The following is a 57,477-nucleotide window of genomic DNA, read 5'->3' as shown; positions in this document are numbered from 1 at the left end:
CCAAGGTGCTCGACGGCCATTACCTGGTGGAAAACCGCTTCCTGCTGCAAGCCGAAGTACGCCGCCACGGCGAGGCCATCGGCCAGGGCGATGCGCTCAACGATGTGGTGCTGCACCCTGGCAAATCCACGCGCATGATCGAGTTCGAGCTGTATATCGACGGCCAGTTCGTGTGCAGCCAAAAGGCTGACGGCCTGATCGTCGCCACGCCGACCGGTTCTACCGCGTACGCACTGTCGGCTGGCGGTCCGATCATGCACCCCAAACTCGATGCCATTGTGATCGTGCCGATGTACCCCCATATGTTGTCCAGTCGGCCAATTGTGGTTGATGGCAACAGTGAGCTGAAAATCGTGGTGTCCAAAGACATGCAGATCTACCCGCAAGTCTCCTGCGACGGGCAGAACCATTTCACCTGCGCCCCCGGTGACACCATCACCGTGAGCAAAAAGGCACAGAAGTTGCGGTTGATCCACCCGCTGGACCACAACTACTACGAAGTGTGCCGCACCAAGCTGGGCTGGGGCAGCCGCTTGGGGGGTGGAGGCGACTGATGCTCGATCCCGCGCGTAGCTACGACCTGATTGGTGACGTGCACGGTTGCGCTCATACCCTTGAGCACTTGCTCGACCGGCTGGGCTACCATAAACAGGCTGGAACCTGGCGCCATCCGACGCGTATGGCGGTGTTCCTCGGCGATATCATCGACCGTGGGCCACGCATCCGCGAGGCGCTGCATATCGTCCACGATATGACCGAGGCCGGCCAGGCGCTGTGCATCATGGGCAACCACGAGTTCAACGCGCTGGGCTGGAGCACGCCGGCGCCGCCGGGCAGTGGCAAGCAGTTCGTGCGCGAGCACAACCCACGCCATGCGCGGTTGATCCACGAAACTCTGACCCAGTTCGAGCACCACCCGGCCGACTGGCACGACTTCCTCGGCTGGTTCTACGACATGCCGCTGTTTGTCGACGCCGGGCGGTTTCGCGTGGTGCATGCGTGTTGGGACGAAGGCTTTATCCAGCCGCTGCGCGCCACCTTCCCGGATGGCTGCATCGACCAGCACTTTTTGCAGGCCGCCGCCGTGCCGGGCAGCTTTGCCTGCAACGCCTTCGACCGCCTGCTGCGCGGCACCGACATGCGCCTGCCGGACGGCCTGACGCTGACCGGTGGCGATGGCCTGACGCGCTCATTTTTCCGCACCAAATTCTGGGAAGACGACCCCAAAACCTACGGCGACATCGTGTTCCAGCCCGATGCACTTCCGGAACCGGTGGCGCGAACGCCGCTTTCGTCTACGGAAAAAAATTCCCTGCTGCGTTATGGCGTCGACGAACCGTTGTTGTTCGTCGGCCATTACTGGCGCAGCGGCAAGCCGGCGCCGATCCGCGACAACCTGGCCTGCCTGGACTACAGCGCGGTGCTTTACGGCAAGCTGGTGGCGTACCGACTGGACCAGGAAACCCGCCTGGATCCGCGTAAATTTGTATGGGTCGACGTTGAGCGGCCTGAGGTCATTGTATGAGTACGGTAGCTGTATTGCGCTTGCCGCTGAGTGTCGACTTGAGTGGTTTCGTCAAACTGCTGCAACGCATGCAAGTGCCCCATCGCGTCAGTGAAGAAGCAGGCGAGCAAGTGTTGTGGGTGCCCGAGAACATCAGCGCCGACGTGCAAGTGTTGTATCAACGCTTTCCCGCCGGTGACCCGGATCAGCAACTGGATATTCCCCAGCAGGCGCCCGTCACGCGGCCAAGCTTTGTTCAGCAAGTGCGTTTCAGTCCGGTGACGGCGCTGGTGCTGCTGGCGAGCATGATCGTTGGCGCGGTGACCTTGTTGGGTGAAAACCTGCAGACCATGAGCTGGCTGACCTTCCTGCCGTTTCACGTGATGGGCGACTACATCCAGTTCACCCCGTTTGCCGAGACCATGGCCTCGGGGCAGTGGTGGCGGCTGGTCACGCCGATGCTGATCCACTTCGGCATCCTGCACCTGGCCATGAATGGCATGTGGTACTGGGAGCTGGGCCGTCGTATCGAGTTGCGCCAGGGCAGTATCAACCTGCTGGGCCTGACCGTGTTGTTCAGCCTGGTGTCCAATTACGCGCAATACGCCTATGGCGGCCCGAGCCTGTTTGGCGGTTTGTCTGGCGTGTTGTATGGCCTGCTCGGGCATTGCTGGATCTTCCAATTGTTGTCGCCTAACCCGGCTTATCGTCTGCCGCGTGGCGTGCTGGCGATGATGCTGATTTGGCTGGTGCTCTGCATGTCGGGGCTGATCTCGATGATCGGTTTCGGCGAAATCGCCAACGCGGCTCACCTGAGCGGCTTGGTCATCGGTTGCCTGACGGGTTTGCTGGGCGGGTTGTACAACCGCCGCAAAGCCTCTATTTGATAAGGAAGAGCCTTATGTCCTCTTTTGCTGAAATGATCGAAAACATCACCCCGGACATCTACGAGAGCCTCAAGCTGGCCGTGGAAATCGGCAAGTGGTCCGATGGCCGCAAGCTCACTGCGGAGCAGCGCGAGCTGTCGCTGCAAGCGGTGATCGCCTGGGAAATCCAGAACCTGCCCGAAGAGCAGCGTACCGGCTACATGGGCCCGCAGGAATGCGCGTCCAAGTCGGCGCCGGTGCCGAACATTCTGTTCAAGTCGGATGCGATCCATTGATTGAAATTGGTCGCGGTGCAGTCAGCAAAATGTCGGCGCAACTCGGTGAGCCGACCGTTCAATACGCGTTTCGCCTGGGCGACACCGAGGTGCCGGTCAACCCGTTGATCGGTACCCACGTGCGCCTGGAATACCTCGGTGCCATTCATTGCAGCCATTGCGGCCGCAAGACCAAGACCAGTTTCAGCCAGGGTTATTGCTACCCATGTATGACCAAACTGGCCCAGTGTGACCTGTGCATCATGAGTCCCGAGCGTTGCCATTACGACGCCGGCACCTGCCGTGATCCGGGCTGGGGCGAACAATTCTGCATGACCGACCATGTGGTGTACCTGGCCAACTCGTCGGGCATCAAGGTCGGCATCACCCGTGCCACCCAGTTGCCCACCCGCTGGCTCGACCAGGGCGCCAGCCAGGCGCTGCCGATCATGCGCGTGGCGACCCGTCAGCAATCCGGTTTCGTTGAAGACCTGTTTCGCAGCCAAGTGGCCGATAAAACCAACTGGCGTGCTTTACTCAAGGGCGATGCGCAATCGGTGGATCTCAAGCAGGTACGCGATGAGCTGTTCGCCACCTGCGCCGACGGCCTGCTGGGGTTGCAGGAACGCTTTGGCTTGCAGGCCATCCAACCGGTAACCGACATCGAGCCGATCGAAATTCGTTACCCGGTCGAGCAATACCCGGCCAAGATCGTCAGCTTTAACCTGGACAAGAACCCGATTGCCGAAGGCACGTTGCTGGGGATCAAGGGCCAATACCTGATCTTCGACACCGGCGTTATCAACATTCGTAAGTACACGGCCTACCAGCTCGCCGTGCATCAGTAAAAAGGATGCTATCCATGCGCACCGAACAACCGAAGATGATTTACCTGAAGGACTATCAGGCGCCGGATTACCTGATCGAAGAAACGCACCTGACCTTCGAGTTGTTCGAGGACCATAGCCTGGTCCATGCGCAGCTGGTGATGCGCCGCAACCCCGAGCGCGGCACCGGCTTGCCGCCGCTGGTGCTCGATGGCCAGCAGTTGGAGCTGTTGACCGTCAACCTGGGTGACAAGGAACTGACCGAGGCCGACTACCAGTTGACCGACAGCCACCTGACCCTGCACCCGACCTGCGAAACCTTCACGGTCGACACCAGTGTGCGTATCCACCCGGAAACCAACACTGCCCTGGAAGGCCTGTACAAATCCAGCGGCATGTTCTGCACCCAGTGCGAGGCTGAAGGTTTCCGCAAGATCACTTACTACCTCGACCGCCCGGACGTGATGAGCACCTTCACCACCACGGTGATCGCCGAACAACACAGCTATCCGGTGCTGCTCTCCAACGGCAATCCGATTGCCAGTGGCCCCGGCGAAGACGGCCGTCATTGGGCGACCTGGGAAGACCCGTTCAAGAAACCTGCCTACCTGTTTGCATTGGTGGCCGGTGACTTGTGGTGCGTTGAAGACACTTTCACCACCATGACCAATCGTGAAGTGGCGCTGCGCATCTATGTCGAGCCGGAAAACATCGACAAGTGCCAGCACGCCATGACCAGCCTGAAAAAATCCATGCGCTGGGACGAAGAAACCTACGGTCGCGAGTACGACCTCGACATCTTCATGATCGTGGCCGTGAATGACTTCAACATGGGCGCCATGGAGAACAAGGGCCTCAATATTTTCAACTCCAGCGCCGTGCTGGCCCGCGCCGAAACCGCCACCGACGCCGCTCACCAGCGCGTCGAAGCGATTGTTGCCCACGAATACTTTCACAACTGGTCCGGCAACCGTGTGACCTGCCGTGACTGGTTCCAGCTGTCGCTCAAGGAAGGCTTCACCGTGTTCCGTGACTCGGGCTTCTCCGCCGACATGAACTCGGCCACGGTCATGCGCATCCAGGATGTGGCGTACCTGCGCACCCATCAGTTCGCTGAAGACGCCGGCCCGATGGCCCACGCGGTACGCCCGGACAGCTTTATCGAGATCTCCAACTTCTACACCCTGACCGTGTACGAAAAGGGCTCGGAAGTGGTCGGCATGATCCACACCTTGCTCGGCGCTGAAGGCTTCCGTAAAGGCAGCGACCTGTACTTCGAACGCCATGACGGCCAGGCCGTGACCTGTGATGACTTTATCAAGGCCATGGAAGACGCCAACGGCGCCGACCTCAGCCAGTTCAAGCGCTGGTACAGCCAGGCCGGTACGCCGCGTCTGGCGGTAAGCGAGTGGTTTGATGCCGCAGCCAAAACCTACAGCCTGACGTTCCGTCAAAGCTGCCCGCAAACGCCGGACAAGGTTGAGAAACTGCCGTTCGTGATTCCGGTGGAATTGGGCCTGCTGGACGGGCAGGGCGCCGCTATCGCCTTGCGCCTGGCGGGTGAAGCGGCGGCTGGCGGCACGTCGCGGGTGATTTCGGTGACGCAAGCGGAGCAGACCTTCACCTTCGTCGACATCGCAGAAAAGCCGTTGCCTTCGCTGCTGCGCGGCTTCTCGGCGCCGGTGAAACTGAGCTTCCCGTACAACCGCGACCAACTGATGTTCCTGATGCAGCACGACAGCGATGGCTTCAACCGCTGGGATGCCGGCCAGCAATTGTCGGTGCAGGTGTTGCAGGAGCTGATTGCTCAGCACCAGGCGGGGCAGGCGTTGAAGCTCGATCAGCGCCTGATCGACGCACTGCGCACGGTGCTCAGCGATGAAAGCCTGGACCAGGCCATGGTCGCCGAAATGCTCTCGCTGCCAAGCGAGGCCTACCTCACGGAAATCAGCGAAGTGGCGGATGTGGAGGCCATCCACGCCGCCCGTGAGTACGCCCGCAAGCAACTGGCTGACAACCTGTTCGAAGCGCTGTGGCTGCGTTACCAGGCCAATCGCGAGCTGTCCAAGCAGACGCCTTATGTGGCGGCGGCCGAGCACTTCGCGCGGCGCGCCTTGCAGAACATCGCGCTGTCGTACCTGATGCTCAGCGGCAAGCCTGAAGTGTTGGCCGCAACGCTGGACCAGTTCGACACCAGCGATAACATGACCGAGCGTCTCACGGCATTGGCGGTGCTGGTGAACTCGCCGTTCGAAGCGGAAAAAGCCCAGGCGTTGGCGGTGTTTGCCGAGAACTTCAAGGACAACCCGTTGGTGATGGACCAGTGGTTCAGCGTGCAGGCGGGCAGCACGTTGCCGGGTGGTTTGGCGCGGGTCAAGGCGTTGATGGAGCACTCGGCGTTCAACATCAAGAACCCGAACAAGGTGCGCGCACTGGTGGGTGCATTTGCCGGGCAGAACCTGATCAACTTCCATGCTGCAGACGGCTCGGGTTATCGCTTCCTGGCGGACCTGGTGATCCAGCTCAATGGCTTCAACCCACAGATTGCTTCGCGCCAGTTGGCGCCGTTGACCCGCTGGCGTAAATACGACAGCGCCCGTCAAGCGCTGATGAAGGCGGAACTTGAGCGCATTCGTGCCTCCGGCGAGCTGTCGAGCGATGTATTCGAGGTGGTCAGCAAGAGCCTTGCGTAAACCGCGCGCATAAAAAAAACGGCCTGAACAGGCTAATGCCAGTCAATTAAGACATAGCCGGTAATTGTGGCGAGGGAGCTTGCTCCCGTTGGACGGCGTAGCAGTCCCATGCTTTTAAAGCAAAGAGCAGGGGCCGCTTCGCGCTGGAGCGCCAGCCCGGCCCAGCGGGAGCAAGCTCCCTCGCCACAGGTTACTGGTTGTCAGTTCTAGCGCTTAACTGGCTGGCATTAGCCTGAACAGGCCGTTTTTTTTCGTCTCAAATAACCGGTGGGCGCGGTGTGTCTGCGCCGTGGTCGAGCGCGAAGCGCTCCGAGATAATCCCGTGGGGAACGCCCAATGGAATTGCGCCGGCAGTGTCCAGGCGGGCCACTTGCTCGTTCGACAGGCCGGCATAGTGGATCTTGCCGGCGCGCACCAAGTCATCGAAGCTGCGCAGTATCTCTTCCATCGGCGTGACGTTGTCGCTCATGTGCGCCCAGAGCAGGTCGATGTGATCGGTGTTCAAGCGTTTGAGGCTTTCTTCGACCGCCCGCACCATGTTCTTGCGGTTGTTGCCGAGTTTTGTAATTTATTCGGTCAAGGGTCTTTTTTGCTGCTGACATTTTCTGACAGGACGCTCTGCTAAGCTGCGGCACTTTTTCCTTTTTCGGCGGGGTCCAAGTGTCGCGTACCACTCGTTTACTCACCTTGTTGCAGGCCCTGCGGGGCAAGAAGCGCCCGGTGACCGCGGCCGTACTGGCTGCGCAGTTGGAAGTCTCCGAGCGCACGCTGTACCGCGATATCGCTGAGCTGACGGCACTCGGCGCGCCGATTTTTGGTGAGGCGGGGGTGGGTTATGTGTTGCGCAGCGGGCTGTTTTTGCCGCCATTGATGCTCAACGCCGAGGAAACTGAAGCCATCGTGCTGGGGTTACGCTATGTGGACCAGCGCGGCGACGACGTGCTCAGTCGTGCGGCGGCTAATGCCTTGGCAAAAATTGCCGATGTGCTCGACCCGGTTGCGCAGGAAGCCTTGCGTAACCCCACGCTGCTGCCGGGGCCGCCGGGGTTTGGCTACCCGGAAAATCGCGTACCGCTGAATGTGTTTCGTGAGGCGATTCGCAACCAGGCCAAGCTGCATATCGATTACGCAGACGCCAGCCAAACCCAGAGCCAGCGGTTGATCTGGCCGTTGGCATTGGGGTTTCTCAATGAGGTCCGTGTGATCGTGGCCTGGTGCGAGTTGCGTGGCGCTTACCGTACGTTTCGCACCGACCGGGTGGCCGCAGCTGACGCCCGAGGTGAGCGTTACCCTGGCCGGCGCAGCGACCTGCTGCGCGGCTGGCGCAAGTTGATGGAACACAATGATTCAGGATCGTTCACTCCTGACAAAAACTGACACAGGGCTGGCTTAGCATGGCGCCATAAATCACTAAAAAGGAGCTGTGCCATGTCTTTTCCAGCGTTAGCCCCCGCCATTGCAGCCTACATAACCGCGACCAATACCGGCGACACCTCAGCCATTGCCCAGTGCTTTGCCGATGATGCCAACGTATTCGATGAAGGCGATCATCAAGTTGGTCCGACAGCCATTGCCCGCTGGGTTGAAGACACCGGGCGTCGCTATCAGCCTCGTGTTGAAGTGATCAACGTGCAGCATCGCACCGGCAAGGTATTGGTCAGCAACAGGGTCTCCGGCAATTTCCCCGGTAGCCCTTTGGAGCTGCGGTATACCTTCCGCCTGAACGAACAGGGCAAGATTTCACGGCTGGATATCTCGCTGTAAGTCATACTGGCACGCATGACTTTCGACTCGCCGCTTGCCGCCTACCAATACGCCATCGCCCAGCAAGGCTTCGTGCCCGACGACGCCCAGTGCCGGGCGGTGCAAGCCCTGCAAACCTGCTTTGAGGCCTTGCACCACGGCCGCTTGCCGATTCCCGGGGTTTACCTGTGGGGGCCAGTGGGCCGGGGCAAGACCTGGCTGATGGATCAGTTCTATCACAGCTTGCGTGTACCTGCGCGGCGCCAGCATTTTCATCACTTCATGGGCTGGGTGCATAAGCGATCTTTCCAGCTCAGTGGCATCCATGACCCCTTGCAGGCTTTGGCGCGCGAACTCAGCCAGGACGTGCGCGTGTTGTGTTTCGACGAACTGTTCGTCAGCGACATCGGTGATGCGATCATTCTCGGCCGGCTGTTCCAGGTGATGTTCGAGGAGGGCGTGGTCATGGTCTGCACCTCCAACCAACCACCGGACGAGCTGTACGCAGGCGGCTTCAACCGCGAGCGATTCTTGCCGGGTATTGAGGCGCTCAAGCAACATATGCACGTGGTGGCAGTGGACGGTGGTGAAGATCACCGTTTGCATCCAGGTGTGGGGCTGCAGCGCTATTGGGTCAATCAGCCACAAGCGCTCGCCACACTGTTCAAACAGTTAAGCGAAGGCCGGGTGACCGGCAGCGGCGTGGTCAGCGTCGGGTACCGTTCGATAGTGGCGGTGCAGTCCAGCGACACGGTGCTCTGGTGCCGGTACGCCGATTTGTGCGAGCAACCCTTGGCAGCGATGGACTTTATGCTGCTGTGCGATCGCTACAAGGCGATCCTGCTGGGTGAAGTGCCCAACCTGAGCGCACAAAAACGTCCGGGACGGATTGCCCGTGGCACCGAAGATGGTGTTCAGCGAGTAATGGCCGGTGACCGTGAGTTGCCTGAATTGTCGGTACACGATGACAGTGTGCGGCGCTTCATCGCGCTGGTGGATGAGTGCTACGACCGCAAGGTGCCACTGTTTATCGAGGCCCAGGTGCCGTTGGCAAGTCTTTACACCGAGGGTTATCTGGAGTTTGCGTTCCGGCGCACCTTGAGTCGTTTGCAAGAGATGCAACTGCAGCGGTTCGGCGCCTAGGACAAATCCCAGGCCAGTGGTGCTTGTTGGTGGGCGCAACCTTCGTCATTTCCGTCAGGTATTTGTAGCTAATCTCCTTCATCTGCGACGGGCTCCCCGCTTACAATTGTCTCCTCAAAGGGAACCGATTCCCTTGTTGTCGTGATTGAGGAAGGAAATGGACACCCCAGACATCCTGGTGCTGCAAGCCAGCTACACCAACCCCGTGCATGCCGAAGCCATTGGCCTGGTGCTTAACCATTACGCTGAAGACCCGATGGGTGGCGGTCACACCTTGCCGGCCGATCTGTTGCAGCAACTGCCAGCCGAACTGGCCAAGCGCCCCCACGCGTTCAGCGTACTGGCGTTTGTCGGCGGGGAGCCGGCGGGTCTGATCAATTGCTTTGAAGGTTTTTCGACGTTTGCCTGCCGCCCGCTGATCAACGTGCACGATGTGGTGGTGATGAATCAGTTTCGTGGCCTGGGGCTTAGCCAGAAAATGCTGCTCAAGGTCGAGGAAATTGCCCGCCAGCGCGGTTGCTGCAAGATCACCCTGGAAGTGCTCGAAGGCAATGACGTGGCGCAAGCGGCCTATCGCAAGTTTGGTTTTGATGATTCGATATTTGACCCCGCCCACGGCCGTATGCTTTTCTGGAGCAAACCGCTTTAATCACTGCGCTTAATATAGGCAACATAAAAAAGGCGCCATTAAATGGCGCCAAATTAACCTTTGCCAAAGGAGCGGATTGGCATAGGGGCATGCAGATTAACTAAAGATTAAATCAGCTGTTAGGCTGTTGTTCAGCGCTGTTTTGTTCGGGCTTTACAGACTTGCCGTCGGCCAGTGCTGTTTTGTCCGTGGTGCCGTGAATTTGCTGCTGGGTGAAGGCGAAGTTGTTGTAAAACTCCTTCGAGCGCTCTGAACCGCCCTCTGCGAAGGCGGCTACGGAGGTCAGGCTCATCAGGCCGGCAAGCATTAAGGTCGAAAGTTTCATGGCAGTATTCCCATTAAGAGTGAGTGGTGTTCGATCGCTCCGTGATCCGATTCATGGAGCGACTATGGGGCTGTCTTATTAAGTGGGAATTAACATGGAACGGCCCCGAAGTTAACGTTTTTGTTAACTTCGGGGATGCAGTTTATAGCCGCCAATCCAGTGCCAGTGTGATGGAGCGTGGGTCTCCCCAATACACGCCATTATAAAAACCGACGCGTTCGTAATATTTTTTATCAAATAGATTGTTGACGTTAACTGACGCCGAAACGTGTTCGTCGAATTGATAGCGCGACATCAGGTTGACCACGGTGTAGGCCTGCTGGGTGATCTTGGTGCTTTCGGTGATCAGCCGGCCGTCACTGTCCCGGCCACCGGTAGGGCGTGGGGCAAATTTGTAGAAATCGCTCTGCCAGTTAACCGCGCCACCTACGGTCAACCCGCGCCATTGGCCCGGCAGGCGATAGGCCGTCGATAGTTTCAACAGGTTGAGTGGCTGGTCGGTGTTGTTGCGCTGTTTATCACCATTGACCGAGTGGGTGTAGGTGTAGCCTGCTGTCAGGTTCCAGTCTGGCAGGACCTCGCCCGATGCTTCCACCTCAAAGCCCTGGACCTTGTTGCCTTTGCCGCCCGACTTGTAGAACTGCTCGCGCGTGACCGGATCCGGCGGTGCGCTGTTATCGAGTTCGGCGACGTTATCCTGGGTGCTCCAAAAGTACGCGGTGGCCAGGTTCAGGCGCTCATTGAGCAGGCTGCCCTTGAGCCCGACTTCGTAGTTGCTGCCCACCACCGGCTCCAGGTACTTCTTGCTGGAATCGCGCTCATCCTGAGGGTTGAAGATATCGGTGTAGCTGGCATACACGGTGTACTCGGGGGTGATGTCGTAGAGCAGCCCCGCATACGGCGTCCACATATCGTTGTGGGTCTGGCGAGTTTTGCTCGATTGAGTCAGTTGGTTATTGTCGTTGTACTGCGGCGAGACGCTTTCGATTTCCCAACTGCCATAGCGGCCGCCGAGTACAGCGTGCAGTTGGTCGGTGAGGCTCAGGCGCGTTGCCAGGTAACCGGCTTTCTGTTTTTTGCTGCTGTGTTCGCCTTTGAGGCCGGTGGTGCGGTCGGGGAACTTGGGGATACCGCCCATGTGCCGCCAGTCCTGAATGTCTTCATAACCTTCGGGTGTGCTGTAGCGCTGAAACGGCGATGAGTCTCGCTGCTCGGATTCGCCATACCCTGCCATCAGCTCATGTTCACGGCCGAACAATGAATAGGTCCCGGCAAGGTTGAAGTCCACCACGTCCATTTTCGATGTACCGACCATCTGGTTGGTCCAGGCGTTCATGCCGCTGCCATCCGGGTTGGGGTAGCCGGCGCCGCCGTAGTACACCTTGCCATCAGTATCACTCTGGCGATGGGTGTAGGCCGCCTTGAGGCGCCAGTCAGCGGACAGTTTATGGTCGATAGAGGCGAAGGTGGTCTTGTCTTTGAGTGGCCAGGAACTCCAGTCGGCAGCCATGTTGGCGGAGCGTGACAGTCGCGCCTTGCTGCCATCGCTGTTCCAGTAGGGCAGGGTGCCCCAAGAGGTGCCTTGCACATGTTTGTTCTGATAGTCCAAGCCTACGGCGACCACCGTGTCGTCGGTCAGGTCGCCTTCGAGGATGCCGTAGCCGACTTCCCGTTGCATGGCGTAATTGTCGCGATAGGACTGGCTGTCGCGATAGGCCAGTACCGTGCGTCCACGCAGTCGCCCATCAAACGCCAGGGGGCCGCCCACATCAACGTAGCTGTAGTAGTTGTCATGGCTGGCGCCGCTGACGCCGGCCTTGGCTTGCCAGTCTGCGGTCGGGCGCTTGCGGATCATGTTGACCGTGGCCGACGGGTCACCCGCGCCGGTGGTCAGTCCGGTGGCACCGCGCACCACCTCGATGCGGTCGTAGATGATGGTGTCGGCATCCGGCTTCATGCGCCCGTAGGTGCTGAGCATGCCGTCGACCTGGTAGTTGCTGATCGAGTATCCGCGAGAAGAGTAGCCGACCCGATCCGAGTCCAGGTGTTGCACCGTTATGCCTGTGGTCTGGCGCAGCACGTCAGTCAGGGTATTGAGGTTGAAGTCATCCATCTGCTGACGGGTGATCACCGAAACCGATTGCGGGGTTTCCTTGATCGACAGGTTCAGCTTGGTGGCGGTGTTCATCGAGCCGGTGGTGTAGGCCCCGGTGTGTTCGGTGGTCGCGCCCAGGCCTTCGGCGGTGATGCTGGTGGCACCCAGCTCAAAGGGGCGTGGCGGGGCAGGCTCGGGGTCGGTTTCAGCCAGCAGGTCCGGGCTCAGCGCGACGCTGAACAGGCCAAGGGTGAGGGTCATGGAACGGGTAAAGGGCGCGAACATCGCGGCAGACTCCTTGTCGTCTTTGCGGCCTTCTCAGTAAGAGAAGGCCTTGGCTCAAAGACGAAAGGGCGCGCGGAACTTTAGGCTTTAACGAGAATGATTGTTATCTTTCTGTTACAAAGCTCACACTATTTAGCAACCACTTCAGAGGCGTCCGACTTCTTCGGTTTGATCAGGCTGAAATCAATCAAACCCTTTTTCTGGCCGATGTAAGGGTCACCAATCAGCAACGGGCGTGGCTTGAAGCTGTCGTTCACCAGGCTCTTGCTGCGGTCCCATTCATCGAAGCTCAGCCCGGCCAGGTCGGCCCAGGTGTGGATCAACTGCGAGCTGCTGTAAGGCCGCTGCAAATCGCTGGCAAAGCTCCAGTCATGGGTTTCGCGCCATTTCGGCGAGGCGTAGGCCATGAACGGGATGGTGTACATCGGCGCCGTCGGTTTGCCTTCGTTACGGCCCAGGGTACTGTGGCCGGCCGAGTCGAACACATCTTCGCCGTGGTCCGAGAGGTACAGCAGAAAGCCGTTCGGGTCGGTCTTGGCGTAATCCTTGATCAGGCTCGACACCACGAAATCGTTGTACAGCACCGCATTGTCGTAGCTGTTGTAGGTCGGCAACTGATCATCGCTGATGCCGGCCGGTACGCCCTGGCGATCGGTGAACTTGTCGAAGGTTGGCGGGTAGCGGTACTGGTAGCTCATGTGAGTGCCCAGCAGGTGCACCACGATGAACTTGCGCTCGGCGGGGTCGGCCAGGGCCTTGGCGAACGGTGCCAGCACGTCGCCGTCGTATTGGCGGGCGTTCTGGTTGCGGTTGTTGTTGAGGTACACCTGCTCGTCAGCCTGCTCGGAAAAGGTGGTGAGCATGGTGTTGCGCTTGGTCATGGTCTGCTGGTTGGTGATCCAGTAGGTCTTGTAGCCGGCCTGTTTCATCACGCTGACGATCGAGGGCGTCTTCAGGTACAGGTCCGGGTTCTCTTCGTCGGCAAACGTCAGCACCTGCTGCAGTGCTTCGATGGTGTAGGGCCGCGGAGTAATGACGTTGTCGAACACCGCCAATTGGTCGCGCAGCTTGTCCAGTTCCGGCGTGGTGTTGCGCGGGTAGCCATAGAGGCTCATGCGCTGACGGTTGGTGGATTCGCCGATTACCAGCACCAGGGTCGACGGCTGGTCGGCCATGGTGTCCTTGAGGTTCTTCAAGGGCGGGATCTTGCTGGCGCTGGTGAGCATGCCCTGCATGCTGTTGAGCTGTTCGGTGTAGCGGCGGTAGGCAACGATCATCTGCCATGGCACGGCCGGTTCGACACGGCTTTCGAAACCGTCGATGGCCAGTTCCATGGTCGGGTTGGTTGCAATCTGCTTGACCAGCGGGTAACCGATCACGGCCAGCACAATGGCGGTGGCTGCCAGCAGCGCCTGGCCACGCGGCAGGTAAGCCGGGCGCAGGCGGGTCCACAGGAATACGGCTACTGCGGTATGGGCGATGAATGCCAGCACGATCCACCAGGCGAAGTACTGGGTCGCGTATTCGCCGGCTTCAGAGATGTTCGACTCGAACATGATGAAGATGACGCTTTGCGAGAATTCCTGCTGGTAAATGAAGAAATAACCCAGGCTGGCCATCGAGCACGCCCACAGCACCACGCCGATCAAGCCCGCGAGCAAGCGCGTGCGCTTTGGGAACAGCAGCATCGGCGCGAGCCAGAACGCGCTCAGGAAGAAGGCTTGGCGAAAACCACTGAAACCGGAGGTGCCGGTCAGCTGGATCAGGAGTTGGGTAATACCCGAGAAATACCAGAAAAACAGGAACAACCAGCCAAGACCGGCCCAATCAAAGCCTTTCGCAGACTTGGTGCTGCGTTTGAACATCGCCATCCAGTACTCCAACCCGATAATTGCTCAGTCGCTGCGCAGGAATGCGCGCGACAGTGGGCCGCCGCGTGTGCGTGGCCCTATTCGGCGGGAGTATCGGGAGGAGGATGTGAAAACTTCGTGAGTTATTTCTGAAGGCTTTGTTCAGCTCAGGTTCAGCAAAGCGCAGGCTGGGTGCCGGATGCCTGATTGACCTGTGCTTGAAGGTGTGCGCGCAGACGCAGAACCTCCTGCTGCAGTTGATCGCGTTCTTCTTTTAATTGGCGCAATTCATCGCGACGCACGCTCACGTAGAGGGTCTGTGGCGGTCGGGTCATCTGTGCTGTGCTCATTGCTTACCTCGCAAATAGCCGGTAGATCGCGGTGCCGGAACGCGTCAATCGAGGTTCTGGCAACAGTCGGAAGCAATTCTGAATTCTTTTTCGGGGCAATGGAACTTTTTTATTTTTGGTGGTCGCTGTGACTTTTTCAGCGGTGATGCTGAAACGATGGCGTTTTTTTGTCATGAAACTACACCGATCCGCTCTGGACTAACCCTCATTAGCCTCATTGCGCTATAAACTATGTCACACATTTATTTAGTAGTTAGGAGCATCAGCACATGCAACTGGGGATTATCGGACTAGGCCGCATGGGCGGTAACATTGCGCGGCGCCTGATGCTCAATGGGCATACCACCGTTGTATACGACCGTAACGAAGCATTCGTCAAAGGCCTGAGCGAGGAGGGCGCCACCGGCGTCGCCGACCTGAAGGCCCTGGTAGCCGGGCTGCAAAAGCCGCGCGCTGTGTGGGTGATGTTGCCGGCAGGCGCGCCCACCGAAGACACCATTAATACGCTCAGTGAGTTGCTCGAAGACGGTGACGTGATCATCGATGGCGGCAACACCATGTACAAAGATGACATTCGCCGAGCCAAGGCCTTGTCGGAAAAAGGCCTGCATTACGTTGACGTCGGCACCTCCGGCGGCGTCTGGGGCCTGGAGCGCGGTTACTGCATGATGATCGGCGGCGACGTCGAGACCGTGCAGCGCCTCGACCCGATTTTCGCCAGCCTGGCACCGGGCCTGGGCAGCATCCCGCGCACCAAGGACCGTTCGGCCTCTGCCGACAGCCGCGCCGAACACGGTTACATCCACGCAGGCCCAGCCGGTTCAGGGCACTTCGTGAAGATGATCCACAACGGCATCGAATACGGGATGATGCAGGCCTTTGCTGAAGGCTTCGATATCCTCAAGACGAAAAACTCGGAGAGCCTGCCGGAGCAGGAGCGCTTCGACCTCAATGTTGCCGATATCGCCGAAGTCTGGCGCCGTGGCAGCGTGGTCTCGTCCTGGTTGCTGGACCTGACCGCCGACGCATTGGCCACCGACCCGAAACTCGATGGCTACTCCGGTTCCGTGGCCGACAGTGGCGAAGGCCGCTGGACCATCGAAGCCGCCATGGAGCAAGCCGTGCCGGTACCGGTGCTGTCCACCTCGTTGTTCGCCCGTTTCCGTTCCCGTCAGCAGAGCACCTACGGTGACAAAATGCTGTCTGCCATGCGCTTCGGCTTTGGTGGCCATGTGGAGACTTCCAAAAAATGACCGCTAACGGCAAGAAACCCAAGGCCGAACCCGCTCCACCCACTACCTTGTTTCTGTTTGGCGCCCATGGCGACCTGGTCAAGCGCCTGCTCATGCCGGCGCTGTACAACCTGAGTCGCGACGGGTTGCTGGGCGACGGCCTGCGCATTGTCGGCGTTGATCACAACGCCATCAGTGACGCCGACTTCGCCAAGAAACTCGAGGACTTCATTCGCACCGAGGCCGCGAGCAAAGTCCGGGGCAATGCCGAAAACGCCCTGGACCCCGCGTTGTGGGCGCAGTTGGCCAAAGGCATCAGCTACGTCGAGGGCGATTTCCTCGACGACAGCACCTACGCCGACATCGGCAAGAAGATCGCCGACAGCGGCACCGGTAACGCGGTGTTCTACCTGGCGACTGCACCGCGCTTCTTCGGTGAAGTGGCGCAGCGCCTGGGCAGTGCCGGCTTGCTCAACGAAACCGATGATGGTTTCCGTCGTGTGGTGATCGAGAAACCCTTCGGGTCGGACCTTGCCACCGCCGAAGCGCTGAACGCGTGCCTGCTCAAGGTGATGAGCGAGAAGCAGATCTATCGCATCGACCATTACCTGGGCAAGGAGACGGTGCAGAACATCCTGATCAGCCGTTTCTCCAACGTGCTGTTCGAAGCGTTCTGGAACAACCATTACATCGACCACGTGCAAATCACTGCGGCGGAAACCGTGGGCGTCGAAACGCGGGGTAACTTCTTCGAGAAAACCGGCACCCTGCGCGACATGGTCCCCAACCACCTGTTCCAGCTCCTGGCGATGGTCGCCATGGAGCCGCCGGCGGCGTTTGGCGCTGATGCGGTGCGCGGTGAAAAGGCCAAGGTAGTGGGTGCGATCCGCCCGTGGTCGTTGGAAGATGCGCGCGCCAACTCGGTACGCGGCCAATACAGCGCTGGCGAAATCGGCGGCAAGTCGTTGCCCGGTTATCGTGAAGAAGCCAACGTTGCGCCTGATAGCAGCACTGAGACGTTTGTCGCCCTCAAGGTGATGATCGACAACTGGCGTTGGGTCGGCGTGCCGTTCTACCTGCGTACTGGCAAGCGCATGAGCATCCGTGACACCGAAATCGTGATCTGCTTCAAGCACGCGCCGTATGCGCAGTTCCGCGACACGGATGTGGATGAGCTTAAGCCCACCTACCTTAAAATCCAGATCCAGCCAAACGAAGGCATGTGGTTCGACCTGTTGGCCAAAAAACCCGGGCCGGCCCTGGAAATGGCCAATATCGAGTTGGGTTTCGACTACAAGGACTTCTTCGAAATGCAGCCGTCGACCGGCTATGAAACCCTGATCTACGACTGCATGACCGGCGACCAGACCTTGTTCCAGCGCGCCGACAACATCGAAAATGGCTGGCGTGCGGTGCAGCCGTTCCTGGATGCCTGGAAGCAGGATGACGCGATTCAGGCTTACAAGGCCGGAGAAGACGGCCCCGCGGCCGCCGACGAGTTGCTGGCCCGCGATGGTCGCACCTGGCATAGCCTGGGATGAGTGATGCAGCGATTCATCCCATCCAGTTGGTGCTCAGTGATGTAGACGGGACCTTGTTGCATCCTGACCATAGCCTTAGCCAGCGCACTGCCGATACTGTCCGCGCGTTGCGTGACGCCGGGGTATTTTTCAGCCTGGCCAGCGGGCGGCCGCCCAAGGCCATGCTGCACCTTATCGAAACGTTTGGTATTGATGTGCCGGTCGCGGGTTTTAATGGCGGCACGTTGATCAACCCGGATGGCAGCATCCTGGTTGCCCATCATCTGCCGGCAGAGGCGGCGTTGGTGACACTGGCGCTGTTTTCGGCCGAACCGGATGTGGAAGTCTGGGTGTTCGCTGACGGCGATTGGCTGCGCCGTGATCCGCCTGGGCCGATGATGCAGCGTGAAGCCGATGGCTTGGGCTACGGGCCGGTGGTGGTGGAGAGTTTTGAGCCGTACCTGGACCGGGTCGACAAGATCGTTGCTGCCAGCAACAACACGCAGTTATTGGTGGAGCTGGAAGCGCAGTTGCAGCCCAAGGTGCAGGGCCTGGCGCAGGTATCACGCTCGCAGCCGGTGTACCTGGATGTCACGGCCATGCTCGCCAACAAGGGCGAGGCCTTGAAAACCTTGGCCGTGCACCTTGGTGTGCGCATGGAGCAAACGGCAGCTATCGGCGACGGCGGCAATGACCCGGCGATGTTTGCAGTGGCGGGTTTGTCGATTGCGATGGGGCAGGCGGAAGAGACCGTCAAGCGCCAAGCCAGTGTTGTTACCGGCAGCAATGTCGAGGACGGCGCAGCTGAAGCGATCGAGCGCTTTATTCTCGTACCGCGATAAGCCGCTTACGTTGTGATGCTCAACTTCCGATCATTGTTATGCAATGATCGGAAGTTACTGCCGCGTCTTACTTCTGCATAACCCATGACTGTAACTGGTAGCCGTTTTTGTCGAGCTCGGCACGTGCCTGCAACAACAATTCTTCCAACTGAGCCGGGTCGGTATAAGTACTCGAAGACAGCTGTTTGCTGCCGATGCGGGTATTGGTACGGTCGATGACGCTCAGGCTGAGGGCGCCGTTGCCATCGTGCCAGGCCACGCACTGAAAGGGCTGGAAGGCACGGTCTGCGATCAAAAGAGCTTCGTTGATGCGGAGCGGGGCGTTCATGTGGGTCTTCTCTCTAAATGCCCAGTCATTTAAGTACCGTCGGTTGGGCGAGCCAGACGGTGAGTTACTTGTACTGATGCACGATGGCAGGGTACGGGTCACATCTTAGATCAAGAAATTTCAACTTTTCGTGATTGGCGTCATGTAAGCGGCTGTTTTGAAAGCGCATTGAGTGTGGCGGTCGCGCCTGATTTTTTGGCCCCAGCGACGCCGAGATGGCTTTGTGCCCAGACTTATAGCGAAATAATACAAAGGCTGTGTCAATAACTTGCTAGTGTTAGCGCCAGGCCGCACAAACCGTTGTTTATAAATAACTTTAACAATTTTGGCGCCAAGGAATAGTCATGGTTGTTACACCTGTCCAACGACGCTTGCTTGTAGTCGACCCGTGCGACGACTGCCACCAGCTATTGCCTGGTTTGCACAGTGCGGGGTGGGAAGTGGACAGCTGCACGCTCGGCGCCGTAGGCGACAGGTCGTGCGATGTGGGGCTGTTGCGCCTGCAGCCCTATCACCTGGAGCGCCCGGAGGCCGTCAAGGAATTGATCAGCCGCAGCGGCACCGAATGGATCGCGGTGCTCAGCCAGGATGTACTACGCCTGCAAAATGTCGGTGATTTTGTCTGTGAATGGTTTTTTGACTTCCACACTTTGCCGTTTGATGTGGCACGCGTGCAGGTCACGCTAGGGCGTGCATTCGGCATGGCCCGCTTGCGCGGCAAGGGCCACACACTGATCGACGCGCAGGAACACGAGCTGCTGGGCGACAGCCGGCCCATTCGTGAGCTGCGCAAATTACTCGCCAAGCTGGCACCTACAGAGTCGCCGGTGCTGATTCGCGGCGACAGCGGCACCGGCAAAGAGCTGGTGGCCAAGACCCTGCATCGCCAATCCCAGCGTCATGCCAAGCCCTTTGTCGCGATCAACTGCGGTGCCATTCCCGAGCACCTGATCCAGTCCGAACTGTTCGGCCATGAAAAAGGTGCGTTCACCGGCGCGCATCAGCGCAAGGTCGGGCGTATCGAAGCGGCCCACGGTGGCACGTTGTTTCTCGATGAGATCGGCGACTTGCCAATGGAACTGCAAGCCAACTTGCTGCGTTTCCTGCAGGAAAAGCAGATCGAGCGCGTCGGTGGCAGCCAGCCCATCCCGGTGGATGTGCGGGTGCTGGCGGCGACACACGTGGACCTGGAAGCGGCGGTTGAGAAGGGCACCTTTCGCGAAGACTTGTATTACCGGCTTAATGTCTTGCAGGTGGTAACCGCGCCGCTGCGCGAGCGGCACGGCGATGTGGCCATGCTGGCCAACCATTTCTCACGTTTCTACAGCCAGGAAACCGGGCGCAGGCCGCGCAGTTTCAGCGAGGATGCTCTGGTTGCTCTGGGCCAACACCCGTGGCCGGGCAACGTGCGCGAATTGGCGAACCGCGTGCGCCGTGGCCTGGTATTGGCAGAAGGGCGTCAGATCGAAGCCGGTGACCTGGGGTTGCAGTGCGAGCAGGCAATTGCGCCACCGATGGCTACACTGGAAGATTACAAGCACCGCGCTGAACGCCAGGCGTTGTGCGATGTGCTCAACCGGCACAGCGATAACATGAGTATCGCGGCCCGCGTGCTGGGCGTGTCCCGGCCGACGTTCTACCGGTTGCTGCACAAACACCAGATCCGCTAGGGCGGGTAAACCGAAAAGCCTCGCAACGACCCTTATCGTTGCGGGGCTTTTCCTTGCTGCCTGGGACGCTCCGCGTCCCACTACTGCTAAAAGTAATACGGGAATTTCAGGCTGAACGTAAAGTCCGGCGCATCATCGGTCATCCCAATCGACAGGTTCGGTACGATCGTCAGGTTATCCGACGCCGCAATCGTCATGCCCACGTTGAAATACCCGGCGTTGGCATCGCTGGACACCACCGATTGCCAGTCCTGGCCGCTCTGCTTGACCTTGCTTTTACGTTGCACCAGGTCAGACACCGAGAACGACATGCTCATCTTCTCATTGAGCGCGAAGGCCACCCCGACACCGAGTTGGAAGCTGTCACCCAGGCTGACTTTGCCAGGGATCTTCTGATTGAGATTGGGGCTGATATCGCTGAACGAGTCTTCGAAGTTATGGGTGTAGGAAAGCGAGCCGAACAGCACGGCGGGGTCGAACGTCTTGACCAGCGAAATACCTGGCGTGACCGACCACACCCCGTTGCCGGTCGGCAGGCTTTCCGGCACGGCGAGGTTGTTATTGCTGGCTTGCTCGATCAGCTTGATGCCATAGGGTTCCTTGCCGGTCGGTGCCTTGACCCGCAGCGACACCACCGCATCCGGCAGGCTGGCGCTCTCATCGAGGAATTTATAGGCGATGCCGAAGTTGACATCACCAATGGTTGGGTCGCGGCTGACTGAGGCTTCCGACGTATTCTTGGCATCGCCGCCGGCGCCACCGGACTGGTAGGTCGCTTCGCGATACACCACCGGCACGTTCAGGTCGAACTGCCAACGGTTGTCCAGGTTGTAGCGGCCGGTGAGGTCCAGGGTCCAGCTGTCCGACTTGATCCGGTCCAGGTTGATATTGCCCAGGAAGATCGAGTCCAACGCCAGAAAGCCGTTGAGTGACAATTGGCGCGCGTCGTAGCGGGCATAGGTGAGTCCGGTTTCAAAGCTGAACTTGCCATTGCCGAAAAAGCCGCTGGCCTCGTTGTACAAGTTGCTCACACTTTGTGCCGGGGCGGAATCGTCCTTCAGGCTTTGCCCGTACGAGCTGTTACCGGCTGCACCGCCGGACGCTGCGCCCGCGCCGACGCCGGCCACTGTCGTACCGCCTTTCTGGAAGTCGGCAGGCGACTTGGCCAGGCGTTTGGGCGTAGGTGTTGCGGGCTGATCTTCCACTTGCCTTACGCGTTGCTCCAATACGGCCAGTGCTTTTTGCTGCACTTCATAACGTTGCTTGAGCTCCAGCAGTTCCTGCTTCAGTGTTTCGATATCGGTATCCGGCGCGGCGTACAGCACCGAAGCGGGTAGGAGCGTACTCAAACAAATCACGGCACGTAACGATAAAGATCGATGCATGAAATAAGCCGTCCCTTTCTAATGCGTAAGTGTCGAGGCTCAGCGTAGTTCAATAACCGGAGGGGCGTAGGCCTTTGAGTTGATCCAGGTTCAGGTTCTGCGTGATGTTGTTCAAACCGTTGTTGCCCATGACCACATTAAGTTGGGTCATATTGTTCACGAAGTTGCTGTTGCCCTGAATAACCGTGCCTTGCAGCACATTACCGGCACCGATTTGCTGCACCACATTGCCCTGATTGTTATTGGCCTGGAGCGCCATTTGCAGGCCACCGTTTTTAGCCGTGACCGTCACTTGGCCGGCGGCTGTGCCTCCGGTGATCGGCTGGCCGGCAATCAATGCCTGACCCGACTGCACGTAGTTGGCGGGCGCCAGGCCGTTTTTCGTCACGTTGATATCCACGCCGTTGTTGGCCGTGTTGCCATCGCCCGCTGCGCGCACGCTTTGCGTGACACCCTGGCCGGTGCCGAGGCCGGCACCGCCGACGACGGTGCCCTTGCCGTCAGGCTGTTTGATCACGCCGGTGCCGTCGTTACCGGTGATTTGCACGTAGAATTGCGGGGTGACGGTGGAAGCGTTGACTTGCATGTCGGCGGTGCCGGTCACGGTCGCGCCGGCGGCATTGGTCCAGGTGCTGCTCATCACAATGCCAAAGCTGATAATCCGCCCGGGCATCACATAGCGCCCGCGCAACTCGGCCATTTCCGCGTCCTTGAGCTCGATCGGCTTAAATGCCGAAGAAGCATAGGCAGGTGCTGCGGCTGCCAGGCACATGACCGTCAGCCAGCGTCGAGTGTTCATCGTTTGCTCCTGGAGCGTCCTGCTCCTTATTGCGCTTCTAGAAGAAGTCGCTCTGGATAAAACCGAAGTCCATCAATTCACTGTCGCGTACCGGGCTGAACTCGTTGAACTGGTTCTTGGCCGTCAGCGGCGCACGGGGTGTGAGCAAGGCGTTGGCCTTGTCGTAACCCTCACCGATCACCGCGAACACGATGCCGTTCCAGCCCTTGACGAAATCGTTCTTGGCATAGCGCTTGTTGCCCAGCACGGGGTCGCCGATATACACCCAGTCTTTGTCGGCCCGTTGCAGCACGACAAAGTGCTTGTAGCCACGAATGTCCAGCAACACCACCACCGGCACTTTCACGGTGACGAGTACCTCAGGCGTAATCCGGTAGCCCTTGGCGCGCATGTGGATGCTTTCCAGGTAGCGCTTCATGTCGAGCATCGAGAAGCCTTGGGTGCGCACCAGGTTCTGGTCGGCATTGACCAGCATGCCCTTGATCACGTGGTCTTCATCCACGTCCATCCAATAGGCTTGGCGCAGGATGGTTGCCAGCGCGGCGGCGCCGCAGCTGAAATCGGTTTTTTGTTCCACCAGGTTGGCGAATTTGCGCTCGCGGATGCTTTCGACCTTCTTGTACACCACCGCGCCGTTTGGCATGACAACGGCCATTTGCGCCGCCCAGGTCGGGCCGGTGAGTGCGAACAAGAGGAGGGCAGCTGTGAGGCGCATGATCGTATGACCTGCTGGACACTGGAAATAAAAAGGGCCTTGTTGCCAAGGCCCGATCTGGATCAGAAGCGAGTGATTGCTACGTTGTTCTGACCTTGGTTGTTGCTGCCCGACAGAACGTTGGAGTTCGATACCCCAGAGCTGTAGTTCATCGAGTTGTTCACGCTGGCGTTGTTGACCACCGGTTTGGTGCTGCCCCAGCCGTGGCCGCTGGCCAGGTTGAGGGTCAGGTTGCCCGACACATCCTGCACGCCAGTGACGGCTGCAGCACCGCTGTCGCCATTACCCGAGGCAATTGCAACGCTGTTGCTGCCTTGGTTGGAGGTGCCCGATGCGGCGTTCAGCTGAATCACGCCTGAAGCGTGGTTGCCACTGTCGTTAAGGGAAGCGTTGTTTCTAGTGCCGCTGTTGGCCACAAAGTTACCGGTGTTCGATTGAGCGGTACCGGTGGCGGCGAATACGAAATCCGCATCCCCGGAAACGATGGCAACGTCGTTTTTGCCTTGGTTGTTGTCGCCGCTCAGCACGTTGCCGTTGGCCACGCCACTGATGTTGTTGTAGGAATCATTGGCCGAGGCGTTGTTTTTGGTTTTGTCATTAAGTACCACGTTGCCATGGTTGCTCTGACCGTCCTGTGTGGTCGCAGCAGCCGTGGTAGGCGCGTGATAACCGCCCGCTTGAGCAGCAACAGCCATGAGCGCAGCGAGAGCAAAAGCCAGTGGTTTAAGAGCCATTGAAGTTTTCATGGTGTATCTCCTTGCTTCTAATTAGTTGGTTAAGTGTTGGTACGGTCTAGCTATGGACTCAGCTCCATCAGTTGAGTCGTAAGTTCAGGGTGTTAGCCACTCGGTTCCCCACCCCGGCGCTCTGGTTGACCTGAACCACTCCACGGCTGCCGGTGAAGGCCTGGTCGTTGGTAACGACCTGGCGGCTGCCAGTGGTAGGGGTCAACCCTGAGTCGGTTGCAAGCGCAACGTTTTGTTGCGACATGACGCTGTCGTCGATGCTTTGCGGGCCAGCACTCACGCTGATGCGCACGGCATTGATCATCTGGTTCTGGGCCCCGGCGGACTGGTTGACACTCAGTGCACCGTTGCCATTACTGAAGGAGTTGCCCTGGATCGCAGCATTGGCGTTCAGGGAGCGGTCGGTGGGCGCGCCGCTGATTTTTTGCGTGACGGCGATGTTCGCCCGGGCATTGTGGCCCACCGCAATAGCGACGTTGTTGCTCAGTTGTTGCTGGTCACCCGCGGCCTGGTTGATCGTCACCACACCGTTGTACTGCTGGCCCGAGTTATCAATGGTTGCGTTGTTATTGCTGTCGGCCATCGCCGCTGTGCAACCGAGCGCTGCTAGAAGCATCCAGGAGTGGTTCATTTCATTGCTCCTCCCACCATGCCGCTGATGTTGTTCAGAGGGGCGAGCCCACTGGATATCGCACCGTTGACCGTGCCTGCAATACCGCTGCCGCTACTGCCGTGGCCGGCTGCTCCCGCTGCGCCGAGGTTGTTGGCGCCACCGAGAGAGTTCAAACCGGTAATGTCACCGTTTGGCATGATGCTGCGCGTAATGCTGGAACCGCTGCTGATACCGGCAATGTCGTTATCGCTGAGCTCATGGTTCATGGCGCGATTGACTTGGGCCGAGGGGTTGGCATTCACGGTATTGGGGTAGGGGTCTTGGCCGCGTGAGCGACCGATTGCATAAGGTTGAACCTGGCGTTCAACCACGATCACACCATCACCGGCCGCGAGCACTGGAACGCTCACGCTGGCACTCAGTGCACAGCTGATCAGCAGGAGGCTCAGTGAGCCCTTATTGTGTGTGTCCATGGCAGTGTTCCTTGTTCTTCACGCTGACCCTAAACAGCGTTATCAGGAACAGAGCAGAACGCGTGCCGCTTTTTATTTATTGTTTATATTCAGAGGGTTGGAGATAAAACGAGGCAAAGTGATGGCGGTGCTGTTTCAGGGTTGAAACAGTGTCGCCGTCAAGGGGCATGCCCGGCCCCGCCTCAAGGGTGTCTCAGCGATGTAACACTGCACGTGACAAAGCCATGAATGCGCACCGGGCGGGCGATTCAAGCGAGGGAGGTGTTTCAAAAATGGACACTTGGGCGCGAGCAAACTCGCCGTTGCCGGCTGGCAGACTCAGCCCTTGGGGGCTTTACGCGGTATGGAATTGAGGACCGTGTTGCCGTCCTGGTTCTGGGTCAGGTAGACCGGCAGTACCTTGGGCAGGGAAGGCACGAGGTTGTTGACCTCGTTGATGTTGTAGATGCCGCCGATGCGAATCGCCCCGGTACTGGCATCTGCCAGCATCACCGGTTTGTTCAGGTAGCGGTTGATCAGCGGCAACGCGTCCGTCAGGGCCAGGTTGTCGAGTACCAGTTTGCCCTGGCGCCAGGCCAGGGTTGAATCATTGGGGTTAATCGCAGCGATTTGCGGGGTGGCATCGCCCAGGTTGTAAGTGGCCTGCATGCCTGGGGTAAGGGGCACGCTGGCGTGCTGCTTGTCACTGGAAATCTGCACCGAGCCTTCAAGCAACATCACCCGCACCTGGTCTTCATATTTCCAGACGTTGAACTGAGTGCCGGTCACCCGAACCTGGCCTTCGCCCGCCTTGACGATAAACGGGTGAAGGCGGTCATGGGTGACTTTGAAAAACGCTTCGCCCTTGTTCAAGGTTACGCGGCGTTCATCCTTGTAATGGCTGTAGACCAGTTCGGTGCCCAGGTTCAATTCAACCAGGCTGCCGTCGCCGAGGGTGACTTTGCGCAAGCCCGTGTCGGCTTCGAAATGCTCATAGGAACTGGGCAACCAGCCCGCTTCCCAGCCGGTAAAGGCGGCCAGCGGCAGGGCGGCGAGGCATATCGCGGCGGCCACCGCGTAAGTGCGCAAGCGGCTGCGCGGTTTTAACGGCAGCACAACCGCAGCAGGTTCGCTGCGTGGCAGGTGGTCAGCCACGTCCCAGATTTCCAGCATGGCCGCATACTCAAAGGCATGCAGCGGATGGGCGTCGTGCCATTGTTCAAAAGCCCGACGCTCGCCCGCCGAGCAATCACTGGCATGCAGGCGCATGCACCAATGCGCGGCGACATCGGTGATCGCGTCATAGTCGTCTTCTGAAAGGGGCTGTTGAGTCATTAAACCGTCCTGATTTCCCACATTCTAACCTCCCAAGGCGGATGGCGAGAACAGCCGTCATGGCGATTGCACATCAATTGGAACTTATTCTCGTTTGGGAACATCAGAAAACACAGGACACGAGTCCGTCATTCCCACAATGGAGAACGAATATGCTGAAGAAAACCTTAGTCGCCCTGTGTGCAACCACCGCACTGCTCAGCGCCGGCGCCGCCCTGGCCGATAAGCCGGGCGCGGGCTGGATCACCATCGAAAAAGCCATTGAAACCGCCAAGACCAAGGCCGGCTATGTCGAGGTCTACAAAGCCGAAGCCGATGACAACGGTTACTGGGAAGTCAAAGGGCGCAAGTCCGATGGCATCGTGTATGAAGCGCGTATCGATGGCGCCTCCGGCAACGTTCTGCGCGATCAGAAAGACTGACGCGACTGGCGGGGGCTGCTCAAGCCCCCGGATCCAAAACACGACCCAAGTGCGTAATCAAGTAAGTCACTGAGTCGGCATTGGCCAAAATCGTGTCAATGCGTTTGTCGGCGTTACTCATGAAGACGTCGCGGGCATCCTTGAGGTCCTTGGTGCCGGTGGTGTTCAGGACTTTTTGTCTAACGTGAGCCGTTGCAGTGTCAGGCCCATAGTCTTCCCATTGCGCCGAGTAATCATCCCAGGTCTTGAACAGCATCGTCGCGGGCGTCATGGTGGAGAGCGCGGTTCTTTGCAGGTCCTCCAGGGTTGTTTTGAGTATCTGGGCGCCCGGTTTGGCCGCGTTGATCAAGTCGGTGAACGGCCGCATCGAGTCAAGATAGGCGATGTCTTCAGTCTCGAGCTTCAAGTGCGTCAGTTCGTGAATCAGGGTACTCGCCCTGGCGTGGGCGCAGAGGTCAAAAGGTGAATTCAAACGGTTCTGGTAACTGTCCATACCTGGATCAAAGAACCGATTGAGCAGGTACAGCTTGCGCTCCCTGTCTTCAGGAATGACAAACGCGTATTGGTGCGCTGCACTGACACGGCTGGTCCCACTGACAAAACGCTTGGAGTCGGCGCTGGTCAGGGTCGGATCGCTCAGTTCATCCAATATCAGGTCGACTATTTTCTCGACTCTGCTCAACTGGTCAGGTGTCAGGCTGACGACACCGAATAATTCACCTAAAAAGCGGCCTGCCCGGCTATCGGGCGCACGCTGTTTTGCAAACTGAACGATGTTGCGTTTGCAATTGACGGTGTAATAGATCGCAACGTTTAACCCTTCTGTGATGACTTGGGCTTTCCAACTCGAGAGTGCGGCAATTTCGCGCATGCCCGTCGCCTCGATATTGATCGCTGCCCGTTCGCCGGCCCGCGTGTGCATGCGCGACATGACTTTGCCATATCGCGGGTTATGCAGGCTGAGGTCCAGCACCCATTTACCTTGTGAATTACGGCCCACATACGCGCCCACATGCTTATCCTTGGACAGGCGCCAGCGCTCGGCGGTTTTCTTCACCGCGTACACCTTGCCTGCCAGTGGCACATAGTCTTTCAAGCTCGCCTTGTCCATGTACACATGGCTGGAAGCACTCTGTTCCAGGTCCTTCAATGCGACATCGTGAGCTTCGAAAGGCTGCAACCCGGTACGCGCGGGTGCGGTGATATCCAGGGTCGTCAGGTGGGGGGCCGCGGGCAGGGTTTCGTCTGACAGGTTGGCTTGTGATACTTCCGTTTCGGTAGGCGGCGGGGCTTCGGTGCCCTCAAGCTCATTGTGCAGGGCGGCCAAATGAGCCACGCCGATGATGAAATCCTTCAGGCCGGCCTTCCACTGATGCAACTGCAATGCATCGGCTGAACGTTTGAACATTTTGTAGCTTCGCCACACCGCCAGCGGATACGCGAGTTTTCCTGCCATGAACTGAGCGGCTGCGGGGATGCCCTCGCGCAGCAGGTAGATGACCCTGTCCCAGAGCGATTTCGCGCCTTTCTCGAATTGGCAGGCGAGCATTTTGAGCAATATCTGCGTGTTGTCGTCGAACAGGTAGTGAAGGGCATTGCCGGTGACGACGGTCGAGGCCAGGCGGATATCGAGGGGGCGATGACGGTTGTTTTGCAGCAAATTGCGGTAGGTTGCCTGATGCGTCGCCTCCAGGTGCAGCACCACCCAGTCCTGAAGCTCTCCAGGCTTGGTCAATTCATCCAGCAGCGCTTGCTCGTTCGCATACTCCTTGAGTGTATGGTTTTCGCTGTAGGGCGCGTACAGCACCAGCGGCCCAGCGCTGCGGGTTGTGGGACCAATCAAGTACATCCCCAGCACCTTGGCCAGGGAAGCACCTTCGGTGGCAATCAACTCCAAGGGTCTGAACATTGCCGTTGCCCCGTCGAGCTCAGCCCGCGCCAGTGCGTCCGGCATGTCGAATACCTGCTGAACATGGCTCAGTGCCTGCGCCGTCAGCCGCTCCTGCAGCCTTTGCTCATGGGCGTATTGCAGGGTTTGCCAGGGTAACTGTCGGCAATACAGGCCTCGGCGTTTACGGCCTTCATCCGTGTTAGCGTCCAGGTGGCTTTGCAACAACTTCTGGTAAGCGCTGTTCAGGTCCAGTTGGCGCACCATTTGCACCACGGCACTGGCATCCAATGTGGCCGGCAAGGCAGTCGCGTTGCGTGAGCGTGGGCGGATGTTTTCGGCGTCCAGGTCGGGCCAATGCCGCAAAGCAAAGTCGGTCAGGCTGCAGACATTCACGTCGAGCGCCTGATGCAACGGGATCATTACATCATCGGGGTTCAGTGGCTGTTCGGGATAGCGTGCCTTGAGCAACGCCAGAAGTGCCGTGTGCGCATGCTTGCCGATAGCGGTGATGCCATTGAGGTAGTCTTTTTCGTCAGGCGCACTGTTGTGATACTGCTCAAGCAGCTCGGCTTGATGAAGCTGATCCTGAGGGGGTGCCAAACCCAGCCAGACGGGCAGAGCCTGTTGATGGGTCATGGCACTCGCCACCGCCTTGGCCCGTGCAAGGTTGGTCGGCGCGGCGTGTTCCAAGGCCGTTTCAATGTGGTTTTGCAAGGCGCGAGCGGCCCATTTGCTCGCAAGCAATTGGTCGATACCGTCCATGACGAAATCGCTGTAGGTTTTCAGACGATTATCCAGCAAGTTGTCGTCAATGCGTTGCAGTGGCCCCAGACCATATGCCTGATGCGGCGCACGCAAGGAAATAGCCAGGTTTTCCAACAGGGGCAAGCGCTTGATCGGGTGCTCCAGGCGCTGACTCATCTCCTCGCGCAAGGCTTGCACCGAGGCGAATACCTCATACCCGCGCCGAGGCGTCCAGAGCACCGCCTGGCCCGAACGCTGCGGGTCGATGCCTCCGCGTTCAGTCAGCACAAACAGGTTGGCAAGCGCATGGGCGGTGTCGGATGTGCCAATGTTCAGTGTCAAGGTGTAGGCGTCCGGAAGAAAGCCGTTCAGGCCGTGGCGGGTCAAGCGTGCAAGGCTGTCGATGCGTAGGACGGTGTCAATCACTGCCTGGCTGTTGGGCGGCAGTGTTTTGCCCAACAGCCTCAGTTCGGCTTCACTGCGCAACCCAAGCAGCATCGAGTGCGCCTGTTTTTTGCTCATGTTGCTGAGGAACAGCAATGGAAGCTGGCGCATCTCGTGGTTGGCAAACACCTTCAAGACTTGATCATTGATCATGTTGAAAGTACTCAGGGTCATGCTGGGTAACTTCTGCGCCAGATGCGGCTCGAGCTTGCTGTAAAACCCGGTTGTGACACTGTTGGGAACGCGCGAGGCTTCATCGCTCAGGCGTTCAATGAAGTGTTCAACCATGCTCACAGACGTCAACGAAGGACGCTCCTCGCGCTCTTGGGCGCGGGTGGGATAAGTGTTGATATAGACCTCGTCGGCCTTGAGCGCCAGGCGTTGTGATTGCAGTTCTGCATTCAGGGCGAGGGTGACCATTGAGCGTAATGTCGGCTGATGTTTGCGCTCCGTGGCCAGTGCATCTTCAGTGGCACTGAGGCGCCGTAGCTGCACCTTGGCGTGTTCTGCCCGCACGGTGGATGGCCGGTCGTTGCCGCTGGTGACCGGGTGCGCCGTCCAGCGCCCTGCGGTTTCCAGCGTTGCGAGGCGGCTGTCCAGCATCGTGCGTATGTCCAGTGCGCAATCGAGCAGCGCATCCAGATTTATCTGGCCATCACTGCGTCGGTAAAGGTCCAGTGCGTGGTTCATATTACTGATCTGCTTGCCCGCAATGTCTTCGACCATGCCGGCAAAAACGTCACCCGCAATGGGGTGGGCGGCGATGTTAATCTGATCCAGGCCAATAAAGATGTCGCGCTCATCCAGCGACAGGAAATTGAGCAGTTCATCTTCGTGGCCAGCGGCCTTGAGCATGCTCAATAGCGTGTCTTTGAGATCTTCCATGTCTTTGAGTACTTGTACCCCACGCGACTGCGTGTACAGGTAGGCGTGGCTCTCGCTGATCAATAGCGTGCTGGCCAGTTCCACATAGTGCTGGTAGGGCGCATGCAGGCGTACTTTTTCCACGCTTAGTTCGTTGGCGTGAGCGTTGCGGGCGCCTTGGTCTGGTAGAAACAATGCCTGAAGGGTGTGGCTTTCGTCGGCGTTGAGAATTTGCGCCTGACGCTTGAGCAAGACATCCAGGCGAAATTTATCCGCCATGACCTGGGTGAAGAGTTTCAGGCGTGAGGTTTCGTTGCCGATGTCCTCGTTCCAATAAGTCTTCAGCAGGCTGTCCAGCAGTTTTGCCAAGCTGCCGGATGTTTCTTTGATCAGGGTTTCCCAGTACTGCTGATCTTGTTCGCGTTCTACCGGGGTGAAGGCGCTGGTGACGTGTTTCGGGTTGAAATATTCACGGATCTGGTCCTGGGGCCAGGCATGTCTCACATAAAACTGCAGGAACGCTTCGCTCAATGGCAGGGAATTGACCCAGCGTCGCTGACCGCCTGCCGGGTCCTGGATAAAAAAATCGACCCGTGTATCGCGTTGATCCAGGTTGGGGAAGTACGAGCGCGCCATGATGCTGAGCAGCGTGTCGAGCATGCCGTACAGCGTGGGCGTCGTCTGCAGCTGCTCCAGTACGACGCGCACGTTGTCTTGCTGGCAGGCCTCCAGGACTTGCTCCTGGTCTTGCATGACGGCGCCTTCGACAAGGGTGGCGGTCAGCGTTATCGGCGTACTGACGGGCAAGGCGTTGCGCTGTGCAATCGACAGAAAGCTCAACAATTGGACACGCTGCACCGCATCCGCCAGTTGCTCGGCGACGTCGACCAGCAGGCTGGCGTGGTCGTCAAACACCTGAATACCACCATAAGGCGTGTAAAGCAGTGCTTTGCCGTCGTCCGGGGCAGGGCTCATCAGAAAGGCGCCGGCAAGTGGAAAAGGCGGCTGGCCCGATACATTGATCAGCAGTCTTTCGACGCGCATGGGGTAGGTTTGCTGTTCGGGATCGTTACGTGCTGCATCGCTGGCTTGGTACACCGTGTGCAGCCAATCGAGGTCTTTGACGGTCAGCCCCAGCGCGCGCTCACGGTCGGTCGGCGAGTTTCTTTTAATCGGCAGCAGGAATTCGTCAAAAAAATATGCGGGGGTTACGCCGGTCATGGGCTTGCTCCGTTAAGTAGGGGAGTGACAGGCTAGGGAGGCGTGACCGGAGGGCGGGGGTAACTATTGAGGCCCGTCGCAAGTTGACAGCAGGCACAGTGCGTGGTGTTTAATCGAACACTTGAATGTCCATTCGTTGCCTCTCCTAATCATAAAAACGCCATCATAAAAACGGAGCTTCAAATGTCTGCGCAGTCTCCGACAGTTGCCAAGGCTTCAACCGCAATCGGCTTCACCGAGTTAGTGGCCCTGCTACAACAGGTTTTTGTGCGGCACGGTACGTCACCGCAAGTGGCGGCGATCCTTGCGCACAATTGCGCCAGCGCTGAACGTGACGGCGCGCATAGCCACGGCGTGTTTCGCATTCCAGGGTATGTGTCGACGCTCAACAGCGGCTGGGTCAATGGCAAGGCGGTGCCCGTGGTTGAGGATGTGGCCTCAGGCTTTGTGCGTGTGGATGCCGATAACGGCTTTGCCCAACCAGCACTGGAGGCCGCGCGCTCGCTGTTAGTGCGCAAGGCGCGCAGCGCCGGGATCGCGCTGCTGGCGATTCGAAACTCCCATCACTTTGCGGCTTTATGGCCCGATGTCGAACCTTTTGCCGAAGAAGGTCTGGTAGCGCTCAGCGTGGTCAACAGCATGACCTGCGTGGTGCCCCATGGCGCGGATCGACCGCTGTTCGGCACCAACCCTATTGCTTTTGCCGCGCCGCGCGCCGATGGGCCACCCATTGTGTTTGACCTGGCCACCAGTGCCATTGCCCATGGTGACGTGCAGATCGCAGCACGCAAGGGCGAGCGTTTGCCGCCGGGCATGGGCGTGGACAGCTTGGGCCAACCGACCCAAGATCCCAAAGCCATTCTTGAAGGCGGCGCGCTGTTACCGTTCGGCGGCCACAAGGGGTCAGCGCTGTCGATGATGGTTGAGTTGCTGGCGGCGGCGCTGACGGGCGGCAATTTTTCGTTCGAATTCGATTGGGCCGATCATCCCGGCGCGCGCACACCATGGACCGGCCAATTGCTGATCGTAATTGACCCCGGCAAAACCGCCGGGCAAGGCTTTGCCGAGCGCAGCCAGGAACTGGTGCGACAGATGCATGCGGCGGGGTTGCGGCGGTTGCCGGGGGATCGACGTGATCGCGCACGGGCGAAGTCGCAGGAAACAGGCATCGAGATTGATGCGCAGGAGCTCAAGCAGTTGCAGGCACTGGCAGAAGGATAAAAGGGGCTGCGCTATCAGCGCAGCCCCTGTGGTTTAGCCGCGACGACCCAACAAAAGGCCGACCACCAGGCCAAAGCCTGCGGAAATGGCCACGGTCTGCCATGGATGGCCACCGATATAGTTTTCGGTGGCGTCCACCACCGGCTTGCTGCGTTCACGCACGTTGGACACCGAGTCCAGTGCTTGCTTGAGCTTGATAGCGACCTGCTCACGCAGCGTTTCACCTTCTTCGCCTACCAGCGAAGCGCTGCTTTTGAGCAGCTTGTCCGACTCTTCGATCAAGGCCGTCAGTTCACTGAAAGCTTGATCCTTGATTTGATCTTCGACAGCTTGGGCGGCAGTTTTGCGGGCCATTGTGTGACTCCTTGCGAGTGAATGTGGCAGTGAACAATGGAGTGTCGGGCTTGGCTAAAAGTTGCAGTTTTTTTGCCGTGAGCGGCTTACGGGCAAAATCCGGATCAGGATATTTCGACCTACAGTGTAAGATGTCACCTATTTGTGCAGCAGGTAATTCAACATGAGCTTCAATCTGGCCAACAAAACCCTTGCCGAACGCGCCGAACTGGAAGATGAAAAGTCACGCCTTTACGATCTGTGGCAAACCAACCTGGGTAAGGCCAAGGGCGAAGCTGCGCGTTTGTTCGGCGAGCGTGCCAAGCGTAAGGGCAAGTGGGCCGAATGGGTCCGTGCCGAGCTGGACGGCATGTCACCGCCGGAGTTTTCCAACATGGTGCGCAGCGAAGTCAACAAGCTGATGGCCGCCGCTAAGTAAAGCTGGCCACAATCGCTTCACGCACTTTGAGTAACAGCGGATCCAACTGCGCCTGGGTACGCCAACCCAGCTCCACCGGGTAGCGTGGCAACGCCAGTGGGCAAGTCAGTACGCGCAAGCCGGTCATCTGCGCAATCGCTTCGGCAGCATGCCCGGGAATCGTCGCCACCGCCGCGCTGCCCTTGAGCAAAAACGGCAGCCCGGCAAAGTGACTGGTGGACGCACACACCTGGCGGCTCAACCCTTTAGCCGCCAACCCTTCATCGGTAATCCCGATAAACCCGCCCGACGACACCAGTACATGTTCGCGTGCCACGAATTCCTCCAGGCTGATGCCGTCTTGGCCCGGCGCCAGGCTGTGTGGGTCGACCAGGCAGCGGTAATCGCCTTCGCCCAGCACGTGCCGGCTCAACCTGCGCTCGGCAAAGCCGCCGGCGGTGATCGCCAGGTCCAGGCTGCGCTCGAGCAGGGCGCCTGCGACGATTTGGCTGTGGGTCTGGCGGAAAATCACCCGCAGATTCGGCGCGCGCCGGGCAATTTCTGCCATCAGCTGCCGGCCATGGGCAATCTCGAAGTCATCGGACAAGCCCAGCACCACCGAGCGGCCCTGATAGTTCGGGTTGGCCGGGTTGATCATTGCCAGGCTCTGCCGACAACGGTCCAGGGCCTCGCTGATCACCGGTTTCAACTGATTGGCACGCAAGGTCGGCGCCAGCCCACGCCCGGTGCGCACGAACAGTGGGTCGCCGTACACGTCACGTAACCGCCGCAGGCCGGCGCTGATCGCCGATTGCGTGACGCCCAGGCGCAAGGCTGCGCGGCTGGCGCTGGACTCGTCGTGCAAGGCTTCGAAGGTTTTCAGCAGGTTCAAGTCGACCTGGGCGATATTTATTTGGCTCATATCATTTAGCACTGATGGGGGCTTTATTCATGATTGCCCCTCGCCGGAGAATGGGCAACCCCTTTAACTGGAGTGAACCTGATGCCCATTTCTACCGTGGCGGCGTTGCAGATCGGATCCTTGCCGGGTGGCAAGGCTGACACCCTGGCGCAGATCCTTACCTATGAGGACGCGATTGTGCGCAGTGGCGCGCAATTGGTGGTGATGCCCGAAGCGTTGCTCGGCGGTTATCCGAAGGGCGAAACCTTCGGCACGCAGTTGGGCTACCGCTTGCCGGAGGGGCGCGAAGCCTTTGCACGCTATTTTGCCAATGCCATCGATGTGCCGGGCGCCGAGACCGAGGCGCTGGCTGGCTTGTCCGCACGCACCGGCGCCAGCCTGGTACTCGGCGTGATCGAACGCAGTGGCAGCACGCTGTATTGCACCGTGCTGTATTTCGAACCCACCGGCGGCCTGGTGGCCAAGCACCGCAAGTTGATGCCCACCGGCACTGAGCGGCTGATATGGGGCACGGGCGATGGCTCGACTTTGCCGGTGATCGACGCGCAAGTTGGGCGTTTGGGCGGCGCGGTGTGCTGGGAAAACATGATGCCGCTGCTGCGCACGGCGATGTACGCCAAAGGCGTGCAAGTGTGGTGCGCGCCGACGGTCGATGAGCGTGAAATGTGGCAAGTGAGCATGCGCCACATCGCCCATGAAGGCCGCTGCTTTGTGGTGAGTGCCTGCCAGGTGCAGGCTTCGCCCGAGGCGCTGGGCACGCAGGTTGCCAACTGGCCGTCAGAGCGTCCGTTGATCGCCGGTGGTAGTGTGATTGTCGGGCCGATGGGTGACATCCTGGCCGGGCCGTTGGTGGGTGAAGAGGGGTTGCTGACCGCGCAGATCAACACCGATGATTTGGTGCGGGCGCGCTATGACTACGATGTGGTGGGGCATTACGCGCGACCGGACATATTCGAGTTGGTGGTGGATGAACGCGCCAAGCCGGGCGTGCGCACACTGACTGATTAAACACGGTAAAAATGTGGGAGCTGGCTTGCCTGCGATGGCCTCAACTCGGTGTGCCTGATGTACCGAGGTGTCTGCATCGCAGGCAAGCCAGCTCCCACATCAGATCTTCAGCGTTTGGAAGATCTGAATACCAACCACTCTTCGCGGGTAATCTCCCAAATGTCGCGTGGCAACGTACCTTCTACAAACTCACCCATCTGCGTGCGGATCAGGCGCATCCCGGTGCGCTCGGAAATCCGCCGCGACGCCAGGTTAGGCGCAGCCTTGGGCACGCGCATTCGCGGGCGTTTAAGCACATCAAACCAGTACTCCGTCACCGCCGCACAGGCTTCAGTCATAAAGCCCTGGCCTTGCCATTGCGGGCCCAGCCAGAACCCTCGGTTGTCGTCTTGCTCGTCCGTCAAGTTGATATTGCCGATCAACTGTTGCGGCGCGTGTTTGAGGCGGATCGACCAGTGCCATTGGTCGCCACGGGCCATGCCCGGCAAGGCCACCTGTTCCAGGTAGCGGCGAGCGCCGTCCGCCGGGTACGGCCAGGGCACCTCGGCAGACAGGTAACGCACCACGTCCCAGTGCGCGAATTGCGCCTGGGTGTCCTCGGCATCCTCCAGGGTCAATGGGTGCAGGATCAGTCTTTGAGTAAACAACGTCGGTTGCATGGCCGTTACCAGGTCGCAGTGTTGGGCAGGTCCAGGGTGCCGCGTTCCACAAAGCGCATGGTACCGAACAGGCCACCTGCGAGTTTGCCGCGCAGTGTGTAAGGCAGGTTGTTCAGGCTTTGGGTCTGGCTGAGACCCAAGGTCTGACGCAGCACAGAAAACGCCGAAACGCTCACCGGCACCATCAGCACTGTCTCGGAAAAGCGTGGGATGCTTCCGGCCTGATCGCTCACGCCGGACGCCAATGGGCGCCCATTCACGTCCAGGTCCAGGGCCACACCACTGTAGTCGATCGCCGTTTCATTGGGGTTCTGCACCCGCAGCTTCACGGCGAAACGCACTTCCAGGTCCTGGCTTTGCAGCGGCTCGATACCCACCACACTGATATTGACCGGGTCGCGATTGGGGAACAGCGCACAGGCGCTCAAGGTCAGCAGCAGTAACGATAGAACCATGAGCTTGCGCATAACAAAGGTGCTCCTATTTCGTGACGTCCGGATCCTGCATGACCTTGAGGGTAGAGGACTCCGGATCAAATTCATCCTCTTCCAGCTCTAAGAACTCCTCCGGCAAGAAAATGTTCAGCAGGATTGCACAGAACGCGCCCACCGTGATCGGCGATTCAAAGATGTTGTGCAACGCCTTGGGCAGGTCGCGCAGCACTTGCGGCACAGCAGCCACACCCAGGCCCATCCCCAGGGAGATCGCCACGATCAGCACATTGCGCCGGTGCAGCCCGGCTTCGGCGAGGATCTTGATCCCGGCCACGGCCACGGTGCCGAACATGATCAGCGTGGCACCACCCAGTACCGGTTTGGGCATCAGTTGCAGCACCGCGCCGATCATCGGGAACAGCCCCAATAGCACCAGCAGGCCGGCGATAAAGTACGCGACATAGCGGCTGGCCACGCCGGTAAGCTGGATCACGCCGTTGTTCTGGGCGAAGGTCACCATTGGCAGGCTGTTGAACGTGGCTGCCATCGCCGAGTTGAGGCCGTCGGCCAACAGGCCGGACTTGATGCGCTTGATGTACAGCGGGCCTTTGACCGGCTGCTGGGAAATCATCGAGTTGGCGGTCAGGTCTCCGGCAGCCTCCAGCGGCGAAATCAAAAAGATCACCGCCACCGGGATAAACGCCACCCAATCGAACGAGAACCCGTACTTGAACGGCACCGGCACGCTGATCAACGGCACCTGGGGCAGGGCGGCCAAATCCACACGGCCCATCATCCAGGCAACGACAAAACCCAGGGTCAAGCCGATCACGATCGAGCCCAGGCGCAGGAACGGATTGCTGAAGCGGTTGAGGACCACGATGGTCAACAGCACCAGAGCTGCCAGCCCCATGTTACCCGCTGCACCCAGGTCGCTTGCCCCAAAGCCGCCGGCCATGTCGGTGACGGCTACCTTGATCAGCGACAAACCCATCAAGGTAATGATGGTGCCGGTGACCACTGGAGTAATCAGCTTGCGCAGCTTGCCGATGAACTGGCTGAGCACCACCTCGATAAACGCGGCGAAAAAACAGATGCCAAAAATCGTCGAGAGAATCTCGTCGGTGCCACCGCCGCGCGCCTTGACCATGAACCCGGCGCTGAGGATCACGCTGATAAACGAAAAACTGGTGCCTTGCAGGCACAACAGGCCGGAACCCACCGGGCCGAATGTGCGCGCCTGCACAAAGGTGCCAAGCCCGGACACGAACAGCGCCATGCTCACCAGGTAGGGCACCTCGCTTTCCAGGCCGAGTACGCCGCCGACGATCAGCGTGGGCGTAATGATGCCGACGAAGCTGGCCAGCACATGTTGCAGCGCGGCAAAAATCGCCGCGGTGAAGTGCGGGCGGTCTTCCAGGCCGTAGATCAGGTCGGATTTATAGCGGGGGCGGGGAGCTTGAGCGTCAGACAAAGTGCAGGCTCGGGTCAGAAAATGGAGGCGCAGGATGCCAGAAAGTGTCGGCTGTCAGAAGTGTGAAAAAATATTTCGAAATGTGCCGATTAATTTCTCAAGCCTGCCGATAGCCTGAATAGGCCCACACACCAATTAAAACAGTGGTGCCTGACGGTCCGAGACGCGCGTTGCCGCTAACGGATTGTGTCGCGGCAGGGATGCGCGCCAACACTACTTCTTGAGAGCACCGCTATGTCCCTTCGTAATCTGAATATTGCACCTCGCGCTTTTCTCGGTTTTGCGTTCATTGCATTGCTCGTTGTGATTCTTGGCGTGTTTGCGGTCAACCGCATGGGTACGATCCGCCAGGCCTCAGTGGATATGGGGACCAACCAGTTACCCAGCGTGAAGTTCCTCGGCAACATGACCGAGAACGTACTACGCTTGCGCATTCTCTCGTTCCGCATCTTGATCAACCGCGAGCCGGCCGCGCTCGAAGAGGCCAAAACCCGCGTGGCCGTGCTGGTCGACAAGGTCAAGCAGGCCCAGAGCGCCTATGCCGTTTTGCCGGCGGGTGCTGATGAGGCTGCTTTATACAAGTCTTTCACCGCCACGCTCGACAGCTATCTGGCCGCCCAGGCTGAAATGATGTCGTTGTCCCAGCAGAATAAAGTCGAGGAAATGCGCACCCTCATCAATACGCGCATCAAGGACGGCACCGACCTGATGGGCGAGCAACTGAACAAACTGATCGCCATCAACAGTGCCGATGCCGACACGGCCGGCCGGGAAGCTGAAGGCAGCTACCAGCAGGCGGTGACGGGCATCGTCATTGTGGCCGTCGCGGCGGCGCTCATGACGGTACTGCTCGCCTGGCTGCTGACCCGCAGCATCGTCACGCCGCTGCGCAAAGCGTTGGAAGTGGCCGAAACCATTGCCGGTGGCAACCTCACCAAAGTTATCGAAGATGCCGGCAAGGACGAGCCTGCGCGCCTCCTGGGCGCCTTGTCGGCGATGCAAACCAACCTGCGCCAGACCATCCAGCACATCGCCGGCTCGGCCACGCAACTGGCGTCTGCCGCCGAAGAGCTCAGTGCGGTCACCGAAGAAGCCTCCAAAGGCCTGCAACAGCAAAACAACGAAATCGACCAGGCCGCCACGGCCGTCAACGAGATGACCGCCGCTGTCGAAGAAGTGGCGCGCAATGCGGTGTCCACCTCCGAAGCTTCCAGCCAGTCCAACCAGGCGGCGCGGGAAGGGCGTGACCGCGTGGTGGAAACCGTCGGTGCAATCCAGACCATGACCCAGGACGTGCAAAACACTGCGTTGATGATTGAAGGCCTGGCAACCCAGGGCCGTGATATCGGCAAGGTGCTCGACGTGATCCGCGCGATTGCCGAACAGACCAACCTGCTGGCGCTGAACGCAGCGATTGAAGCCGCGCGCGCCGGTGAAGCCGGGCGTGGGTTTGCGGTGGTGGCCGACGAAGTCCGCGCCTTGGCGCACCGCACGGCGCAATCGACTCAGGAAATTGAAAAGATGGTCGCCGGCATCCAGAGCGGTACCGGTGAAGCCGTGCAATCAATGCAACAGAGCAACCAACGCACCCAGACCACCCTGGAGCTGGCCCGCGCGGCCGGTGTGGCCCTGGAGCAGATCACCCAGTCGATCAGCTTGATCAACGAGCGCAACCTGGTCATCGCCAGCGCCTCGGAAGAGCAGGCCCAAGTGTCCCGTGAAGTGGATCGCAACCTCGTCAACATCCGCGACTTGGCGACTCAGTCGGCGGCGGGTGCCAACCAGACCAGCGCGGCCAGCCATGAACTGTCGCGCCTGGCGGTGGATCTGAATGGGATGGTCGCGCGGTTCGTTATCTGAATTGAGCACACGGGGGAGCACGCCGCTCCCCTTGATCAGACCTCACCTACGTCGACCCAGCGCTTCTCACGGGCGGCCAGGCGAATCGCCGTTGCCAGCCGCTCGACCGCCCAGGCGGCTTCAAAGTCAGTGCCCGCTGCACCTTGGCCCGCCAACGCCATGACCAGCTCCTGCACTTCCAGGGTCTTCAATTCGTTGTAACCCAGTTGATGCCCGGCAGCCGGGCTGAATGCGGCATAGCCGGGCAGGGCGGGCCCGGCGAGCACACGCTGGAAACCGTCCTGGCCGGCGCGGCATATGCGCAGCTCATTCAAGCGTTCCTGATCGAACGCCAACGTGCCGCGAGTGCCGCTGATTTCAAAACTCAGGTGGTTCTTGTAGCCCTGCTTGAGCCAACTGCTGCTAACGGTGCCACGGGCGCCATTGGCGAAACGCAGCAGTGCATGCACTTGGTCATCCACTGCAATGGGTTTGAGCGCGTTGCTGCCTTTGACGGCAGGGCGTTGGGCATGCACGGTGTGTGTGTCGGCACACACGCTCACCACGTCGCCCACCAGATAGCGCGCCATCGACAGCAGATGGCTGCCCAGATCCGCCAGCGCGCCACCGGCATGTTCCACTTCACAGCGCCATGACCACGGCGAGGCCGGGTCGGCCATGAAGTCTTCGCTGAACTCGCCCTGGAAGCTGATGATCTCGCCCAGTTCGCCGTCGACAATCATCTGCCTGGCCAGGCCAATCATCGGGTTGTGCTGGTAGTTGTAACCGACCCGGGTGACCACGCCGGCAGCACTTGCGGCACGGCGCATGGCGTCGGCCTGTTCCAGGCTGACCGCCAGGGGTTTTTCGCAATACACCGCCTTGCCCGCCGCAATGGCCGCCATGGCCATGGGGTAGTGCAAGTGATTGGGCGTGGTGATGGCCACCACATCAACATTAGGGTCGTTGACCAGCGCCTGCCAGTCACCGTGGGCCTGGGCAAAGCCCCAGGCCGTGGCGCAACGTTGGGCGCGTTCGGTGTCGGCATCGGCCAGCGCCGCCAGCTTGAGGTGTACCGGCAGTTCGAACACCGCGCGGGCATTGTTGAACGCCAGCGCATGGGCGCGCCCCATAAAGCCTGTGCCGATCAAGCCGATTCCGAGTTCACGCATCGCCGTGGTCCTTTGGATTATTGTTGTCAGGAAGGCTATTAATGGAATAAAAATTCCCATAATTCAATAGATGGAATAAAAATTCATTAATCAGCCTGGGTAATGCAGGCATATTCAGGCCAACGCCAAAACCCGTCAGTTAACAAAAGATAACGTAGCGCCGATTGTCAGACGATTCCAAAGCCCGATAGGATGGCCCCTGCTTCCTCCAGGCGCTCTAGATTGCAGGTTTCAGAGCCCGGGAAGGCGAGACCACCTAACAATAATAAATGGGGAGAAAGGTCTATGAGTGAGCCTGTCATGGGTTGGGCTGTTTGCCGCCCGCGCGCCGCACGCAGGGTTGCGATGCTGGCCACAGCGCTCTCGCTGCTTGGGGCGTTGTCGACACCCGCGCTGGCAGCCGGCGACACCAGCAGCGCACAGCCGGTATTTGCAATTGAGTCTCCCAAGGCCGCCAAGGGCCTGATGATCGATGTCGTGCATGCCGGCAAGCGCCTGGTGGCGGTCGGCGATCGCGGGCACATCCTTTATTCCGATGACCAGGGCAACACCTGGACCCAAGCCAAAGTGCCGACCCGGCAACTGCTCACGGCGGTGTATTTCGTTGACGACAAACACGGTTGGGCGGTGGGCCATGACGCGCAGATCCTGGCCAGCACCGACGGTGGCGCCACCTGGGCTCAGCAATACCAGGACCTCAAGCGCGAAGCGCCATTGCTCGACGTGTGGTTCAAGGATGCCGAGCATGGCCTGGCCGTGGGCGCCTACGGTGCGCTGATCGAAACCACCGACGGCGGCAAAACCTGGGACGACGTGAGTGATCGCCTCGACAACGAAGACCAGTTCCACCTCAATGCCATCGCCGCTATCAAGGGTGCCGGGCTGTTTATCGTCGGCGAGCAGGGCAGCATGTTCCGCTCCAGCGACGACGGCCAGACCTGGGAAAAACTCGAAGGCCCCTATGAGGGCTCGCTGTTCGGAGTGATCGGCACCGCCCAGCCGCAGACCCTGTTGGCGTATGGCCTGCGCGGCAATCTCTACCGCTCCACCGATTTTGGCAGCACGTGGGAGCCAGTGGCGTTGAATGCGGCGCGTGGTGCCCTGGAGTTTGGCTTGTCGGGGGCGACGTTGCTCGATGACGGCGCCATCGTGGTGGTCGGCAACGGCGGCAGCGTGGTGATCAGCCACGACGACGGCCAGACCTTCAGCGTATTCAACCGCCCGGACCGCATTTCGCTCTCCTCGGTCACGGCGGCGGGCAATGGCAACTTGATTCTGGCGGGGCAGGGCGGCGTTCGTGTTGCCAAGCCAACCGGCGCTGAACTCGAAAAACAATAAGAAGGCGGGGAAAGAATGAGCAGTCATCACAACGATAAAGCGACCTTTCTTGAGCGCCTGATCTTCAACAACCGCCCGGCAGTGATCGTTATCTGCCTGCTGGTGAGTATTTTCCTGTTCTGGCAGGCGACCTTGATCCGCCCGTCCACCAGCTTTGAAAAGATGATCCCCCTCAAGCACCCCTTCATCGAAAAGATGATGGAGCACCGTAACGACCTGGCGAACCTGGGCAACACGGTGCGCATCTCGGTGGAGGCCAAGGATGGCGACATCTTCTCGAAGGAGTACATGGAGACGCTGAGGCAGATCAACGACGAGGTGTTCTACATCTCCGGCGTTGACCGCTCGGGCCTCAAGTCGCTGTGGAGCCCCAGCGTGCGCTGGACCGAAGTCACCGAAGAGGGTTTTGCCGGCGGTGAAGTAATCCCGCAAAGCTACAACGGCTCGCCGCAAAGCCTCGACCAACTGCGCAACAACGTGCTCAAGTCCGGCCAGGTCGGGCGTCTGGTGGCCAACGATTTCAAGTCGAGTATCGTCGATATTCCTTTGCTGGAGTCCTACCCGGACCCGCAGGACCAAGGCAAGTTGCTGGCCCTGGACTACCGCAAGTTTTCCCATGAACTCGAAGACAAGATCCGCGACAAGTTCGAAGCCCAGAACCCCAACGTCAAGATCCATATCGTCGGTTTCGCCAAGAAGGTCGGTGACCTGATCGACGGCCTGGTAATGGTGGTGATGTTCTTCGGCATCGCGTTTGTGATCACCTTGATTCTGCTGTTGTGGTTCACCAACTGCCTGCGCAGTACTGTCGCGGTGTTGAGTACCACGCTGGTGGCGGTGATCTGGCAATTGGGGCTGATGCACTTTTTCGGCTTCGGCCTGGATCCCTATTCGATGCTGGTGCCGTTCCTGATCTTTGCCATCGGTATTTCCCATGGCGTGCAGAAGATCAACGGCATCGCCCTGCAATCCAGCGAGGCAGATAACGCCCTGACCGCGGCACGGCGCACGTTCCGGCAACTGTTCCTGCCCGGCATGATTGCGATCCTCGCCGACGCCGTGGGCTTTATCACGCTGCTGATCATCGACATCGGCGTGATCCGTGAACTGGCCATCGGCGCGTCCATCGGCGTGGCGGTGATTGTGTTCACCAACCTGATCCTGCTGCCGGTGGCGATCTCCTATGTCGGTATCAGCAAGCGCGCGATCGCCAAGAGCAAGAAAGACGCGCACCGCGAACACCCGTTCTGGCGCCTGCTGTCCAAATTCGCCAGCGCGAAAGTTGCGCCAGTCTCGATCCTGCTCGCGCTGGTCGCCTTCGGCGGCGGCCTCTGGTACAGCCAGAACCTCAAGATCGGCGACCTCGACCAGGGCGCGCCGGAACTGCGCCCGGACTCGCGCTACAACAAAGACAACAACTTCATCATCAGCAATTACTCCACCAGCTCCGATGTGCTGGTGGTGATGGTCAAGACCAAGGCCGAAGGCTGCTCGCGTTATGAAGCCATGGCGCCCATCGACCAGTTGATGTGGAAGATGCAGAACACCGAGGGCGTGCAGTCGGCGATCTCGCTGGTGACCGTGTCCAAGCAGATGATCAAGGGCATGAACGAGGGCAACCTCAAATGGGAAACCCTGTCGCGTAACCCCGACGTACTGAACAACTCCATTGCCCGCGCCGACGGCCTGTACAACAACAATTGCTCACTGGCGCCGGTGCTGGTGTTCCTCAACGACCACAAGGCCGAAACCCTCGACCGCGCCGTGCATGCGGTGCAGGACTTCGCCAGGGAAAACAACAAGGACGGCCTGGAATTTATCCTCGCCGCCGGTAACGCCGGGATCGAAGCTGCCACTAACGAGGTGATCAAGGAGTCGGAGCTGACCATCCTGATTCTGGTGTACCTGTGCGTGGCCACCATGTGCATGATCACCTTCCGCTCCTGGGCGGCGACCCTGTGCATCGTGTTGCCGCTGGTGCTGACCTCAGTGCTGGGCAATGCCCTGATGGCGTTCATGGGCATCGGGGTCAAGGTCGCAACCTTGCCGGTGGTGGCGCTGGGCGTGGGGATTGGCGTGGACTACGGCATTTACATCTACAGCCGCCTGGAAAGCTTCCTGCGCGCCGGCCTGCCGTTGCAAGAGGCCTACTACCAGACGCTCAAGTCCACCGGTAAAGCCGTGCTGTTCACCGGCCTGTGCCTGGCCATCGGTGTGTGCACCTGGATCTTCTCGGCTATCAAGTTCCAGGCCGACATGGGCCTGATGCTGACCTTCATGCTGCTCTGGAACATGTTCGGTGCGCTGTGGCTGTTGCCGGCACTGGCGCGGTTCCTGATCAAACCCGAGAAGCTGGCGGGGCAGAAGGGCAATTCATTGTTTGCGCACTGAGCATGCTTGACCACAGGCAATTTGGAAACAAACGCCCGACCTGACCCGTCGGGCGTTTTACTGTGTGCCTACCGATGGCGAAGCCGTGCCTTGTTTTGCACGCTACAGGCCTGCCACGGCTGGCGGGATTTGGGCTCTGCGGGTGCGTTCGGTGGCCAGGCGCTTGAGCACGCTACCGCCTTTTACGCGTAGGCTCATATCGAACGACCAATTGCCTTGCTCGTCGACTTTTACGCGAGGTCCGCGGGTGCCTGAACTGGCGCGAACGATCGCCACACGCTCGTCGTCGAGCATGATGACCTTGAAAAGAATCCCATAGACGTTCAAGTGCCAGGCGTTGTCGATCCGGTAGAGCCCTCGGTACGGGCCGTCAGACGAAGCTTCAGGCAGCGCTTCAAAACAGGCAAAGCCGAAAAAGCTGGTGACGTTCGCCCAATGCCCGTACGGCATTCTGTTTTGGAAAAAGGTGTATCCAAATTCCAGTGCTGAATCGAGCTTTTTGTTGGCTCCGTAGTAGTAGCCAATGACGTTTTCCGTCAGTACCACGTTGCTGGAGAGCTGCCGTCCCTCTTGGGATTGACGCGGCGCGGGCGGGCGTAACGCCTGGTCTTTGAGCGTGGCGTCCACAGGCTCGGTGGTCGAGGCAACCGGCATGCTTTCAGCGAGCAGGATAGCCAGGTTGAGTGTCATGTCGGCTATGGCCACTTCGCGTGTGATGGGGTCATTGCTATTGAGTGCAGGCAGATCAGGCGTTAATTGATTCACCAGTGTGCCTAGCCAGGCGGTCAGCAAAACCGGTGCTCGCTGTTGCGGCTGCAGTAACGCATCAAACGGGCCGCCGCCCATTTCCAGCAATGCTGCCCAGCGTTTTGTTTTATTCAGCGACGCGCCATCACCTCCCACATTGGTCAGCGCCTCTACGATGTAGAAGTAGAGGAAGGACTGGGCGCTGGAGAAGTTCATGCTTGTCAGCGATTTGTCGACCTCGCGTTGATCGGCCAGTTGTGCCGTGGGTAGGGGTGAATCGGGTACAGACTCGGCATTCAGGCCAACATCCAGGGGATGGGGTGCCAGGAGGCCACCGTTGTCATAGACAGCCCGGGCTTCATCGGACATCCAGGCCAGCACACTGTCGTGCAGTTCTCCTGGCTGCGAGATAGCATTCAACAGCGCGTCGCGTGTGGCGAACTCACATAAGGCGTGTGCATAAAAGGGGCGGTAAAGCAGATGGGGGCCTTTGCTCTTGTCCTGCGCTTCGATGATGAACATAGCGCTGACGACGTCAGGTTCCGCTTGCGCTGCGCGCAACAGTGCCAACGGTTGAATGATCACCGATGGGGTGTCGACGAAGCCTTTGCTGCCAATGGAGGCTTCGTTGGCGTTGTGCTGCAGCAGCGTGGCAACGTATCCGGCGGCCAGTGCGCTGACACTGCTCGGTTGTTTCAGATGCAACTCCAGCGCCTGCAACGGTAGTTGATAACATAGCTGGGCGACGAGCTGGCGCTTGCGCGCGAAAGACTCTGGCGTGTGATTCAATAACTGTGTTTCGAGGTAGTCGGAATAAGCCTTGCCGATGTCGAGTCTCTCAATTAGCCCGCCGTTGCGGGTGATGAAGTCCGCCGTCAACCATCCAGGCAGGGGCAGGCCGTCACGGTGCGCCAGGGTAAAGGTGCCAGCAGGGCGGCCTTTCAGGCAGGTGATCACCAGGTCTGTCAGGCTCATCGACTCAGTGGAAATGCCCTGTGCGGTGTCTTCAGCGTCAGCAGCAGGGGTCACCGTGACAAGCACTTTGTCGGGCGCATAGGTCTCGGGTAGCGCAGCCTCTTCGTCGCTCGCGGGCAGGCTTTGCTGCTCGGCGTCGAGCGCCTTTGACAAGGCTGCGGTGGTGAAGGCGTTGATGTCCGTAATGCCGCTGAGAAAGGTATGGCCCCTGCTGAGCCGCTTACTGTTCGCCAACCCCAAACTGTAGCGGGAGTAGTTTTTTTTGGGGATGTGCGAGGCGTTTTGGAGCCAGTCTGGCAGTTGCGGGCTCAGCACGTTCTGAAACTGTGCCTGGACTTGGGTCGTGTTGGCAAAGCAGGGCGTCGGGTCACTGAGCTCATGGTAAAGCGCTTGCAGCTTAGCCTTCCCGAAGGAGCAGGGCAGTTTCACGGCTTCAATGTTGAGTAATTGTTGATTCAGGATCAGTTCGGCTTGATGCCCGAACGCATCGCCATAAACCTCGTAACGTTTGCAGCTCAGCGAATCGACGCTGTATTGAGCGGTGAGGGCGCTGCCCCAATGCTGGTTAAAGGCATCCATTGAGCTAAATGTTTCGATTTTTCCACCCGGATGGCATAACAGAACGACCGTATGCGTATTGACGGTACGCTCCAGCAACAGCTCGGGGGCGAATAAAACCGAGTTGCCGCTGGCGCTGTTCAGGTAGGTTTCCAGTTCGTAGACAAGGGTGTTGCTGTCGTTATTTTGCTGACGCGGATAACTGTCAGGGAAGTCAATGACCTGTTGTACCGTCTCGCGCTCAATATCGCTCAAGCCTGGCTGGGTCAGCACTGAAATCTGCAGCGCTTGCACCAAGCTCTCACTGAGTAAACTCCAACGGCTGGGTAGCTCGCCGGCCGGGTTCCAATAGGCCGTCAAGGCATCTTGCAGGCCGATCGGCAGCGACCAGGCCAGTTCGCCAATCAGTGCCTCGACCTGCATCATGTCCAGCGCGTCACCGGCGGGGGTGGTGATGGGCGTGGGTGCCTGCTCAGTGAGGAAAAAGGCGTGCGAGCCTACCGCGCTAAAGTCCAAGGCGGCCCCATCGGCCAGATAGTCCAGCGCTTTTGTCGTGAGTCGCTCGAAGGTATAGCGCCCATCGGCCTGGGGCGTCGCCAGTTGGGTGCGGGAAAGGTCCAGCGCCATCCCCGGGTATTTTTGCGTAAGGGTTGTCGCCAACATTTGCTCAACGACGGCTTCAAGCCTGGGGCGGTCTGCGAACTGCGCGCTGACGGTAGCGCCCATGCTTGGGCATTGCGCGAGCATCACATCGCTGGCAGGCGGCTCGTTGATGGACGGTGGTAGCATTTTTTGAGGTCTCCACGATTGGTTAATCGAACATCACAGGTGTCATGGCGAGTTAACGTCGATCTCGTGGTAAAGGAGCGGTATCTGGGTACTGCATGATGCGCGTTGGTGTGTTTGAGGCAGGGTTTTAGGCTGATGCAGTAATTTGCCCTATCATGAGCGCTTTCCCCTTGATGATTGATGTCTATGACTGCCGACACCGCTACCTTGCTGCATGCTTTTGAAGACTGCCAGATGGTTGAAATCGATGGGCTGCACACCTTTGATTTCAGCCTGGATGACCAGAAACTGTTGGTCATTTGCATGGACGGTCGCGCCGAAAAGCGCTGGAGCTTCAGCCTGGAGCAAGTCAAAGCAGCAGTGTTTGATCCCACCTTGCAAAGCTGGACCCTTACCGGTGACTCGGGCGAGCATCGCCTGGTCTGCATGAGCGGCGTCACCGGCAACAATAACGACGAGGACGAAGCGGATGATGATGCGTAAATTCTGGCCCCTGTTGATGGCGGGCAGTGTCGGTGCGATGTCGGTGCAAGCCGCGCCGGCCGACACCTATGAACTGTTGGTCGGCAGCTACACCGCCGGCACCAGCGAAGGTATTTACCGCCTGCAATTTGACAGCCGCACCGGCCAATTCAGCGGCAAACCCGTGCTGGCGGCCAAAGCGGCCAACCCCTCGTGGCTGACGATTTCCAAAGACCGCAAGCACCTGTTTGTGGTCAACGAGAACGGCCCAGGGCAAAAAGATCCGGTCGGCCGCGTCAGCAGCTACAGCATCGACCCGCAGAATCATCAGCTCAGCCTGATCAACCAGGTGCAGAGCCTGGGCAACGAACCGACCCATTCCAGCCTGGCCGCTGATGGCCGTTACCTGTTCGTCGCCAACTATTCGGTGCTGGAAGACCCGGGCGGCAGCCTGGCCGTGCTGCCGGTTGACGCCAACGGCAAGCTGTCGGCGCCGGTGCAGTTGAGCGGGCACCCGGCCAGCCGCGTGAACCCAGAGCGTCAGGCCTCCAACCACGTGCACTCGGTGGTGTCGTCGCCGGATGGCAAGTATGTGTTTGTACAGGACCTTGGCGCCGACAAGGTGTTTGCCTACCACTACGATCCCAAGGCCAACCACGAACTGCCCTTGACCCCGGCCGACCCCGCCTTTGTGCAATTGCCACCGGGCAGCGGCCCGCGTCACCTGTTGTTCAGCGCCGATGGCAAGCATGCCTGGCTGACCACTGAAATGAGCGCTCAGGTGGCTGTGTTCGATTACAACGACGGCAAGCTCAGCCAGACCCAGTTGGTCGATTTTGCCGCCGGGCAGCCGGTTTCCGACAAGGCCGGTGCGGCCGTACACGCCTCAAGCGACGGCAAATTCCTGTACGTGAGCAACCGTGGCACGGCCAACCAGGTGCTGGTGTTCAGCATCGACCCGGCCACCGCGCACCTCAAGGAACTGCAGCGCCGTTCGGTAGAAGGTGACCACCCGCGCGAGTTCAGCCTGGACCCGAGCGGCAAGTTTTTGCTGATCGCCAACCAGAAAAGCAATGAAATCGTGGTGGTCGAACGCGACCCCAAGACCGGCCTGCTGGGTAAAACCGTGCAGAAACAGTCGATCGATGCGCCCAGCGACCTCAAGTTCCTGGTGCGTCAATAAGCCACAGGCCCCGCAGTGCGGGGCCTGACCCTTTGTATTAATTCTATTAATAGCGGCTACTGTTTCAAAGCATTTCTAAGGTTTAACCCTCGGGCGTAAGTTTGGTTCCAAGGCCTTCCCCGGCCACCTAACCAAACGAACACAAGGGTTACCGCCATGAACTTGAACCTCTTCTCCATCATCGCTGCTTCCGCTGTTTCCGCCACCGTGGCATTGCCTGCTGCCGCCAGCGTGGAAGTCACCGGCAAAAAATCCACCACCACGGCCTACACCCAGAAATACCTGCAACAAAGCGCCAACTTCTATGCCGCACTGGATCACAAAGCCCAGCACTGAGCTTGAGCCAAGCGACGGTCAAATGTGGGAGCTGGCTTGCCTGCGATGAAATCGATGCGGTGGATCAGTTACACCGAGTCGTCGGCATCGCAGGCAAGCCAGCTCCCACATTTGATTGTGTGGACCTCAGGGTTTTGCCATGACCGCCACAAACAGCGGCGATTCCAGAAAGCGCTGTAGCCAGGTCTGTAACCGGTGATACGGGGTACAAGCAAACCACTCGCGGTCGACATGCGCAAACTGGCGCACAAACGGCGCCAGTGCCATATCGGCCAGGCTCAAATGCTCGGCCAGCAAGTAATCATTCCTCGCCAGCAACGCATCCAGCTTCTGCAAAAACACCTCGCCCTCGGCCCGATAATGTTCCATCGGCTGCTCGGGGTAGCGCTCGGCGTACTTGTATCGATTCAAATGATGTTTGAACACCTGGTCGTTCTCAGCGATCAGTTCCTGAACCCTCGGGTCGCCCTGTAGCAACCAATCATCAGGATCGTGCTGCGCCAGCGCCCAATGCATGATTTCCAGGCTTTCCTCGATCACCTGGCCGCCCACGCAAAGCACCGGCACCGTGCCCTTGGGCGACAGTGCCAGCATCTCGGCCGGCTTGGCCTTGAGGCTCACTTCGATGATCTGCACGGGCAGGCCCGAATAGCGCACGGCCAGGCGCGCCCGCATCGCGTACGGGCAGCGCCGAAACGAATACAGCAGCGCCTCGCTCACTTGACCTCCAGCGTGCTCAAACCATTGCCCTGGCGCTTGACCTGGATCTGCACCGGGATGCGCTCATGCATTTCCTGTACGTGGGAGATCACTGCCACCTTGCGGCCCTGGGCTTGCAAGCCGTCCAGCGCGTCCATCGCCAATTGCAGCGATTCGGGGTCCAGGCTGCCAAAACCTTCGTCGATAAACAGCGACTCGATCTTCAAGGTGCTGGACGCCATCGACGCCAGCCCCAACGCCAACGCCAGCGACACCAGGAACGTCTCGCCACCCGACAGCGAATGCACCGAGCGCAATTCGTCGCCCATCTCTGTGTCCATCACCAACAGCCCCAACATGCTGCCGCCGCGCTTGAGGCGATAGCGGCGCACCAGTTGGCGCAACTGCGCGTTGGCGTGGTGTACCAGCAAGTCGAGGTTGTAGGCCTGGGCGATCTTGCGGAACGTGTCGCCGGTGGCCGAGCCGATCAGCGCATTCAGGCGTGCCCAGCGCTGCCACTCGTCATAAGCCTTGGCGATATGCTCGCCCAGGACATGGTTGGCGTCCTGGCGACGTTGGTCTTCGGACTGACGCGCACGCAATTCGGCGCAGCGGCTGTCGCCCTCGGCCAATTGCTGATTAAGCGCGGCGAGACTGCTGTCCAGCTGTTCGGCGTCCAGGTTGCCATTGTGCAAGGCCTTGTGTTCGGCCAGGCGCTGTTCGCGCTCCTGCAACAACACCTTGGCTTGCTCGACGGCTTTTTCGCTGTGCTGCAACTGCTGGCGCAAGGCGCTGACTTGGCTGTCATCAAAGGCCAGCAAACGCGTAAGACCGTCGTTATCCAGTTGCGGGTGCAGCGCGCGCCATTCGCCCAGGCGCGCATCGAGGGTCTGCTGCTCGGCGGTCAGCGCCTGTACGCGTTCCTGCTGGGCCTTGAGGTCGGCAGCCAATTGGATCAGGGCATCGCGCAGCTCTTGCAGCTGTTGGTTGGCGTCTGTCTCGCTTCGGCGAGCTTGCGCCACGGCCTCATCCAGCCGGTGTTGCCACTGTTGGGCACTGGTGTGCTCGCCGAGCAAGGCGGTGAGTATTGCCTGGGCGGCCTGTTGCTGGGTGGTCAGCTCGGTGACTTGCTGTTGCAAGGCTTCCACCTGCTGCTGGCGATGCTGCTGATGGGTCTGCTCTTTTTCGATGGCCTGCTGGCGTTCTTGCTGTTCAGCCAACTCATCACGCTGATGGCCCAGCTGTTCCAGGCGCTGGCTGACGTGCTGGTCCAGCTGCATAAAGGTCGCTGCCGGTTCACGGCGCAAACCGTCGAGGGTGTCGGCCGGTAGCAGGCCGGCGAAGGCCTGCAGTTCTTCGTCCAGGCGCTCACGGTCATTGGACAGTTCGCGTTGCTGGTCCACCAGCAGCTGGCGGGCTTGCTGGCTGGCGTCCTGGGCCGCTTGCAGTTGTTGCTGTAAGCGCCCGGCATTTTGTTGCAGGTTGAGCAGGGCGCCTTGGCGTTGCTCATCCTGGGCGATGCTTTGCGTAAGTTGCGCCAACTGCTGGGCCAGCCAGGCGCTGCGCTGGGTGGCGTCCTGATTAAACAGCGAGGCCGACAATGGATGTGCTTGCAAGCTGGGGGCCAGGCCCTGTTGTTGTGTCGCCAACAGCTCTTGCTGTTGCAGGAACTCCTTTTGCTGGGCGATCAAGCCGCCCACTTCGCCACGCAGCTCGGTGAGTTTTTCCTTCAGCGTATCGACGGCCTTCTGCGCCGTGGCTTCTTCGTTTTCATCATGGCGGCCAAGGCTTTGCAGCAAGGCTTCGGGCTGATGGTACGGATGCTCATGGCTGCCGCACACAGGGCACGGCTGGTCGTCCTGCAACTGCTCGCGCAACTCTTCGACACTGGCACTGCGCGCCAACCGCTGGCGTTCCAGCAGTTGCTTGGTCACCGACATTGTTTGCTCGGCCACCGTGAGTTCGGCCTTGGTTTGCAGGCCGGTCTGGTTCAACTGTTCGCGCTGTTGCTGGGCGTCTGCGAGTTTTTGCGTCAGCGCGGCGCTCTGTATATCCAGCTGCTGCTGGCTGTCCCACAAGCGCGTAAGGTCTTCGAAGGCGCGTTGCTGCTTGCGATTGTCCTGCAGCAGGCTTGCGAGCAATTGGACCTGCTCGGCGACGGCGTGCGGTTCGGCGCCGGCTTCCTGGTACAGCAGGTCCAACGCCTCGCGCTGCTGGGTGAATTTTTCGGCAGCGGTGGCGGCTTTGTGTTCAAGCTGCGGCAGTTCGGCCTGGCCCTTGTTCAGGCGGTTGCCGATCAGCATCAGCTGTTGCAGGCGGTCGCGATAGGCGGTCCAAGCGTCGCTCAGCGGTGCAAAGGCAGCGCTGCGCTCAAGCTCAGCGGCCAGGCGTTGCAGGCGCCCGGCAACCAGGGCCTGTTTCTCCAGCAAGCCATTGAGCAACGACTGCCCTTCGGCGCAGGCGGTTTCCTGTTGTTGCTTGTCGTCACTGCGTTTGGCCAGGTCTTTGCTCAGATGGGCGAGGGTGCTCTGCTGTTCGAACGCCTGGCGCAGCAAGGGCACGGCGTCGGCCTGGTGTTTCAAGGCGTCAGCCAAGGCGACCTGGGCGGCGGCCTGCTGTTGTTGCGCCTGCTCCTGGCGTGCTTGCAGCGCGGTTTGCTGCTCGATGTGCTGTTGAATCTGCGCCGCCAGCGGGGTGAGCAGGGTGTCGAGTTCAGCCAGCCGCGCGAACTGATGGCGTTGTGGCGCTAACTGCTCCAGGCGGCTCAGGTCCTGACGCTGTTGGCCTTGGCTGTCCCAGAGCTGTTGGGCTTGCTGCAATTGTTCGGTGGCACTGAGCTGGCGCTCCTGCCACTCACGTAGCTCCTTGAGCCAGGTGTGTTGCAGCTCCAACTGCTTGAGTTGCGCCTGCTGGGTCTTGAGGTGCTGCTGCGCCTCGGCCAACTGCTGGTCAAGTTCGGCGCGGGCCTCAGGCGCCAGCGGCACCAGGCCGGTGGCCTGGTCTTGCAGCTGTTTATGCGCGTCCCTGGCATCCTTGGCCTTGTCGAAAGCGCGGCGGCCGAGCTGGGTATACAGCGCGGTGTCGGTGAGCTTTTCCAGCAGTTCGCTGCGCTCATTGTCGTTGGCCTTGAGGAACGCGCTGAACTCACTTTGCGCCAGCAATACGGCACGGGTGAACTGCTCGAAATTCAAGCCCAGGGCCAGTTCCAGCTGGGTCTTGTATTCGGTTTTCTGGCTGGCCAGCAGTTGGTCGCTGTCCAGGTCAATCAGGCTTTGGCGGCTGTTCTGCAACTTGCCACTGGCCTTGTCGCGGGCGCGGTTGGCTTCCCAGCGGGCGCGGTAACGGCGGCCGTTGACGCCGACAAAATCCACCTCGGCATACCCGCCGCCGGTGCCGCGGCGAATCAGCGTGCGTGGGTCGCCGATGGAGATATCGCTGTCGGCATCCGGCATTTTGGCCTGGCCGGTATCGCCCAAACGTGGCACGGCGCCAAACAGTGCCAGGCACAAGGCATCGAGCAGGGTACTTTTACCCGCGCCGGTTGGGCCGGTAATCGCGAACAACCCGGCGCTGGCCAGGGGCTCGGCAGTAAAGTCGATCTCGAACGGGCCAGCCAGGGAGGCGAGGTTTTTCAGGCGGATGGCGAGGATCTTCATGGCTGTTCGCCCTCCTGTTGCACTTCCTGAAGCAGCACGGCGAAATCCTTCATGGTCTGTTCATCCACCTCACTGCCGTAGTTGTCGTGCCAGGCGCGGCTGAACAGTTCCTGGGGCGTGAGCTGGTCAAGTTCGACCAGACCGGCTTCGTCCGTGTCGTCGCTGCCGCGTTTGCCTGCGTATTCGGCGGCGATGCGCACCAGGCGCACGGCCTTGCCTTGCAGGGCAGTCTCGATTTGCTGGCGCAGGTCCGGCTGCGGCTCGTCGAGGCGCACGCGTACCTCCAGCCAGGGGTGGCGCTGGGTTTCGGCGAGCAGGTCGATGTCGGGCAGGTCGGCGAGCTGTGCGAGGATATCCGCCAGCGGCGCAGCGTCCAGGCGTTGCAGGTTGACCGAGCGTGGGATCAGGCGTGGCTCGACGCCCACCAGGCGTTGGCCCTGGAAGGTCACATCGAGAATCTGGTGCTTGTAGCCGATTTCGGAAAACGACAAGGGAATGGGCGAGCCGCTGTAGCGGATGCGCTCTTCGCCGTTGACCTGCTGCGGCTTGTGCAAATGGCCCAGCGCCACATAACTCACACTGGCATCGAACAGGCTGGCAGGCAGTGCTTCGGCATTACCAATGATCAGGCTGCGTTCGGAGTCTTCCGACACCGAACCACCGGCCATGTGCGCATGGCTGATGGCAATCAGCGCCTGGCCTTTCTTGCGTTTGGCATTGGCGGCGGCGATCAGCCATTCATGCACCTGGCCAATGCCCCGCAGATAGTCGTCGCCCAAGTGCGCACCCGTGACTTCCGCCGGGCGCAAAAACGGCAGCGCCAGGCACCAGGCGGCGATCTTGCCTTTGGCGTCGGGCAGCGGGATCAGCAGGCGCTCGGCGTCCAATTGGCCGTCGTCCAGCCACAGCACGCGGCCCAATGCATGGGTGCGCAAACGGCGCATCAACGGCGCGGGCAGCTCGATCCGCGAGCCGGAATCGTGGTTGCCGGCGATCATCACAATGGTCAGCTTGGGGTTTTGTTCGTGGGCGCTGATGATGAAGTCGTACAGGCGCTCCTGTGCCTTGAGCGGCGGGTTGACCGTGTCGAAGATATCGCCGGCGATCAGCAGCGCATCCGGCTGCTCGGCTTTTAATTGGCCCAGCAGCCAGTCGAGAAAACAGGCGTGTTCGAAGTCGCGTTCCTGGCCGTGCAGGTTTTGGCCAAGGTGCCAGTCGGAGGTGTGGAACAGACGCAAGGCGAACTCCGTTAAATACAAGAGGTGAATGGCCGCCGTGAACAGAGAAGGGCGGTGAAAAAGAAGGGAGTTTACCTGTAAAAACCGCTGGTATGCGGGCTTGTCGGGGGGAGACCGGGGAATCTACGCAACACCACAGTGGAAACATTTGCCGACGAATGCAGCCCCATTCGGTGATCCCTGTAAGGGAACCAGAGTTCTGACCTGCGTTAATTAAGAATGACCTCCCGAATTCTGCGAGGCATCTTTTTCCTTTTGGAGTCACTACACAATGTCTCTGGGTAATATTGATCAGCACGAACATGAACGACGGGGCTTTAGCGCAGGGGAACTCTTTCCAATCTATGTGCCAACGCCTGTGCGCGGCCCCATCGACCCGCTGCGCGGCGAGAAAAATCAGCATGTTGTCCCGAGGGAAAATCTCCAGCGCCCCCAGGGCGATACTCGATCCGCTGAGCAAATCATTAATGACAACCCCATACTCAAATGGCTGGACAGCCAACGAGGAATACGTCGTGACTGGGTCGGTAAAGTGAACGGCAAAATAGTGGTGAGACAACCCGTGCGTGAAAATAATATTTACTTTGAAATGGCCTATAGGCAATTGGGCGATTGGACCTCCAGTAACCCTTACCCCCAGTCTAGAGCGGATGCGGCCTACAACGCGGCCAGAGTACTTAACTGGATTGATGCGTCTCTGAGTGCAGCAGGCAAAACTCGCGGTGAGGATGCAAACAACGGTGTACTCGAAGGGTTCACCGGCAGCGGCTATGCGGTGGCCGAAACACCGGCAAGCATGTGGCAAGCCTTCACCCAGGAGGGGTATGGCGCTCTCAGCGATAAGCAATGGCTGGCTTCCCGCGAAGATGCGCCGCATAAGGTCGGCCCACAGCCGTTCTGGAGCAACGAATACTTATTGCGGCACATCGCCTATCACTTGCGCGAGTTTGCCGCCGGTAAAAACGACCGTTTTGTGAATATTCATGAGTTGAAAGAAGCCGCCGGCATGGTGCCCAGCACCCGGACTTTTTCGGCACAGGCACAAGAGAGCGCTTTGGAACTTCTGGCCCGCCCGGAGTTGCTGCTGGCGCTGGATATCGGGATTGGCGACGATGGGCCAGGTAAGCAGGACGGCCGGTTCGATATTGAAAACATCGCCTATGTCTACAAGCGCAGTCGCGCAAAGACCTGACGTTCACGCGTAGACGCTGACCAGTGGGAGCAGGCAAGCCTGCGATGGCCATAGGTATCTACACAACCGGTTAACGCGAAGCCTGCGGCCAGTGGGCTGTTGTGGCGAGCAGGCTTGCCCTGCGTTGGGCTGCGAAGCAGCCCCAAACCCAGACACTGAGTTCTTTCAGGAAAATTGCAGTGCCTTTACTGGGGCCGCTTCGCGGCCCAACGCAGGACAAGCCTGCTCGCCACAGGAGAAATTGGCTGCCTTCAGAAGTTGTGTAGAGACCTATGGCCATCGCAGGCAAGCCAGCTCCCACATAAGCCAGTTCCGGCAGAGGGTTACGCGGCGTTCATGCACTCCAGCGCGCGGTCGGCAAGGGTTTTGGCCTGGTTGACCAAGTGCTCGGTGGCGCCGGCCATGTGCTGTTCATCACCGCTCAGCGCCTGGCGGGTGGCCGCTGCGGTGGCGGCTGCACAGCGCAGCAAGTCGCAGATTTGGGCGAGGGCGTCTTCGAAGCTGAGGTCGTGATGCACGGCGAAGGATGGCGGTAGGGTGGGTTGCAGGTAGTGGCTCAGGGCGCGTTCGAAGATTTTACGGTCGGGGGTGAAACGGGGTGGGTC

The 57,477-nt window shown here is 59.5% G+C and carries 49 protein-coding genes and 1 pseudogene (1 of these 50 only partly in view); 25 read left to right on the top strand and 25 right to left on the bottom strand.

All coding sequences use genetic code 11. The features are described 5' to 3' along the window. The 6 genes in view from GIW28_RS03125 to pepN are tightly spaced (at most 14 nt apart) and all read left to right on the top strand, a layout consistent with a single transcriptional unit that may run on beyond the window. A protein-coding gene (locus GIW28_RS03125) for an NAD(+) kinase (RefSeq protein ID WP_010210870.1) crosses the window boundary here: on the top strand, window positions 1-554 show its 3' portion. The gene continues 337 nt to the left of window position 1, outside the view; only the last 554 of its 891 coding nucleotides appear in the window; its start codon lies beyond the left edge, outside the window; its stop codon occupies window positions 552-554. After that, entirely contained in the window at window positions 551-1,525 is a 975-nt protein-coding gene (locus GIW28_RS03120) for a metallophosphoesterase (protein ID WP_370589459.1), read from the top strand. The genes GIW28_RS03125 and GIW28_RS03120 overlap by 4 nt, the downstream gene beginning before the upstream one ends. After that, window positions 1,522-2,391 (top strand): rhomboid family intramembrane serine protease, encoded by an 870-nt coding sequence (locus tag GIW28_RS03115; RefSeq protein WP_236459109.1) that lies wholly within the window; start codon window positions 1,522-1,524, stop codon window positions 2,389-2,391. Before GIW28_RS03120 ends, GIW28_RS03115 begins: the two co-directional genes overlap by 4 nt. Window positions 2,392-2,405: 14 nt before the next feature. Next, the gene (locus GIW28_RS03110; RefSeq protein ID WP_017138108.1) at window positions 2,406-2,666 is read left to right on the top strand and encodes a YeaC family protein; all 261 of its coding nucleotides are present in this window, start codon (window positions 2,406-2,408) and stop codon (window positions 2,664-2,666) included. Continuing rightward, the gene (locus GIW28_RS03105; protein WP_056860307.1) at window positions 2,663-3,493 is read left to right on the top strand and encodes a DUF2797 domain-containing protein; all 831 of its coding nucleotides are present in this window, start codon (window positions 2,663-2,665) and stop codon (window positions 3,491-3,493) included. Before GIW28_RS03110 ends, GIW28_RS03105 begins: the two co-directional genes overlap by 4 nt. 14 nt (window positions 3,494-3,507) lie before the next feature. Next, window positions 3,508-6,165 (top strand): aminopeptidase N, encoded by a 2,658-nt coding sequence (gene pepN, locus GIW28_RS03100; protein ID WP_236446790.1) that lies wholly within the window; start codon window positions 3,508-3,510, stop codon window positions 6,163-6,165. A gap of 355 nt (window positions 6,166-6,520) precedes the next feature. On the opposite strand, the pseudogene GIW28_RS03095 reads toward pepN, so the two are convergent. Continuing rightward, window positions 6,521-6,733: pseudogene (locus GIW28_RS03095) on the bottom strand (aldo/keto reductase); the annotation flags it as partial. 92 nt (window positions 6,734-6,825) lie between these two features. Between GIW28_RS03095 and GIW28_RS03090 the strand changes: the two are divergent. The 4 genes from GIW28_RS03090 to GIW28_RS03075 all read left to right on the top strand — a co-directional run bounded on the left by GIW28_RS03090 (window position 6,826) and on the right by GIW28_RS03075 (window position 9,700). After that, entirely contained in the window at window positions 6,826-7,542 is a 717-nt protein-coding gene (locus GIW28_RS03090; RefSeq protein WP_138449587.1) for a helix-turn-helix transcriptional regulator, read from the top strand. Window positions 7,543-7,593: 51 nt separating this feature from the next. Then, the gene (locus tag GIW28_RS03085; protein WP_017138114.1) at window positions 7,594-7,929 is read left to right on the top strand and encodes a nuclear transport factor 2 family protein; all 336 of its coding nucleotides are present in this window, start codon (window positions 7,594-7,596) and stop codon (window positions 7,927-7,929) included. A gap of 15 nt (window positions 7,930-7,944) precedes the next feature. Beyond that, the gene (gene zapE / locus GIW28_RS03080) at window positions 7,945-9,051 is read left to right on the top strand and encodes a cell division protein ZapE (RefSeq protein ID WP_017138115.1); all 1,107 of its coding nucleotides are present in this window, start codon (window positions 7,945-7,947) and stop codon (window positions 9,049-9,051) included. Between the two features lie 157 nt (window positions 9,052-9,208). Beyond that, window positions 9,209-9,700, top strand: a complete 492-nt coding sequence (locus GIW28_RS03075; protein ID WP_017138116.1) for a GNAT family N-acetyltransferase — start codon at window positions 9,209-9,211, stop codon at window positions 9,698-9,700. 112 nt (window positions 9,701-9,812) lie between these two features. On the opposite strand, the gene GIW28_RS03070 is transcribed toward GIW28_RS03075, so the two are convergent. The 4 genes from GIW28_RS03070 to GIW28_RS03055 form a co-directional block, all read right to left on the bottom strand. Then, window positions 9,813-10,025: a hypothetical protein gene (locus GIW28_RS03070; protein ID WP_017138117.1), complete on the bottom strand. Its 213-nt coding sequence runs from the start codon at window positions 10,023-10,025 to the stop codon at window positions 9,813-9,815. Between the two features lie 142 nt (window positions 10,026-10,167). Then, window positions 10,168-12,405, bottom strand: a complete 2,238-nt coding sequence (locus GIW28_RS03065) for a TonB-dependent siderophore receptor (protein WP_236446792.1) — start codon at window positions 12,403-12,405, stop codon at window positions 10,168-10,170. A 128-nt stretch (window positions 12,406-12,533) separates the two neighbouring features. Next, the gene (locus GIW28_RS03060; protein ID WP_236446795.1) at window positions 12,534-14,276 is read right to left on the bottom strand and encodes a phosphoethanolamine transferase CptA; all 1,743 of its coding nucleotides are present in this window, start codon (window positions 14,274-14,276) and stop codon (window positions 12,534-12,536) included. Window positions 14,277-14,428: 152 nt separating this feature from the next. Further along, window positions 14,429-14,605 (bottom strand): DUF6026 family protein, encoded by a 177-nt coding sequence (locus GIW28_RS03055; protein ID WP_256349299.1) that lies wholly within the window; start codon window positions 14,603-14,605, stop codon window positions 14,429-14,431. Window positions 14,606-14,874: 269 nt separating this feature from the next. On the opposite strand from GIW28_RS03055, the gene gnd reads away from it, so the two are divergent. From gnd to GIW28_RS03040, 3 genes are read left to right on the top strand one after another with little or no spacing between them, the layout of a single operon-like run. Further along, on the top strand, window positions 14,875-15,858 hold the full coding sequence (gene gnd / locus GIW28_RS03050; protein ID WP_170039664.1) for a phosphogluconate dehydrogenase (NAD(+)-dependent, decarboxylating): 984 nt from the start codon (window positions 14,875-14,877) through the stop codon (window positions 15,856-15,858). Continuing rightward, entirely contained in the window at window positions 15,855-17,378 is a 1,524-nt protein-coding gene (gene zwf, locus GIW28_RS03045) for a glucose-6-phosphate dehydrogenase (protein ID WP_017138122.1), read from the top strand. The genes gnd and zwf overlap by 4 nt, the downstream gene beginning before the upstream one ends. Next, window positions 17,375-18,199, top strand: coding sequence for a Cof-type HAD-IIB family hydrolase (locus GIW28_RS03040; RefSeq protein ID WP_017138123.1), 825 nt, complete (start codon window positions 17,375-17,377; stop codon window positions 18,197-18,199). The genes zwf and GIW28_RS03040 overlap by 4 nt, the downstream gene beginning before the upstream one ends. Window positions 18,200-18,266: 67 nt before the next feature. Here GIW28_RS03040 and GIW28_RS03035 read toward each other — a convergent pair whose 3' ends face one another. Then, window positions 18,267-18,527, bottom strand: coding sequence for a hypothetical protein (locus GIW28_RS03035; protein ID WP_017138124.1), 261 nt, complete (start codon window positions 18,525-18,527; stop codon window positions 18,267-18,269). 344 nt (window positions 18,528-18,871) lie between these two features. Here GIW28_RS03035 and GIW28_RS03030 point away from each other — a divergent pair, with 344 nt between their 5' ends. Further along, complete coding sequence (locus tag GIW28_RS03030) at window positions 18,872-20,197, top strand: sigma-54 dependent transcriptional regulator (protein WP_099549303.1); 1,326 nt, start codon at window positions 18,872-18,874, stop codon at window positions 20,195-20,197. An 86-nt stretch (window positions 20,198-20,283) separates the two neighbouring features. On the opposite strand, the gene GIW28_RS03025 is transcribed toward GIW28_RS03030, so the two are convergent. The 7 genes from GIW28_RS03025 to GIW28_RS02995 all read right to left on the bottom strand — a co-directional run bounded on the left by GIW28_RS03025 (window position 20,284) and on the right by GIW28_RS02995 (window position 26,242). Then, entirely contained in the window at window positions 20,284-21,582 is a 1,299-nt protein-coding gene (locus tag GIW28_RS03025; protein WP_099549304.1) for a transporter, read from the bottom strand. Between the two features lie 49 nt (window positions 21,583-21,631). Next, complete coding sequence (locus tag GIW28_RS03020) at window positions 21,632-22,381, bottom strand: hypothetical protein (RefSeq protein WP_099549305.1); 750 nt, start codon at window positions 22,379-22,381, stop codon at window positions 21,632-21,634. A 37-nt stretch (window positions 22,382-22,418) separates the two neighbouring features. Further along, on the bottom strand, window positions 22,419-23,096 hold the full coding sequence (locus tag GIW28_RS03015; RefSeq protein ID WP_017138128.1) for a C39 family peptidase: 678 nt from the start codon (window positions 23,094-23,096) through the stop codon (window positions 22,419-22,421). A 62-nt stretch (window positions 23,097-23,158) separates the two neighbouring features. Beyond that, window positions 23,159-23,842, bottom strand: a complete 684-nt coding sequence (locus GIW28_RS03010; protein WP_017138129.1) for a hypothetical protein — start codon at window positions 23,840-23,842, stop codon at window positions 23,159-23,161. Window positions 23,843-23,909: 67 nt separating this feature from the next. Continuing rightward, window positions 23,910-24,473, bottom strand: coding sequence for an adhesin (locus GIW28_RS03005; protein ID WP_176991082.1), 564 nt, complete (start codon window positions 24,471-24,473; stop codon window positions 23,910-23,912). Then, entirely contained in the window at window positions 24,470-24,928 is a 459-nt protein-coding gene (locus GIW28_RS03000; RefSeq protein WP_017138131.1) for a hypothetical protein, read from the bottom strand. Before GIW28_RS03000 ends, GIW28_RS03005 begins: the two co-directional genes overlap by 4 nt. A gap of 318 nt (window positions 24,929-25,246) precedes the next feature. Next, a complete protein-coding gene (locus GIW28_RS02995; RefSeq protein WP_236446798.1) occupies window positions 25,247-26,242 on the bottom strand; it encodes a FecR family protein in 996 nt (331 codons plus the stop codon). A gap of 152 nt (window positions 26,243-26,394) precedes the next feature. On the opposite strand from GIW28_RS02995, the gene GIW28_RS02990 reads away from it, so the two are divergent. Then, window positions 26,395-26,664, top strand: coding sequence for a PepSY domain-containing protein (locus GIW28_RS02990; RefSeq protein WP_017138134.1), 270 nt, complete (start codon window positions 26,395-26,397; stop codon window positions 26,662-26,664). Window positions 26,665-26,683: 19 nt separating this feature from the next. Here GIW28_RS02990 and GIW28_RS02985 read toward each other — a convergent pair whose 3' ends face one another. After that, window positions 26,684-31,828: a dermonecrotic toxin domain-containing protein gene (locus GIW28_RS02985; protein ID WP_236446799.1), complete on the bottom strand. Its 5,145-nt coding sequence runs from the start codon at window positions 31,826-31,828 to the stop codon at window positions 26,684-26,686. A 183-nt stretch (window positions 31,829-32,011) separates the two neighbouring features. Between GIW28_RS02985 and GIW28_RS02980 the strand changes: the two genes are divergently transcribed. Then, window positions 32,012-33,049: an Ldh family oxidoreductase gene (locus GIW28_RS02980; protein ID WP_236459024.1), complete on the top strand. Its 1,038-nt coding sequence runs from the start codon at window positions 32,012-32,014 to the stop codon at window positions 33,047-33,049. 33 nt (window positions 33,050-33,082) lie between these two features. Here the strand turns inward: GIW28_RS02980 and GIW28_RS02975 are convergent, their stop codons facing one another. Further along, window positions 33,083-33,403, bottom strand: a complete 321-nt coding sequence (locus GIW28_RS02975) for a DUF883 family protein (RefSeq protein WP_017138137.1) — start codon at window positions 33,401-33,403, stop codon at window positions 33,083-33,085. A 163-nt stretch (window positions 33,404-33,566) separates the two neighbouring features. On the opposite strand from GIW28_RS02975, the gene GIW28_RS02970 reads away from it, so the two are divergent. After that, window positions 33,567-33,821 (top strand): hypothetical protein, encoded by a 255-nt coding sequence (locus tag GIW28_RS02970; RefSeq protein WP_003190904.1) that lies wholly within the window; start codon window positions 33,567-33,569, stop codon window positions 33,819-33,821. Here GIW28_RS02970 and GIW28_RS02965 read toward each other — a convergent pair. After that, entirely contained in the window at window positions 33,814-34,722 is a 909-nt protein-coding gene (locus GIW28_RS02965) for a LysR family transcriptional regulator (protein WP_236447594.1), read from the bottom strand. The two genes, GIW28_RS02970 and GIW28_RS02965, sit on opposite strands and share 8 nt — an antisense overlap. Window positions 34,723-34,803: 81 nt before the next feature. Between GIW28_RS02965 and GIW28_RS02960 the strand changes: the two genes are divergently transcribed. Beyond that, complete coding sequence (locus tag GIW28_RS02960; protein WP_138453733.1) at window positions 34,804-35,730, top strand: carbon-nitrogen hydrolase family protein; 927 nt, start codon at window positions 34,804-34,806, stop codon at window positions 35,728-35,730. A 107-nt stretch (window positions 35,731-35,837) separates the two neighbouring features. Here the strand turns inward: GIW28_RS02960 and GIW28_RS02955 are convergent, their stop codons facing one another. The 3 genes from GIW28_RS02955 to GIW28_RS02945 are packed head-to-tail and all read right to left on the bottom strand — an operon-like array spanning window position 35,838 to window position 38,297. After that, window positions 35,838-36,389 carry a GNAT family N-acetyltransferase gene (locus tag GIW28_RS02955; protein WP_138454087.1) on the bottom strand — a complete coding sequence of 184 codons (552 nt, stop codon included), beginning with the start codon at window positions 36,387-36,389 and terminating at the stop codon, window positions 35,838-35,840. A 5-nt stretch (window positions 36,390-36,394) separates the two neighbouring features. Continuing rightward, a complete protein-coding gene (locus GIW28_RS02950; protein ID WP_017138141.1) occupies window positions 36,395-36,856 on the bottom strand; it encodes an LEA type 2 family protein in 462 nt (153 codons plus the stop codon). A gap of 13 nt (window positions 36,857-36,869) precedes the next feature. Continuing rightward, window positions 36,870-38,297, bottom strand: a complete 1,428-nt coding sequence (locus GIW28_RS02945) for a nucleobase:cation symporter-2 family protein (protein WP_017138142.1) — start codon at window positions 38,295-38,297, stop codon at window positions 36,870-36,872. Between the two features lie 234 nt (window positions 38,298-38,531). Between GIW28_RS02945 and GIW28_RS02940 the strand changes: the two genes are divergently transcribed. After that, window positions 38,532-40,157: a methyl-accepting chemotaxis protein gene (locus tag GIW28_RS02940; RefSeq protein WP_176991079.1), complete on the top strand. Its 1,626-nt coding sequence runs from the start codon at window positions 38,532-38,534 to the stop codon at window positions 40,155-40,157. A 35-nt stretch (window positions 40,158-40,192) separates the two neighbouring features. Here the strand turns inward: GIW28_RS02940 and GIW28_RS02935 are convergent, their stop codons facing one another. Continuing rightward, entirely contained in the window at window positions 40,193-41,308 is a 1,116-nt protein-coding gene (locus tag GIW28_RS02935) for a Gfo/Idh/MocA family protein (RefSeq protein WP_236447593.1), read from the bottom strand. A 300-nt stretch (window positions 41,309-41,608) separates the two neighbouring features. On the opposite strand from GIW28_RS02935, the gene GIW28_RS02930 reads away from it, so the two are divergent. Further along, complete coding sequence (locus GIW28_RS02930; protein WP_236447595.1) at window positions 41,609-42,646, top strand: WD40/YVTN/BNR-like repeat-containing protein; 1,038 nt, start codon at window positions 41,609-41,611, stop codon at window positions 42,644-42,646. Between the two features lie 15 nt (window positions 42,647-42,661). Continuing rightward, a complete protein-coding gene (locus GIW28_RS02925) occupies window positions 42,662-45,037 on the top strand; it encodes an efflux RND transporter permease subunit (protein WP_017138146.1) in 2,376 nt (791 codons plus the stop codon). 102 nt (window positions 45,038-45,139) lie between these two features. Here the strand turns inward: GIW28_RS02925 and GIW28_RS02920 are convergent, their stop codons facing one another. Continuing rightward, window positions 45,140-48,106 (bottom strand): dermonecrotic toxin domain-containing protein, encoded by a 2,967-nt coding sequence (locus GIW28_RS02920; protein WP_236447592.1) that lies wholly within the window; start codon window positions 48,104-48,106, stop codon window positions 45,140-45,142. A 186-nt stretch (window positions 48,107-48,292) separates the two neighbouring features. On the opposite strand from GIW28_RS02920, the gene GIW28_RS02915 reads away from it, so the two are divergent. From GIW28_RS02915 to GIW28_RS02905, 3 genes are all read left to right on the top strand, one after another. Further along, window positions 48,293-48,589, top strand: a complete 297-nt coding sequence (locus GIW28_RS02915) for a DUF5629 family protein (RefSeq protein ID WP_099549315.1) — start codon at window positions 48,293-48,295, stop codon at window positions 48,587-48,589. Next, on the top strand, window positions 48,576-49,751 hold the full coding sequence (locus GIW28_RS02910; RefSeq protein WP_017138149.1) for a lactonase family protein: 1,176 nt from the start codon (window positions 48,576-48,578) through the stop codon (window positions 49,749-49,751). Before GIW28_RS02915 ends, GIW28_RS02910 begins: the two co-directional genes overlap by 14 nt. A gap of 156 nt (window positions 49,752-49,907) precedes the next feature. Then, the gene (locus GIW28_RS02905) at window positions 49,908-50,087 is read left to right on the top strand and encodes a hypothetical protein (RefSeq protein ID WP_017138150.1); all 180 of its coding nucleotides are present in this window, start codon (window positions 49,908-49,910) and stop codon (window positions 50,085-50,087) included. Window positions 50,088-50,213: 126 nt separating this feature from the next. Here GIW28_RS02905 and GIW28_RS02900 read toward each other — a convergent pair whose 3' ends face one another. From GIW28_RS02900 to GIW28_RS02890, 3 genes are read right to left on the bottom strand one after another with little or no spacing between them, the layout of a single operon-like run. Beyond that, entirely contained in the window at window positions 50,214-50,807 is a 594-nt protein-coding gene (locus GIW28_RS02900) for a glutathione S-transferase (protein WP_176991076.1), read from the bottom strand. Then, the gene (locus tag GIW28_RS02895; RefSeq protein WP_236448053.1) at window positions 50,804-54,442 is read right to left on the bottom strand and encodes an AAA family ATPase; all 3,639 of its coding nucleotides are present in this window, start codon (window positions 54,440-54,442) and stop codon (window positions 50,804-50,806) included. Before GIW28_RS02895 ends, GIW28_RS02900 begins: the two co-directional genes overlap by 4 nt. Beyond that, window positions 54,439-55,680 carry an exonuclease SbcCD subunit D C-terminal domain-containing protein gene (locus GIW28_RS02890; protein ID WP_138449805.1) on the bottom strand — a complete coding sequence of 414 codons (1,242 nt, stop codon included), beginning with the start codon at window positions 55,678-55,680 and terminating at the stop codon, window positions 54,439-54,441. Before GIW28_RS02890 ends, GIW28_RS02895 begins: the two co-directional genes overlap by 4 nt. 271 nt (window positions 55,681-55,951) lie before the next feature. Here GIW28_RS02890 and GIW28_RS02885 point away from each other — a divergent pair, with 271 nt between their 5' ends. After that, the gene (locus GIW28_RS02885) at window positions 55,952-56,872 is read left to right on the top strand and encodes a hypothetical protein (protein ID WP_236448243.1); all 921 of its coding nucleotides are present in this window, start codon (window positions 55,952-55,954) and stop codon (window positions 56,870-56,872) included. Window positions 56,873-57,195: 323 nt separating this feature from the next. Here the strand turns inward: GIW28_RS02885 and GIW28_RS02880 are convergent. Further along, a partial coding sequence (locus tag GIW28_RS02880) for a DUF6124 family protein (RefSeq protein WP_442963517.1) occupies window positions 57,196-57,477 on the bottom strand: 282 nt, incomplete at its 5' end.

The organism is Pseudomonas sp. PA-5-4B (assembly GCF_021606215.1).
GTDB classification, from domain to species: Bacteria; Pseudomonadota; Gammaproteobacteria; order Pseudomonadales; family Pseudomonadaceae; genus Aquipseudomonas; species Aquipseudomonas edaphica.
This window is presented reverse-complemented; position numbering and strand designations above follow the sequence as displayed.

Bases quoted from the DNA above. Each gene is read 5' to 3' on its own strand.
- GIW28_RS03010 (WP_017138129.1), bottom strand. From the start codon at position 23,842: ATGAAAACTTCAATGGCTCTTAAACCACTGGCTTTTGCTCTCGCTGCG.
- GIW28_RS03005 (WP_176991082.1), bottom strand. From the start codon at position 24,473: ATGAACCACTCCTGGATGCTTCTAGCAGCGCTCGGTTGCACAGCGGCG.
- GIW28_RS03070 (WP_017138117.1), bottom strand. From the start codon at position 10,025: ATGAAACTTTCGACCTTAATGCTTGCCGGCCTGATGAGCCTGACCTCC.
- GIW28_RS03075 (WP_017138116.1), top strand. From the start codon at position 9,209: ATGGACACCCCAGACATCCTGGTGCTGCAAGCCAGCTACACCAACCCC.
- GIW28_RS02940 (WP_176991079.1), top strand. From the start codon at position 38,532: ATGTCCCTTCGTAATCTGAATATTGCACCTCGCGCTTTTCTCGGTTTT.
- GIW28_RS02910 (WP_017138149.1), top strand. From the start codon at position 48,576: ATGATGATGCGTAAATTCTGGCCCCTGTTGATGGCGGGCAGTGTCGGT.
- gnd (WP_170039664.1), top strand. From the start codon at position 14,875: ATGCAACTGGGGATTATCGGACTAGGCCGCATGGGCGGTAACATTGCG.
- GIW28_RS03065 (WP_236446792.1), bottom strand. From the start codon at position 12,405: ATGTTCGCGCCCTTTACCCGTTCCATGACCCTCACCCTTGGCCTGTTC.
- GIW28_RS02905 (WP_017138150.1), top strand. From the start codon at position 49,908: ATGAACTTGAACCTCTTCTCCATCATCGCTGCTTCCGCTGTTTCCGCC.
- GIW28_RS03015 (WP_017138128.1), bottom strand. From the start codon at position 23,096: ATGCGCCTCACAGCTGCCCTCCTCTTGTTCGCACTCACCGGCCCGACC.
- GIW28_RS02970 (WP_003190904.1), top strand. From the start codon at position 33,567: ATGAGCTTCAATCTGGCCAACAAAACCCTTGCCGAACGCGCCGAACTG.
- GIW28_RS02915 (WP_099549315.1), top strand. From the start codon at position 48,293: ATGACTGCCGACACCGCTACCTTGCTGCATGCTTTTGAAGACTGCCAG.
- zwf (WP_017138122.1), top strand. From the start codon at position 15,855: ATGACCGCTAACGGCAAGAAACCCAAGGCCGAACCCGCTCCACCCACT.
- GIW28_RS02920 (WP_236447592.1), bottom strand. From the start codon at position 48,106: ATGCTACCACCGTCCATCAACGAGCCGCCTGCCAGCGATGTGATGCTC.
- GIW28_RS02995 (WP_236446798.1), bottom strand. From the start codon at position 26,242: ATGACTCAACAGCCCCTTTCAGAAGACGACTATGACGCGATCACCGAT.
- GIW28_RS03115 (WP_236459109.1), top strand. From the start codon at position 1,522: ATGAGTACGGTAGCTGTATTGCGCTTGCCGCTGAGTGTCGACTTGAGT.
- GIW28_RS03040 (WP_017138123.1), top strand. From the start codon at position 17,375: ATGAGTGATGCAGCGATTCATCCCATCCAGTTGGTGCTCAGTGATGTA.
- zapE (WP_017138115.1), top strand. From the start codon at position 7,945: ATGACTTTCGACTCGCCGCTTGCCGCCTACCAATACGCCATCGCCCAG.
- GIW28_RS02955 (WP_138454087.1), bottom strand. From the start codon at position 36,389: ATGCAACCGACGTTGTTTACTCAAAGACTGATCCTGCACCCATTGACC.
- GIW28_RS02930 (WP_236447595.1), top strand. From the start codon at position 41,609: ATGGGTTGGGCTGTTTGCCGCCCGCGCGCCGCACGCAGGGTTGCGATG.
- GIW28_RS03055 (WP_256349299.1), bottom strand. From the start codon at position 14,605: ATGAGCACAGCACAGATGACCCGACCGCCACAGACCCTCTACGTGAGC.
- GIW28_RS03000 (WP_017138131.1), bottom strand. From the start codon at position 24,928: ATGGACACACACAATAAGGGCTCACTGAGCCTCCTGCTGATCAGCTGT.
- pepN (WP_236446790.1), top strand. From the start codon at position 3,508: ATGCGCACCGAACAACCGAAGATGATTTACCTGAAGGACTATCAGGCG.
- GIW28_RS03035 (WP_017138124.1), bottom strand. From the start codon at position 18,527: ATGAACGCCCCGCTCCGCATCAACGAAGCTCTTTTGATCGCAGACCGT.
- GIW28_RS02895 (WP_236448053.1), bottom strand. From the start codon at position 54,442: ATGAAGATCCTCGCCATCCGCCTGAAAAACCTCGCCTCCCTGGCTGGC.
- GIW28_RS02935 (WP_236447593.1), bottom strand. From the start codon at position 41,308: ATGCGTGAACTCGGAATCGGCTTGATCGGCACAGGCTTTATGGGGCGC.
- GIW28_RS02960 (WP_138453733.1), top strand. From the start codon at position 34,804: ATGCCCATTTCTACCGTGGCGGCGTTGCAGATCGGATCCTTGCCGGGT.
- GIW28_RS03025 (WP_099549304.1), bottom strand. From the start codon at position 21,582: ATGCATCGATCTTTATCGTTACGTGCCGTGATTTGTTTGAGTACGCTC.
- GIW28_RS02965 (WP_236447594.1), bottom strand. From the start codon at position 34,722: ATGAGCCAAATAAATATCGCCCAGGTCGACTTGAACCTGCTGAAAACC.
- GIW28_RS02990 (WP_017138134.1), top strand. From the start codon at position 26,395: ATGCTGAAGAAAACCTTAGTCGCCCTGTGTGCAACCACCGCACTGCTC.
- GIW28_RS02975 (WP_017138137.1), bottom strand. From the start codon at position 33,403: ATGGCCCGCAAAACTGCCGCCCAAGCTGTCGAAGATCAAATCAAGGAT.
- GIW28_RS03020 (WP_099549305.1), bottom strand. From the start codon at position 22,381: ATGAACACTCGACGCTGGCTGACGGTCATGTGCCTGGCAGCCGCAGCA.
- GIW28_RS02985 (WP_236446799.1), bottom strand. From the start codon at position 31,828: ATGACCGGCGTAACCCCCGCATATTTTTTTGACGAATTCCTGCTGCCG.
- GIW28_RS03060 (WP_236446795.1), bottom strand. From the start codon at position 14,276: ATGGCGATGTTCAAACGCAGCACCAAGTCTGCGAAAGGCTTTGATTGG.
- GIW28_RS02885 (WP_236448243.1), top strand. From the start codon at position 55,952: ATGTCTCTGGGTAATATTGATCAGCACGAACATGAACGACGGGGCTTT.
- GIW28_RS03030 (WP_099549303.1), top strand. From the start codon at position 18,872: ATGGTTGTTACACCTGTCCAACGACGCTTGCTTGTAGTCGACCCGTGC.
- GIW28_RS02925 (WP_017138146.1), top strand. From the start codon at position 42,662: ATGAGCAGTCATCACAACGATAAAGCGACCTTTCTTGAGCGCCTGATC.
- GIW28_RS02980 (WP_236459024.1), top strand. From the start codon at position 32,012: ATGTCTGCGCAGTCTCCGACAGTTGCCAAGGCTTCAACCGCAATCGGC.
- GIW28_RS02950 (WP_017138141.1), bottom strand. From the start codon at position 36,856: ATGCGCAAGCTCATGGTTCTATCGTTACTGCTGCTGACCTTGAGCGCC.
- GIW28_RS03085 (WP_017138114.1), top strand. From the start codon at position 7,594: ATGTCTTTTCCAGCGTTAGCCCCCGCCATTGCAGCCTACATAACCGCG.
- GIW28_RS03110 (WP_017138108.1), top strand. From the start codon at position 2,406: ATGTCCTCTTTTGCTGAAATGATCGAAAACATCACCCCGGACATCTAC.